Source organism: Leptolyngbya sp. KIOST-1, from assembly GCF_000763385.1.
GTDB lineage: Bacteria > Cyanobacteriota > Cyanobacteriia > Phormidesmidales > Phormidesmidaceae > Nodosilinea.
The window spans coordinates 1,718,648-1,774,783 of record NZ_JQFA01000002.1 but is presented as its reverse complement, the minus strand read 5'-3'; the positions used below and the strand labels follow the sequence as shown (position 1 = coordinate 1,774,783).

Annotated in this window: 55 protein-coding genes and 2 tRNA genes (2 of these 57 only partly in view); 32 read left to right on the top strand and 25 right to left on the bottom strand. The window is 59.8% G+C overall.

Annotated elements, in window-relative coordinates; all coding sequences use genetic code 11:
• Positions 1-742 carry the 5' portion of a hypothetical protein gene (locus tag NF78_RS07765; protein ID WP_156119696.1) on the bottom strand. The gene continues 257 nt to the left of window position 1, outside the view, so only the first 742 of its 999 coding nucleotides appear in the window; its start codon is at positions 740-742; its stop codon lies beyond the left edge, outside the window.
• A 553-nt stretch (positions 743-1,295) separates the two neighbouring features.
• On the opposite strand from NF78_RS07765, the gene pip reads away from it, so the two are divergent.
• Entirely contained in the window at positions 1,296-2,261 is a 966-nt protein-coding gene (gene pip / locus NF78_RS07760) for a prolyl aminopeptidase (RefSeq protein ID WP_318655452.1), read from the top strand.
• A gap of 177 nt (positions 2,262-2,438) precedes the next feature.
• Here pip and NF78_RS07755 read toward each other — a convergent pair whose 3' ends face one another.
• Entirely contained in the window at positions 2,439-2,924 is a 486-nt protein-coding gene (locus NF78_RS07755) for a hypothetical protein (RefSeq protein ID WP_035985618.1), read from the bottom strand.
• Positions 2,925-3,075: 151 nt separating this feature from the next.
• On the opposite strand from NF78_RS07755, the gene NF78_RS07750 reads away from it, so the two are divergent.
• Positions 3,076-4,173, top strand: coding sequence for a CHAD domain-containing protein (locus NF78_RS07750; RefSeq protein WP_052049966.1), 1,098 nt, complete (start codon positions 3,076-3,078; stop codon positions 4,171-4,173).
• Positions 4,174-4,305: 132 nt separating this feature from the next.
• Here NF78_RS07750 and NF78_RS07745 read toward each other — a convergent pair whose 3' ends face one another.
• Positions 4,306-4,977, bottom strand: a complete 672-nt coding sequence (locus tag NF78_RS07745) for an SEC59/DGK1/VTE5 family protein (RefSeq protein WP_318655451.1) — start codon at positions 4,975-4,977, stop codon at positions 4,306-4,308.
• Positions 4,978-5,038: 61 nt separating this feature from the next.
• Here NF78_RS07745 and pyrH point away from each other — a divergent pair, with 61 nt between their 5' ends.
• Both pyrH and frr read left to right on the top strand, forming a co-directional pair.
• Positions 5,039-5,782, top strand: coding sequence for a UMP kinase (gene pyrH / locus NF78_RS07740; RefSeq protein WP_412768521.1), 744 nt, complete (start codon positions 5,039-5,041; stop codon positions 5,780-5,782).
• A complete protein-coding gene (gene frr / locus NF78_RS07735; protein ID WP_035985615.1) occupies positions 5,772-6,332 on the top strand; it encodes a ribosome recycling factor in 561 nt (186 codons plus the stop codon). The genes pyrH and frr overlap by 11 nt, the downstream gene beginning before the upstream one ends.
• A gap of 57 nt (positions 6,333-6,389) precedes the next feature.
• On the opposite strand, the gene NF78_RS30970 is transcribed toward frr, so the two are convergent.
• Positions 6,390-6,548, bottom strand: coding sequence for a family 2 glycosyl transferase (locus tag NF78_RS30970; protein WP_156119695.1), 159 nt, complete (start codon positions 6,546-6,548; stop codon positions 6,390-6,392).
• Positions 6,549-7,152: 604 nt separating this feature from the next.
• Here NF78_RS30970 and aroF point away from each other — a divergent pair.
• From aroF to NF78_RS07710, 5 genes are all read left to right on the top strand, one after another.
• Positions 7,153-8,022: a 3-deoxy-7-phosphoheptulonate synthase gene (gene aroF, locus NF78_RS07730; protein WP_035985614.1), complete on the top strand. Its 870-nt coding sequence runs from the start codon at positions 7,153-7,155 to the stop codon at positions 8,020-8,022.
• Between the two features lie 313 nt (positions 8,023-8,335).
• Positions 8,336-9,145 (top strand): DUF2993 domain-containing protein, encoded by an 810-nt coding sequence (locus NF78_RS07725; RefSeq protein WP_263970566.1) that lies wholly within the window; start codon positions 8,336-8,338, stop codon positions 9,143-9,145.
• A 118-nt stretch (positions 9,146-9,263) separates the two neighbouring features.
• Positions 9,264-9,923 (top strand): MotA/TolQ/ExbB proton channel family protein, encoded by a 660-nt coding sequence (locus NF78_RS07720; protein WP_035985612.1) that lies wholly within the window; start codon positions 9,264-9,266, stop codon positions 9,921-9,923.
• Positions 9,920-11,206, top strand: a complete 1,287-nt coding sequence (locus tag NF78_RS07715) for an NAD(P)/FAD-dependent oxidoreductase (RefSeq protein ID WP_225885251.1) — start codon at positions 9,920-9,922, stop codon at positions 11,204-11,206. Before NF78_RS07720 ends, NF78_RS07715 begins: the two co-directional genes overlap by 4 nt.
• A 115-nt stretch (positions 11,207-11,321) precedes the next feature.
• Positions 11,322-12,431, top strand: a complete 1,110-nt coding sequence (locus NF78_RS07710) for an SDR family NAD(P)-dependent oxidoreductase (RefSeq protein ID WP_072016018.1) — start codon at positions 11,322-11,324, stop codon at positions 12,429-12,431.
• Positions 12,432-12,439: 8 nt separating this feature from the next.
• Here the strand turns inward: NF78_RS07710 and NF78_RS07705 are convergent, their stop codons facing one another.
• A complete protein-coding gene (locus NF78_RS07705; protein WP_197064789.1) occupies positions 12,440-13,648 on the bottom strand; it encodes a sensor histidine kinase in 1,209 nt (402 codons plus the stop codon).
• Positions 13,649-13,868: 220 nt separating this feature from the next.
• On the opposite strand from NF78_RS07705, the gene NF78_RS07700 reads away from it, so the two are divergent.
• Positions 13,869-14,705 (top strand): lysophospholipid acyltransferase family protein, encoded by an 837-nt coding sequence (locus NF78_RS07700; RefSeq protein WP_035985611.1) that lies wholly within the window; start codon positions 13,869-13,871, stop codon positions 14,703-14,705.
• A gap of 393 nt (positions 14,706-15,098) precedes the next feature.
• On the opposite strand, the gene malQ is transcribed toward NF78_RS07700, so the two are convergent.
• Positions 15,099-16,607, bottom strand: a complete 1,509-nt coding sequence (gene malQ / locus NF78_RS07695; RefSeq protein WP_035985610.1) for a 4-alpha-glucanotransferase — start codon at positions 16,605-16,607, stop codon at positions 15,099-15,101.
• 271 nt (positions 16,608-16,878) lie between these two features.
• Here malQ and treS point away from each other — a divergent pair, with 271 nt between their 5' ends.
• On the top strand, positions 16,879-20,391 hold the full coding sequence (treS, locus tag NF78_RS07690) for a maltose alpha-D-glucosyltransferase (RefSeq protein ID WP_225885250.1): 3,513 nt from the start codon (positions 16,879-16,881) through the stop codon (positions 20,389-20,391).
• Positions 20,392-20,457: 66 nt separating this feature from the next.
• Here the strand turns inward: treS and NF78_RS07685 are convergent, their stop codons facing one another.
• Positions 20,458-22,011 (bottom strand): hypothetical protein, encoded by a 1,554-nt coding sequence (locus NF78_RS07685; protein ID WP_035985607.1) that lies wholly within the window; start codon positions 22,009-22,011, stop codon positions 20,458-20,460.
• A gap of 185 nt (positions 22,012-22,196) precedes the next feature.
• On the bottom strand, positions 22,197-22,565 hold the full coding sequence (locus NF78_RS07680) for a hypothetical protein (protein ID WP_052049964.1): 369 nt from the start codon (positions 22,563-22,565) through the stop codon (positions 22,197-22,199).
• Between the two features lie 419 nt (positions 22,566-22,984).
• On the opposite strand from NF78_RS07680, the gene NF78_RS07675 reads away from it, so the two are divergent.
• The 3 genes from NF78_RS07675 to NF78_RS07665 all read left to right on the top strand — a co-directional run bounded on the left by NF78_RS07675 (position 22,985) and on the right by NF78_RS07665 (position 25,249).
• Positions 22,985-23,809 carry a photosystem II manganese-stabilizing polypeptide gene (locus NF78_RS07675; RefSeq protein WP_035985606.1) on the top strand — a complete coding sequence of 275 codons (825 nt, stop codon included), beginning with the start codon at positions 22,985-22,987 and terminating at the stop codon, positions 23,807-23,809.
• A 247-nt stretch (positions 23,810-24,056) separates the two neighbouring features.
• Positions 24,057-24,551, top strand: coding sequence for a hypothetical protein (locus tag NF78_RS07670; RefSeq protein ID WP_052049963.1), 495 nt, complete (start codon positions 24,057-24,059; stop codon positions 24,549-24,551).
• An 86-nt stretch (positions 24,552-24,637) separates the two neighbouring features.
• Positions 24,638-25,249 carry a Uma2 family endonuclease gene (locus NF78_RS07665; RefSeq protein WP_035985605.1) on the top strand — a complete coding sequence of 204 codons (612 nt, stop codon included), beginning with the start codon at positions 24,638-24,640 and terminating at the stop codon, positions 25,247-25,249.
• An 85-nt stretch (positions 25,250-25,334) separates the two neighbouring features.
• Here NF78_RS07665 and psbA read toward each other — a convergent pair whose 3' ends face one another.
• Positions 25,335-26,435, bottom strand: a complete 1,101-nt coding sequence (gene psbA / locus NF78_RS07660; RefSeq protein ID WP_035985604.1) for a photosystem II q(b) protein — start codon at positions 26,433-26,435, stop codon at positions 25,335-25,337.
• A gap of 300 nt (positions 26,436-26,735) precedes the next feature.
• Between psbA and NF78_RS07655 the strand changes: the two genes are divergently transcribed.
• Positions 26,736-27,371 (top strand): TetR/AcrR family transcriptional regulator, encoded by a 636-nt coding sequence (locus NF78_RS07655; RefSeq protein ID WP_225885249.1) that lies wholly within the window; start codon positions 26,736-26,738, stop codon positions 27,369-27,371.
• 90 nt (positions 27,372-27,461) lie between these two features.
• Here the strand turns inward: NF78_RS07655 and NF78_RS07650 are convergent, their stop codons facing one another.
• The 3 genes from NF78_RS07650 to NF78_RS07640 form a co-directional block, all read right to left on the bottom strand.
• A complete protein-coding gene (locus tag NF78_RS07650; protein ID WP_035985602.1) occupies positions 27,462-27,809 on the bottom strand; it encodes a ribulose bisphosphate carboxylase small subunit in 348 nt (115 codons plus the stop codon).
• 81 nt (positions 27,810-27,890) lie between these two features.
• Positions 27,891-28,319: a RuBisCO chaperone RbcX gene (gene rcbX / locus NF78_RS07645; RefSeq protein WP_035985601.1), complete on the bottom strand. Its 429-nt coding sequence runs from the start codon at positions 28,317-28,319 to the stop codon at positions 27,891-27,893.
• A 191-nt stretch (positions 28,320-28,510) separates the two neighbouring features.
• Positions 28,511-29,941: a form I ribulose bisphosphate carboxylase large subunit gene (locus NF78_RS07640; protein ID WP_035985599.1), complete on the bottom strand. Its 1,431-nt coding sequence runs from the start codon at positions 29,939-29,941 to the stop codon at positions 28,511-28,513.
• Between the two features lie 491 nt (positions 29,942-30,432).
• On the opposite strand from NF78_RS07640, the gene NF78_RS07635 reads away from it, so the two are divergent.
• Positions 30,433-31,440 (top strand): two-component regulator propeller domain-containing protein, encoded by a 1,008-nt coding sequence (locus tag NF78_RS07635; RefSeq protein WP_052049960.1) that lies wholly within the window; start codon positions 30,433-30,435, stop codon positions 31,438-31,440.
• 156 nt (positions 31,441-31,596) lie between these two features.
• Here NF78_RS07635 and NF78_RS07630 read toward each other — a convergent pair whose 3' ends face one another.
• Positions 31,597-32,133, bottom strand: a complete 537-nt coding sequence (locus NF78_RS07630) for a phycobiliprotein lyase (RefSeq protein ID WP_035985598.1) — start codon at positions 32,131-32,133, stop codon at positions 31,597-31,599.
• A 183-nt stretch (positions 32,134-32,316) separates the two neighbouring features.
• On the opposite strand from NF78_RS07630, the gene NF78_RS07625 reads away from it, so the two are divergent.
• The gene (locus NF78_RS07625; RefSeq protein WP_263970565.1) at positions 32,317-32,967 is read left to right on the top strand and encodes a phycobiliprotein lyase; all 651 of its coding nucleotides are present in this window, start codon (positions 32,317-32,319) and stop codon (positions 32,965-32,967) included.
• Positions 32,968-33,105: 138 nt separating this feature from the next.
• On the opposite strand, the gene NF78_RS07620 is transcribed toward NF78_RS07625, so the two are convergent.
• Positions 33,106-33,187: transfer RNA gene (locus NF78_RS07620), tRNA-Leu, on the bottom strand.
• Positions 33,188-33,461: 274 nt separating this feature from the next.
• Here NF78_RS07620 and accC point away from each other — a divergent pair.
• On the top strand, positions 33,462-34,811 hold the full coding sequence (accC, locus tag NF78_RS07615) for an acetyl-CoA carboxylase biotin carboxylase subunit (protein ID WP_035985596.1): 1,350 nt from the start codon (positions 33,462-33,464) through the stop codon (positions 34,809-34,811).
• Between the two features lie 258 nt (positions 34,812-35,069).
• On the opposite strand, the gene NF78_RS07610 is transcribed toward accC, so the two are convergent.
• The gene (locus tag NF78_RS07610; RefSeq protein WP_035985595.1) at positions 35,070-35,354 is read right to left on the bottom strand and encodes a YggT family protein; all 285 of its coding nucleotides are present in this window, start codon (positions 35,352-35,354) and stop codon (positions 35,070-35,072) included.
• Between the two features lie 222 nt (positions 35,355-35,576).
• Between NF78_RS07610 and psbX the strand changes: the two genes are divergently transcribed.
• The 3 genes from psbX (at position 35,577) to NF78_RS07595 (ending at position 36,943) form a co-directional block, all read left to right on the top strand.
• Positions 35,577-35,696, top strand: a complete 120-nt coding sequence (psbX, locus tag NF78_RS07605; protein WP_035985594.1) for a photosystem II reaction center X protein — start codon at positions 35,577-35,579, stop codon at positions 35,694-35,696.
• A gap of 147 nt (positions 35,697-35,843) precedes the next feature.
• A complete protein-coding gene (locus tag NF78_RS07600) occupies positions 35,844-36,578 on the top strand; it encodes a Ycf66 family protein (RefSeq protein ID WP_035985593.1) in 735 nt (244 codons plus the stop codon).
• Between the two features lie 56 nt (positions 36,579-36,634).
• A complete protein-coding gene (locus NF78_RS07595) occupies positions 36,635-36,943 on the top strand; it encodes a hypothetical protein (RefSeq protein WP_263970564.1) in 309 nt (102 codons plus the stop codon).
• 27 nt (positions 36,944-36,970) lie between these two features.
• On the opposite strand, the gene NF78_RS07590 is transcribed toward NF78_RS07595, so the two are convergent.
• Positions 36,971-37,552 carry a DNA-3-methyladenine glycosylase I gene (locus tag NF78_RS07590; protein ID WP_035985590.1) on the bottom strand — a complete coding sequence of 194 codons (582 nt, stop codon included), beginning with the start codon at positions 37,550-37,552 and terminating at the stop codon, positions 36,971-36,973.
• Positions 37,553-37,730: 178 nt separating this feature from the next.
• On the opposite strand from NF78_RS07590, the gene NF78_RS07585 reads away from it, so the two are divergent.
• The 4 genes from NF78_RS07585 to dtd all read left to right on the top strand — a co-directional run bounded on the left by NF78_RS07585 (position 37,731) and on the right by dtd (position 40,402).
• Positions 37,731-38,924: a CobW family GTP-binding protein gene (locus tag NF78_RS07585; protein WP_035985589.1), complete on the top strand. Its 1,194-nt coding sequence runs from the start codon at positions 37,731-37,733 to the stop codon at positions 38,922-38,924.
• Positions 38,925-38,931: 7 nt separating this feature from the next.
• A complete protein-coding gene (locus NF78_RS07580; protein ID WP_035985588.1) occupies positions 38,932-39,363 on the top strand; it encodes a ubiquinol-cytochrome c reductase iron-sulfur subunit in 432 nt (143 codons plus the stop codon).
• 92 nt (positions 39,364-39,455) lie between these two features.
• Positions 39,456-39,956, top strand: a complete 501-nt coding sequence (locus NF78_RS07575; protein WP_035985587.1) for an HIT family protein — start codon at positions 39,456-39,458, stop codon at positions 39,954-39,956.
• Positions 39,944-40,402 (top strand): D-aminoacyl-tRNA deacylase, encoded by a 459-nt coding sequence (gene dtd / locus NF78_RS07570; RefSeq protein ID WP_035985586.1) that lies wholly within the window; start codon positions 39,944-39,946, stop codon positions 40,400-40,402. The genes NF78_RS07575 and dtd overlap by 13 nt, the downstream gene beginning before the upstream one ends.
• A 46-nt stretch (positions 40,403-40,448) precedes the next feature.
• Here dtd and NF78_RS07565 read toward each other — a convergent pair whose 3' ends face one another.
• From NF78_RS07565 to NF78_RS07550, 4 genes are all read right to left on the bottom strand, one after another.
• Positions 40,449-40,910: a hypothetical protein gene (locus NF78_RS07565; protein ID WP_035985585.1), complete on the bottom strand. Its 462-nt coding sequence runs from the start codon at positions 40,908-40,910 to the stop codon at positions 40,449-40,451.
• A gap of 104 nt (positions 40,911-41,014) precedes the next feature.
• Entirely contained in the window at positions 41,015-41,305 is a 291-nt protein-coding gene (locus NF78_RS07560; protein WP_035985584.1) for a hypothetical protein, read from the bottom strand.
• A 114-nt stretch (positions 41,306-41,419) separates the two neighbouring features.
• Positions 41,420-42,463 carry an ABC transporter permease gene (locus tag NF78_RS07555; RefSeq protein WP_035985583.1) on the bottom strand — a complete coding sequence of 348 codons (1,044 nt, stop codon included), beginning with the start codon at positions 42,461-42,463 and terminating at the stop codon, positions 41,420-41,422.
• 20 nt (positions 42,464-42,483) lie between these two features.
• Positions 42,484-43,332 (bottom strand): Npun_R2479 family HD domain-containing metalloprotein, encoded by an 849-nt coding sequence (locus tag NF78_RS07550; protein ID WP_035985582.1) that lies wholly within the window; start codon positions 43,330-43,332, stop codon positions 42,484-42,486.
• 343 nt (positions 43,333-43,675) lie between these two features.
• Between NF78_RS07550 and NF78_RS07545 the strand changes: the two genes are divergently transcribed.
• The 4 genes from NF78_RS07545 (at position 43,676) to NF78_RS07530 (ending at position 49,955) form a co-directional block, all read left to right on the top strand.
• Positions 43,676-44,926, top strand: a complete 1,251-nt coding sequence (locus NF78_RS07545) for an efflux RND transporter periplasmic adaptor subunit (RefSeq protein WP_035985581.1) — start codon at positions 43,676-43,678, stop codon at positions 44,924-44,926.
• 401 nt (positions 44,927-45,327) lie between these two features.
• Positions 45,328-48,450: an efflux RND transporter permease subunit gene (locus NF78_RS07540; protein WP_035985580.1), complete on the top strand. Its 3,123-nt coding sequence runs from the start codon at positions 45,328-45,330 to the stop codon at positions 48,448-48,450.
• Between the two features lie 48 nt (positions 48,451-48,498).
• A tRNA-Gly gene (locus tag NF78_RS07535) sits at positions 48,499-48,570 on the top strand.
• 200 nt (positions 48,571-48,770) lie between these two features.
• Positions 48,771-49,955 carry a site-specific integrase gene (locus NF78_RS07530; protein WP_035989049.1) on the top strand — a complete coding sequence of 395 codons (1,185 nt, stop codon included), beginning with the start codon at positions 48,771-48,773 and terminating at the stop codon, positions 49,953-49,955.
• Between the two features lie 54 nt (positions 49,956-50,009).
• Here the strand turns inward: NF78_RS07530 and NF78_RS07525 are convergent, their stop codons facing one another.
• On the bottom strand, positions 50,010-50,651 hold the full coding sequence (locus NF78_RS07525; RefSeq protein ID WP_035985579.1) for an XRE family transcriptional regulator: 642 nt from the start codon (positions 50,649-50,651) through the stop codon (positions 50,010-50,012).
• A gap of 96 nt (positions 50,652-50,747) precedes the next feature.
• Here NF78_RS07525 and NF78_RS33425 point away from each other — a divergent pair, with 96 nt between their 5' ends.
• The 3 genes from NF78_RS33425 (at position 50,748) to NF78_RS07515 (ending at position 53,948) form a co-directional block, all read left to right on the top strand.
• Entirely contained in the window at positions 50,748-51,077 is a 330-nt protein-coding gene (locus NF78_RS33425; protein ID WP_072016017.1) for a helix-turn-helix domain-containing protein, read from the top strand.
• Complete coding sequence (locus tag NF78_RS07520) at positions 51,016-51,237, top strand: hypothetical protein (protein WP_225885248.1); 222 nt, start codon at positions 51,016-51,018, stop codon at positions 51,235-51,237. The genes NF78_RS33425 and NF78_RS07520 overlap by 62 nt, the downstream gene beginning before the upstream one ends.
• A gap of 314 nt (positions 51,238-51,551) precedes the next feature.
• Entirely contained in the window at positions 51,552-53,948 is a 2,397-nt protein-coding gene (locus tag NF78_RS07515) for a DUF3987 domain-containing protein (protein WP_225885247.1), read from the top strand.
• A 162-nt stretch (positions 53,949-54,110) separates the two neighbouring features.
• Here NF78_RS07515 and NF78_RS07510 read toward each other — a convergent pair whose 3' ends face one another.
• The 4 genes from NF78_RS07510 to NF78_RS07495 all read right to left on the bottom strand — a co-directional run.
• Positions 54,111-54,419, bottom strand: coding sequence for a type II toxin-antitoxin system RelE/ParE family toxin (locus NF78_RS07510; protein ID WP_035985576.1), 309 nt, complete (start codon positions 54,417-54,419; stop codon positions 54,111-54,113).
• Positions 54,419-54,685 carry a type II toxin-antitoxin system ParD family antitoxin gene (locus NF78_RS07505; protein WP_035985575.1) on the bottom strand — a complete coding sequence of 89 codons (267 nt, stop codon included), beginning with the start codon at positions 54,683-54,685 and terminating at the stop codon, positions 54,419-54,421. The genes NF78_RS07510 and NF78_RS07505 overlap by 1 nt, the downstream gene beginning before the upstream one ends.
• Before the next feature lie 269 nt (positions 54,686-54,954).
• Positions 54,955-56,082 carry a DNA cytosine methyltransferase gene (locus NF78_RS29240; protein WP_197064788.1) on the bottom strand — a complete coding sequence of 376 codons (1,128 nt, stop codon included), beginning with the start codon at positions 56,080-56,082 and terminating at the stop codon, positions 54,955-54,957.
• Positions 56,039-56,136: the end of an ATP-binding protein gene (locus NF78_RS07495; protein ID WP_052049957.1), read on the bottom strand. Its footprint extends 2,029 nt past the window's final position; 98 of the gene's 2,127 nt are visible here — the last part of the coding sequence; its start codon lies off the right edge, out of view; its stop codon occupies positions 56,039-56,041. The genes NF78_RS29240 and NF78_RS07495 overlap by 44 nt, the downstream gene beginning before the upstream one ends.

Here is a 56,136-nt window from a genome sequence, read left to right as displayed (position 1 = left end):
CCGGGGGCGGAATGGAGACCCCACCACTGGGGGCGGGCGGTACGCTATAGTCCAGCTCCTGGCCAAACTCCACATTGCCGGGGGCGGGCGGCACCTGGGCTACCCCAGGGGGCAGCGCGGGTACGGGTACCCCTGCGGTGACGGCTGCCTGGGGAAACGCCGCATCGGGCAACGGCGGTAGGTCGCCGTTGGACGCGTAGACATTGCTTGGCATGGCGGGGGTTTGGGCGAAGGTGGGAGCGGCGGCAGCTACCTGGGCCATTTGGGACGCCACTCCCAGGGCCGCCAGGTCAGTCATGCGCTGCTGGGCATTGGCGGACAGGTTGAACCGTCCAGCCTGAATTACCGACTGCCCCTGAAATCGGGTGCGAAAGGCGGTCGGCTCAACCAGGCGCACCTGACTCAGGGTGCGATCGCTGGTGTCGTTGACGTAAATCAGGTATTGCTGACCGCTGGTGGGCACCTGGGGCAGAGCCGTGGTGGGCACCTGGGGCAGAGCCGTCCCAGGCACAGGCACTGTCCCTGCGGGCAGCGGCGGCACCGCCTCGAAGCCCTGGGTAAACCCAGGGGCCACACCCAAAACCGCGACGGCTGCGGCAATTCCAACCGGAATTACGCGGCGCAGCGCGATCGCCGTAGCTCCCCTGGCGGAACGTCCGGACTCAACCGGCCGAGGGTCAGTCCCTTGCCCTAGCTCCCGGCGCTCAGATCCGCCTGGGGGTCCGCTTAATTTTTTTTGCATTGCCATCACGAATCCTGCCCATTACTGATTGGGTGAACCGGCAGACGGTCAAGCATGAATGCCCTATTTGGCCGTCCTCTCTATATGCCTTGAGGATGTTAGCGCAGATTTTAAAAACCGCATCACTCTTTCTCAAACTTTGCGTTAGCCGAGGTTTGGCCTCCCTCTCTGTGATCTCAATCACGGGAAGGAGGGGGCAACATCACCTCAAGGCTCCCTGGGAGTCACCCGTGGAGTGTGTGACATTTCTTACCATGGGGGCAGCTCTGCAACCGTACGTGCTATGGCAAACCCCTGCAGCAAACCCCTCAAAGGCAATCCATTTACCACCCAGCGCGACCCCCACACCGGAGAGTGGCAGGTGGTAAAGACTCGCCCCAGGAGTCGGCAGTAACTCCTGGGGATACAACCTTTCAACCGCTGCAACCCGATGGGCCGGGGGTAATGGCTCTTCCTGCCACCCCCGTTCGATAGAGAGCAGAAACATCTGTCCTGGCTATGTTAGAGCCAGGGTAGCTGGGCTATAGTGTGGCTCACCCTCCCCCGAGATGGGATGCCTTTTACCTTTGCCATGCGCCAACTGTATCCGCCCATTGAGCCCTATCACACCGAGTATCTGTCCGTCTCAGATCGGCATCGGCTCTACCTGGAGCAGGTGGGTAACCCGGAGGGCAAGCCGGTGGTGTTTTTGCACGGGGGGCCGGGCGGCGGCACCAACCCCACCTACCGCCAGTTCTTTGACCCCGAGCGGTGGCGAGTGGTGCTGTTTGACCAGCGGGGCTGCGGCAAGAGTTTTCCCCACGCCGAGCTGGAGGGGAACACCACCTGGGCCCTGGTGGAGGACATCGAAACAATCCGCGTCCACCTGGGTATCGATCGCTGGACGGTATTTGGCGGCAGCTGGGGCAGCACCCTGGCGCTGGCCTACGCCCAGACCCACCCCGATCGCTGCGAGGGTCTGATTTTGCGCGGCATTTTTACCCTGCGCCAGCGCGAGATTAGCTGGTTCTATCAGCAGGGGGCCAGCTACCTCTACCCCGACGCCTGGGAGAACTACCTCGCCCCCATCCCCGAGGCCGAGCGCGATGACCTGGTGGCTGCCTACTACCGTCGCCTCACCAGCGACAGTGCCGAAGAACGGCTGGTGGCGGCCCGCGCCTGGGCGGTGTGGGAGGCCAGCACTAGCAAGCTGCTGCAAGACCCCGGCCTGTTGCGCCACTTCAGCGCCGATGAGTTTGCCGTTGCCTTTGCCCGTATTGAGTGCCATTACTTCGTCAATCGCGGCTTTTTTGCCACCGATGACCACATCCTGCGCCAGGTGGACCGCATTCGCCACATTCCCGGCGTGATTGTGCAGGGCCGCTACGACATTGTCTGCCCCGCTACCACCGCCTGGGAACTGCACCGGGCCTGGCCCGAAGCCCAGTTTGTGATGGTGCAGGAGGCCGGTCACTCCGCCCTGGAGCCGGGCATTACCGATGCGCTGATCGAGGCGACGGACGAATTTGCCCGCCGATGAGGGGTGGATGGGTGGATGGGTAAGAGGGTTAGGTGTGAGTCCCGAATACTCTGAGCGAATGCAATAAAGCCTACGGCTGAGCTGCATCAACGATTGGCCTTTTGGAAATTGAGGTCATGCATCCCAGTTTTGGTATGCCACCCTCCCACCCATCCACCCTCCCACCCATCCACCCATTCACCCCAGCGCCCGCCGCGCAATCCACCGCTGCAAACTCCACAGTCCCCCGGCGACCCCTGCTCCCAGCCACAGGCCATGGCCCAGCTGGGTGTGGCCGTCGAGCAGGCACCAGCCGCCTAACAGCCCCAGGCCCAGGGTGCTGCTGGCCACGGCGCTCAACATGGCCCGCAGAGCACTGTGGGTGGCCACCACCTGGTCGGCCAAGCTATCCGGGGGGGAACCTGCGGCCAGGGCCTTGGCGGCGGCCTGAAACGACTCGTAGCTGGCCGGTTCTACCTGGTAGTAGGTGCCCAAGTCTTCGTCGCGCAGGGCGGCAACGGTGTAGAGGCCAAACTGCTTGGCCTGGGCGATCGCGGCGCGAATTTGGCGCTGGGTGGCCACTGGCCCCAGGGCTTCAAACACCGACTGGCGGTAGACGCCGGTTTTGGCCATCGTCAGCACGCGATCGGTGAGTTCGAGCGGGGAGAACGGGGGAGCATTCACGGGTTAGCAACTCCTGATCTGGCCTGGGCAACTGTGGAAGCAGAAAACTTGTACTACCTGATATTACGAAAAACCAACGCCGAACGCACCCCTCAGGGGACCGTGTTACTGATTGAGTAGTAGCTGATTGTTACGTTACCCGAGAACAGCTATGGCAACGGCACAGAGACAGATTGCGTTAGGGGATCTGGCCCACGGGGCGATCGCCAAGTACCTCAAGCAGGTGGTGGCCTACGAACCGCTAGTGCTGGCCGACACCGACCCTGAGCCCCTCCACCAGATGCGAGTGGGGCTCAGGCGGCTGCGGACCGCCGTGCATGTGTTTGAGGTTGGCCTGGAGTTGCCTAAGGCGGGGCGCGAAGCCAATATTGCTGCGGTGGGGCGCAGGCTGGGCCGCCTGCGCGACCTGGATGTGATTTGGGCCATCCTGCGCGATCGCTATGCTCCCCACCTGCCCAGCCCTGAGCAACAGCGCCTGGGCCTAGGGCTGCTGAAGCTGGCCAAAGAGCGCCACAAAACCTTTAAGCGGGTCAGAAAACTGCTCCGGGGCGATCGCTACACCGAGCTCAAGCAGTCCCTCACCGGCTGGGTCAAAAACCCGATCTATGGCGCGATCGCAGCCCTACCCGCCGACCAGGTGGTCCCCGACCTGGTGCTGCCGCTGGTGAGTCAGCTGTGGCTGCACCCCGGCTGGTGGGTGGGCACCACAGCCCACCCTGGCGGGCTGATCGTCAACCTGCACCTGACCCAGGCCGAAACCGATGCGCTGATCGCAGACCGGGGACCAACCCTGCACAGCCTGCGCAAACAGGTGAAGCGGGTGCGCTACCAGCTGCGTCTGGTCAGCGATCTGTATCCCGGCGCGCTAGAAGCCGACATCGAGCGACTCAGCGCCATGCAGGACACCCTGGGGGACCTGCAGGACAGCACCGTGCTGGAAGACTGGATTGGCGAGGTGGTACCCAACGCCAGGGGCCAAATGCCGACGCTGTTTGCTCTGCTGGGCGATCGCCGTCACGCCGCCTGGCAGCAGTGGCAGGGCTACCAGCAGCATTACCTAGAGCCCGCCCAACGACAGCGGCTGCGGCTGGCGCTGCTGAAGCCGGGGGCACAAGCCCAGGGGTTGGCCCCGGCGGAGTCCTCCAACAGCGATGGGCCGCAACCTCGCCGCAGTCCAGGCGTCGGGAAAACCGCTAACCCCAACCCCAAGCGGCAAAAGGCCAAATCAAAGACTTCAAAAGCTACATAATCCGAAAGCCTGCCTGGCCACCCGCGATTTGGTTGAGGTCAAACAACCGTTTGCCCCTACCGGGTCTCGCTTTCCCTCTGTATCACCCACCCGCCCACCCGCCACCCGCCCACCCGACACCCACCCACCCCCTCACCCCACCCACCCCATCACCCCATAGGCCAGCGCCGCGCTGCCCAGGGGCACGGTCAGGTTGTCGAGGCCGAAGAAGGACAGCGTTTCCAGCAGGGTGGAGGCGATCGCCACGCCCAGGGCCGTACCCCCGGCCACCCCGGTAAACCCCGCCGTAAAACCCAGCACCAAAAAGCACACCAGAAAGCTGGCCACAGCCATCGTCAGGCTGCCCTCCCAGCTTTTTTGATTGCCAAAAATTTTGTAGGTGTGACGGCCAAAGTTTTGCCCGATCAGGGCGGCCAGACCGTCGCCCCAGGTCATCACCAGAATGCCAATGGCGGCGTACTGAGGTAGCCCCAGGGGCCAGAAGATAGCGGTCAGCACCCCAATGCTGAGGGCATAGAAAAACGTTCCCAGACTGTTGCGCCCCACGCCGTTGATGCCCGGCAGAATGGGCAGCCGGTAGGACAGCAACGCCACCCCGCTAAACACCACCGAGGCCGCTATTCCCATCCAGGCGGGGGTGTTTAGCCACCAGGCCAGCAAAATCACGTGCCCGGCCCCAATGTGGACAATTTTGCGGGTAATTTCGGCGTCGAGGTTAGCGGTGCGGCGCAGCCCCTCAGCCGCTCCCCCGACCACCGCCAGCCAGGCAGCTACCAGTCCGATTTGCACAAGCGCAGTAGCCATCATGGCAGGGGAAGCAAGTATAGTGGGATGGAACTTCTAGACCTTACTACACCAGCTTCCTATGGATGCAACCTATATGGAAAAACCCTATCGGCGAGTACTGCTAAAACTGAGCGGCGAAGCCCTGATGGGCGATATGGACTACGGCATCGATCAGAGCGTTGTAGAAGCAATTACCGCCGAAATTGCTGAGGTCACCAAAGAAGGAATTGAGATCGCCATTGTCGTCGGTGCGGGCAACATCTTTCGGGGCATTAAGGGGTCGGCCTCGGGGATGGACCGGGCCACCGCCGACTACATCGGCATGATTGCCACGGTGATGAATGCCATGACCCTGCAGGACTCGCTGGAGCGCATGGGGGTGCCCACCCGGGTGCAGACGGCGATCGCCATGCAGGAGGTCGCCGAGCCCTACATCCGCCGCCGCGCCATTCGCCACCTGGAGAAAAACCGGGTGGTTATTTTTGGGGCTGGCTCCGGCAACCCATTCTTTACCACCGACACTACCGCCGCCCTGCGCGCAGCGGAGATCAACGCCGAAGTGGTATTCAAGGCAACCAAAGTTGACGGCGTCTACGATTCTGACCCTAAACTAAACCCAGACGCCAAGCGCTACCGCACCCTCACCTACGGCCATGTGCTCAAGCACGACCTGAAAGTGATGGACAGCACCGCGATCGCCCTGTGCAAGGACAACAAGATCCCTATCATGGTATTTGACCTGTCGGTGCCCGGTAACATCAAGCGAGCGCTGATGGGCGAACCTATCGGCACGATTGTAGGAGAGGATTGTGATGTCAGTTGACGATATTTTGCTCGAAACCGAAGACCAGATGCAGAAGTCTGTTGAGGCGACCCAGCGCAACTTCAACACCATCCGCACGGGTCGCGCCAATGCCTCTCTGCTCGATCGCATCGAGATCGACTACTACGGGGCCCAGACTCCGCTCAAGTCCCTGGCCAACATCACCACCCCCGACGCCAGCACGCTGATGATTCAGCCCTTCGACGCCGGTAGCCTGACCACCATCGAAAAAGCCATTTCGATGTCGGACGTGGGCCTCACCCCCAACAACGATGGACGAGTCATTCGCCTCAACATTCCGCCGCTGACCAGCGAGCGCCGCAAGGAGTTTGTCAAAACGGCGGGCAAAGTGGCTGAGGAAGGTCGCGTCTCGATCCGTAACCAGCGGCGCGGCGGCATCGACGCCGTGAAAAAGCTTGAAAAAGCCAGCGATATCTCCGAAGACGAGTCGCGGGATGCCCAGGATGAAATTCAGAAGCTGACGGATAAGTACATCGCCAAGCTCGACGAAGCCCTAGCCGCTAAAGAAAAAGACATTATGACCGTGTAGCCCAGTCAGCCATCCGTTGGCCCAGGGCGTGTCATACAAACTAAGTGATGACAGCCCCTAGGTTACGCAGCCCGGCCTGACAAAGTAGGCAAAATGCATGGGATAGCCTTCGGCATAGAGCTTGTCCACCCGATTTTGGGCTATTTCGAGGCTTTGAAAGACGTCCAAAACCGTTTCTTTGCCGTTGGCATAGCGGATACAGAGTTCCCAAACCATAGCGATCTCCCTGGTGGCTATTTCCCAATCGCGGAGGGGCTGACGGCCTGCCAATTTTGGTTGGTCAGGTGTCTTCATCCTAGGTTTACGATGTTGGGATGTACTCCGGGAAACCCATGAACTTTGAGTTTCCGTGAATTTCGGGAGGCCTGAACCCTATGGGGTTGAATCCCTCCGTTTGTTCAGGGCATGGGCCGTTTGCCCCTGCGGGTTGGCCTTGGTTGACGCTTCCCCAAAGCCCTGCTAGATTGCAGGTATGTTTTTGTTCGATCCGCAGCCATGATTGCTTCGGCCCAGTCTTTTTATTTTTGGTGGCAGCCCCCGGTTCACAGGCCGTGAGCACGTTTTGTGTTGCCAACCTTGTGAACCGTGGAGCTTACCCTCTGCGGTTTTGTTTTTTCTAGCCCTAGTTCTGCCCTGATGACGATGCACACCCCGTCCCCTTCGCCCCTCTCTAGCTGGTACTACGCCTTTTTTTACGCCGCCGGGTCAGGCTGGCGCTAGGTTCTCCTACGCCCTTTCCCTGACCCGGAGCCAGCCGCTCCGGGTTTTTTATTGCCCATTCCATGGCTTTGTCTTCTAGTCCTTTATTCCTCTGCTCACCATGAAAGATGCCGCGTTGACCCGTAAATCTGACCCTGACCACCGTTCGGTTGTAGCCCTCTCCGACACCGTCGCCGTGGGTGGCGAAACTCTGCTGATTGTGGGTGGTCCCTGCGCCGTTGAAAGCGCCGCCCAGATGGAGCAGGTGGCCCGCCAGCTCTCTTTTGCCCCCGTGCAGGCGCTGCGGGGCGGGGTGTTCAAGCCGCGCACGTCGCCCTACGCCTTCCAGGGGCTGGGCGAGGCCGGGCTGCGAATTTTAGCTGACCTGCGCCAGCGGTTTCAGGTGCCGGTGATCTCGGAGGTGATGGCGATCGACCAGATTGAACTGATGGCCGACTATGTGGATGTGCTGCAGGTGGGCAGCCGCAACATGCAGAACTTTGACCTGCTCAAGGCTCTGGGCCGCACCCGCAAGCCGGTGCTGCTGAAGCGGGGCCTGGCGGCCACCCTGGAGGAGTTTGTGATGGCGGCGGAATACATCCTCAGCCACGGCAACCCCAGCGTGATTCTCTGTGAACGGGGCATTCGCAGCTTTGACACTTACACCCGCAATGTGCTGGATTTGGGCGCGGTGGTGGCGCTGAAGCAGATCACCCATCTGCCGGTGATGGTGGACCCCAGCCACGCCGCCGGTAAGCGTGAGCTGGTGCCGGATTTGGCTCGGGCCGCGATCGCCGCTGGGGCGGACGGGCTGATTGTAGAATGTCACCCAGTGCCCGATGAATCGGTGTCAGACGCCCGCCAGGCCCTTACCCTGGAGGAGATGGTCCGGCTAGCCCGTAGCCTCGAACCCATTGCGGCGGCCTTGGGGCGTCGCCTAGTTCCTGCGCCCGCAGCGCTGGAGGTTGGCACAGGGGCGATCGCGGCCTAGTACTGGCGGGCAGACATAGGGCAACCATTGCTGAGGGTTTCAGGTACTGGGTTTCAGGTTTCAGGAACGGTTGGCTGACCGATGCCGCAGGGTACTAGGGTGTATCATCGATTTTGGCTACACCCCTTATCCCATCAGCGTTGTCACGGCCGATCTCAAAAACCAGGGTGGAAGCTGTAAGCTCTGATTCTTGGGCTATCAGCACCGCTGCTGGCCTCTCTAAGGGCAGCTATCAGCATCTCCAATGGAAGGCATTAGCAATGGTCGCTGTCATTGAGCTTCATATTTTGTTACAACAATAGGGGAATTTAGGTTGGTATTAACCTCTATGTTCGGTGGCTTTACCGGGTTTCAATCCAAAGGGTCCAATGACTTTGGCGAACGGATGATCAACTCTGTGGCTACCCAGTCGCTGCGGCACCTGTTCAGCCGCAGTGATGCTGTGGAGGTGGAGGTGCGCTGTTCGCCGCCCAGCAAGCTGTTGCAGGGCACGATTGACAGCTTTCGGATGGAGGGGCGTGGCCTGGTCATCCGCAAAGAGTTTGAGGCGGCGGAGATGATGTTCGAGACCGATGCGGTGGCGATCGATGTCGGCTCCGCGATCGGCGGCAAAATTCGCCTGCGCCAGCCCACCCAGGCCGTGGCCCAGGTGGTCCTCAACGAAGACGCCATCAACCGCGCCTTTGAGGCCGAGCTGGTGCGCCAGCACCTGGAGGGGGTTACCGATGACGCGGTGACCTCCCTTTCCGGGGGCGACCCGGTGACTTTTCGGGATATCCACATTACCCTGCTGCCTGAGCAGGCCGTCAAGATTACCGCCAAGACCGATTTGCCCAACCGCAAGGATGTGCCCATTCAGCTGCTGGCTAAGGTCACGGTGGAAAAGCGGCGACGAATTATTTTTGCCGACGCTGAATTTTCGCCGGAGGGCATCTCCGAGGACATGATCCCGCTGTCGGCCACGTTGACCAGGGGGTTTGCCGAGGTACTGAACCGCATGGTGGACCTGGAGCGCTTTAACCTGGATGGTGTCTTGCTGCGGGTGAACCGGCTCGAAACCAAGGGCCGACAGCTGGTCTTTAGCGGCTATGCCCAGATTGAGCATTTTCCCGGCATGGTTTAGAGGTTTCAGGCGAGGTTTCAGGTTTACGGTTCAAGGGGTGGCCTTATACCCTGTGCCTTGAGCCGCAAACTCAGCCAGGCCGTATTATAGGTGGGGCTTAGGTTGGGGCATCGGCATTATGGGTAACTGGTTTGTGGCGGGGGGCATTGTGATGTGGCCGCTGCTGCTGTGTTCGCTGCTGACTCTGGCTCTGGCTGTGGAGCGGGGCTGGTTTTGGCTGCAGATCAGTCGCCAGCAGCGGGGGCTGGTAACCCAGGTGCTGAACACCTTTAGCCAAAATCCCCAGCGGGCGATCGCCAAGCTCAAGCAGCACCAGCAGTTGCCCATTGCGCGAATTTTTCTGGCGGCGCTCAGCCTCGGCGATGCCACCCCAGAGGAGTTTCGGCTGGCTTTGGAGAGTGCCGCCCAGGCTGAGCTGCCCCTGCTCAAACGGTTCCAAACCCTGTTTGAAACGGTGGTGGGGGTGGCCCCGCTGCTGGGGTTACTGGGTACTGTGCTGGGTCTGATGCAGGTATTCGCGACCCTGCGCCTGGGCGAAACCGGCGGCCCAGCGGCCAGCGGCGTCACCTCGGGAGTGGGGGAAGCGCTGACCTCAACGGCGGCGGGGTTGGTGGTGGCCCTGGTGGCGCTGCTGCTGGCCAACCTGTTTCAGGGGCTATACCGCCGTCAGCGGGCGTTTCTTCAGGAGGCGGGGGGCAAGCTCGAAATTCTCCACCGCCGCGCCCTGCGCCAGGGCACCATCAGCTCCACGGTCTTTTTGCCGGGGCAGCTGCCGTGAGCGATCGCCCCCGCCCCCCCGCCCAGTCCGCTTCGCTGCCCCAGTCCGCTTCGCTAATCGTGATTGGCGCTGGTGCGGCCGGGCTGTTTGGGGCGATCGCCTGCGCCGAGGCCAACCCCAGGGCATCCATTCATATTTTCGAGGCGGGCCGCGAACCCCTGGCCAAAGTGCGAATCTCCGGCGGCGGGCGCTGCAATGTCACCCACGCCTGCTTCGACCCCGCCGTGCTGGTCACCCACTACCCGCGCGGCAGTCGCGCCCTGCGCGGCCCCTTCAGCCGGTTTCAGCCCCGGGACACGGTGGCCTGGTTTGAGCAGCGGGGGGTGCGGCTCAAAACCGAGGCCGACGGCCGCATGTTCCCGGTCACCGACGACTCGGGCACGATTGTGGACTGTCTGCTGGGGGAAGCCCGGCGGCTGGGCATTCGCATTTACACCGGCCAGGCGATTGCCCACATTCAAGCCGAGGACCCCGGCTTTGGGCTGACCACCCGGGCCGGGTCCGAGTGGCGCTGCGACCATCTGCTGCTGGCCACCGGCAGCAGCCCCAATGGCTACCGGCTGGCCCTCCAGCTGGGCCACGACCTGGTGCCGCCCGTGCCCTCGCTGTTTACCTTCAACCTGCCCGATCCGGCCCTGCGCGAGCTGGCGGGGGTCTCGGTCGAAAACGTGCAGCTGCACCTGGCCCTGGAGGATGCCCCCACCCTGACCCAGAGCGGCCCGCTGCTGATTACCCACTGGGGGGTGAGCGGCCCGGCGGTGCTCAAGCTCTCGGCCTACGGGGCCGTGGGCCTGCACCGTCAGCGCTACCGGGCCACCCTGACGGTGAACTGGCTGCCCGCCCTGAAGCAGGACCAGGTGCGGCAGACCCTGCTGAGGCTCAAGCAAGATCAGGGCAAGCGCCAGGTGGCAGCGTTTTCGCCCTTCCCGGAGCTGTCGCGGCGGCTGTGGCAGTACCTGGCCCAGCGCCGGGCCAACCTGGGCCCCCGGCTGAACTGGGCCGACCTGTCGAAGGCGCAGCTCCAGGTGCTGGTGAACGAGCTGACTCGGGGCGACTACAACATCGCTGGCAAGGGCGTTTTCAAAGACGAGTTTGTCACCTGCGGCGGCATTCCCCTGGCCGAGGTTAACTTCAAAACCCTGGAGAGCCGCCGCTGCCCAGGGCTATACCTGGCGGGCGAAATTCTCAATATCGACGGGATCACGGGCGGGTTTAACTTTCAGAACGCCTGGACCACGGGCTGGCTGGCGGGGCATGCGATCGCCGCCCAGGGACGCGACTAGCGCCGGATTTGTTGCCTCAAAAAACAGCCTATCGACCGGGGCAGGCACTCCCTGCGACGGAGCATTGCCCCCCGCCCCCCGCCTACAGTGAAAGCCACAGGTTAGGGGGCAAGGCATGACTCTTACAGCGGTAATTGTGTTGGGGCTGATCGCGATCGCCCTGGGTTTCGGTTTGCTCGGGTTTCTGCGTTGCTGGCGAGAGCAGGGGTACGACCTCCAAGACAAAGGGGTTTTGATCACTGGCGGCTCCCGTGGGCTAGGGCTGGTGATGGCGCGCCAGCTCGTTGATGCTGGGGCTCGGCTGGCGATCTGCGCCCGGGATGAGGCCGAGCTGGCGCGGGCGCGGGCCGACCTGGCGCAGCGGGGCGGAGAGGTTTTGGCGCTGATCTGCGATGTGACCAACCAGGCCCAGGTGGATCAGATAGTGCAGCAGGTCAGCGCGCACTTTGGCGCGATCGATATTTTGATTAACAATGCCGGTACCGATATCGTGGGGCCATTCGAAAATATGGCCATGCAGGACTATGACGACCTGATGCAGCTACATTTTTGGGCACCGCTCTACGCCACCTACGCAGTTTTGCCTGAGATGCGCGCTCGCCGCGCTGGCCGCATTGTCAACATTTCCTCGGTTGGTGGCAAGGTCGTGTCGCCGCACATGGTGGCCTACTGTGCCAGCAAATTTGCCCTCACCGGGCTGTCCGCAGGCATGCGGGTCGAACTGGCCCAGGCGGGCATTGCTGTCACCACCGTCTGCCCCGGCTTGATTTACACAGGGGTCAACGATCACGCGCTGTTCAAGGGCCAGCGCCAAAAAGAGTACGCCTGGTTCAGCATTAGCGAGTCGCTGCCGCTGCTCTCTGCCAGCCCAGAAAAAGTGGCCCGGGAGGCGATCGCCGGACTGCGTCGGGGGGCGGCCGAAGTGGTGGTGCCGCTGCCTATCTTGCTCATGGCCCGCTTCTACGGTGTGTTCCCAGGGGTGATGGCCAGTCTGTTGCGCTGGGGGAACTGGCTGCTGCCGGGGCCAACCGAGGACGGTGACGCCAGGGCCTTTGGCCGGGACAGCCACTCCGCCTGGGCCCCGTCGTGGTTGACCTCCCTGAGCGATCGCGCCGCCCGCCGCAACAACGAGCTGCCCGTCAATGAACCTAAGGCCGCTCCCCCGGTGACGCCCGGGGGCAGCCGCGAATCGTCGCCCGAGGGTCAGGCGGTCAACGACCTGTAGCGGTCGCCCTAGGGAGAACTCAGGGGCGCAACGCCGGACAGCTCGATGGGCATGATCACCGTGAAGCTGGAACCCTGCTCGACCAGCGATGACACAACGATTTCGCCCTGCATCAACTCCACCAGCTGGGAGACGATCGCCAGGCCCAGCCCGGTGCCCTGCTCGGTGGTGGTAGTGGTGGGGTGAATGCGGTAGTAGGGTTCGAAAATGTACTTTTGCTCCCCCTGGTCAATGCCAATCCCGCTGTCGCTGACCTCGATCGACCAGCGGTTGTCGGGCAGAGTGTCTGCCGTGACGGCGACAAATCCCCGGTCGGTGTAGCGAACGGCATTGCTCAGCAGGTTGGTCAAAATTTGCTGCAAGCGCAGGGGGTCAGTTTGCACGGTTTGAGGAGCGCGATCGCAGTCAACCCGCAGGTCTAACTCCTTGTCGCGCACCAGGGGTTCGACAATTTCGATCACCGACTGGATCAACTCTTGGGGGGCAATGGCCACCACCTTTAGCTTGATTTGGCCATCCCCCTGCTGGAGCTGGAGCGTGTCGTTAATCAGCCGCAGCAGCAGCCGTCCACTGCGCAGCACGCGCTCAATGCTTTCTAAATGAGTGTAAGACTCGTCCAGGTCCGCTTGCTGCTGCTGCCGCAGAAATAGATCGGCGTAGCCAATAATTGAGGTGAGGGGCGTTTTAAGTTCGTGGGTGAGTTTCGACATGTTGTCGTGGCTGGCCCGCACCAGGCGAGTTAGCTCTTGATTGGTGAGCTGCATCTGGGTTCTGAGTTTATTTAGCTCCTCCATGCGGCTCTGGGTATAGCTGTCAAAACAGCGGGCGATCGCCTCATCCACCACGGTATCGATCAGTCGAATGGCCCACAGCACATCGGCTGGGGAGGCCTGCACCAGATCGGCTTCCAATTCTGAAAAAATCACCGATCGCAGCAGGCGATATTCCCGCGCAATTTCGGCCGGTTCAAACCCCTGCTCAGCCCGAATCAGGCCATGCTCTAGACTGGCCTCATCAATGACTTGATAGTTTTCTGGATCGCTGTGGGCCAGCATATCGGCCAGGGATTCGAGCACCCTGGGCAAACTGTCGCGCACGGCATTAAAAGTCAATTCGTTGGTCGCCTCAATCTCCTGATCGTTGAAAACAGAGTTGATCCACAGATCAATAATGGTGTCGCGCTTTTGATTCAGAATGGTGCTGAAATCCATTTTCATAGAGGGGAGGCCGACCCAAAGCGAGCGCCCCCACCCTACCTCAGGGCAATCGGCCGGGACATCTGGTAAAAGGCATAGAGCAAAACGCCCCAGGGCTCAGTCGTGAACCGTCGCGAACGGTTTTGCCCCGCCCCCGGTGTCACCCCTGCGGGGGTGCTTACCCAGGCGACGGCTCTGGAGTATGGTTAAAACTGCCCATTAACTGGACTATTGCGGCTCTATGGCGACCCATCGCGGAGGCTGGTCACTGGATCGTCGCGATCCTCACTTTATTCAAGCTTTTCAGCCGCTGTGGGGCTGGCTCTACGACCATTACTTTCGGGTGCAGACCCAGGGGTGGGAGCGGATACCGGCGGGGCAGGTGATGCTGGTGGGCTCCCACAACGGCGGACTGGCCGCCCCCGACATGTTCATGATGATCTACGACTGGGTCAGGCGCTTTGGCCCCGATCGCCCCGTTTACGGCCTGATGCACCCCAAGGTGTGGCAGGCAGCGCCGCCGTTGGCCAGTCTGGCGGAACGGGCCGGGGCGATCGCGGCGCATCCCAGGATGGCGCTGGCGGCCCTGGACTGCGACGCCAGTCTGCTGGTCTATCCCGGGGGCGCGCAGGATGTCTTTCGCCCCTACAGCCAGCGCGATCGCATTCATCTGGGCGATCGCCAGGGGTTTGTCAAACTCGCCCTCCAGCGCTCCCTGCCCATTGTGCCGGTGGTCTCCTGGGGGGCCCACGCCACGCTGCTGGTGCTGGCCGACATCTACCCCCTGATGACGCAGCTGCACGACTGGGGCATGCCCTGGTTTTTGGGCATCGATCCAGACGTGTTTCCGGTGTATTTGGGCCTGCCCTGGGGCATCGCCTTTGGCCCGGTGCCCAACATTCCCTGGCCCCAGCCGATCGCCACCCATGTCGGCAAACCCCTGTACTTCGAGCGCTACGGTACCGAGGCCGCCCGCGATCGCCCCTACGTCGAGGCCTGCTACCACCGCGTCCGCGACCAGATGCAGCGCGACCTCAACGAGCTAATCGCCAAACACGACAGGCAATCTGCACCTTAACTCCAGCCAGTTGTGGGGTGGGCAGTGCCCGCCAGCGGGGAAATTGTTTTCCAGAAGCCACCTGAAATCGGGACGGGACGCACGACTAGAGCGTCGGTACAGTATCTGTTTTGTAGCGGGGCTAGGGGCATGCGAGCCACAACTGCGGCAGTAAGCCAAAAGTGCTACTGGGGCCATTTCGCTGGCCCCAGACCCCCCGCTTCGCACGGCCTTTGGCCTACGACCAGGGGCGTCGCCCCTACTGGGGCGCAAATACAACTATTGGCCGCCCTGGACCCGACGGAAAGGAGCGATCGATCATCGGTTTAAACCTTTGTACTGCCAAGGAATCGGTAGGGATCTGTAGACCCTGCAGTGGCAGATTCGAGATCGCGGCCATACTGAACCAGTGCTCTAGCGACTGTAGGTTTGAGTCAACGACAGCAGGCGATCGCTGAGGGCCTGGGTCAGCAGGGTGGAGCTGCGGTAGCGCCAGCGCCAGTTGCCGTCGTTGCGGCTGGGGTCGTTCATGCGGGCCTCGCCGCCCAAATCCAGCAGGTCTTGCAGAGCAATGACGGCCAGGTCGGCCACCGAGGACAGCGCCGCCCGAATCAGCAGCCAGTTGATTGCCTCGATCGCCTCCGGGGAGTCGTAGCCAAAATAGCGGGCCAGGGCCTGCCGTTCCCTGTCGCTGGCCTGCTGCCACCAGCCGATGATGGTGTCGTTGTCGTGGGTGCCGGGGTAGACGACGGTGTTGCGGGTGTAGTTGTGGGGCAGGTAGGCATTGCGGGAGTCGTCGCCAAAGGCAAACATCAAAATGCGCATGCCCGGAAAGTCGAAGCGATCGCGCAGGGCCTCCACCTCGGGGGTGATGATGCCGAGATCTTCGGCCATGATCGGCAGCGTGCCCAGGGCTTCGGCTAACGCCTTAAAAAAGCGCTCCCCAGGCGCTTCGATCCACTCGCCGTTGATGGCGGTCTCTTCCCCGGCGGGCACCTGCCAGTAGGCCTCAAAGCCGCGAAAGTGGTCAACCCGCACAATATCGACGTACTGCAAGGTCACCTGAAACCGCTTGATCCACCAGGCAAAATTGGTTTTTTCGATCCGATCCCAGTTGTACACCGGGTTGCCCCACAGCTGCCCGGTGGCGCTGAAGTAGTCGGGCGGCACCCCCGCAATAAAGGCGGGTTCAAAGCTGTTGGGGTCGAGCTTAAAGATCTCCGGGTCGGCCCACACGTCCGAGCTGTTGTGGCACACATAAATTGAAATGTCGCCCACGATTTTGATGTTTTTATCGTTGGCGTACTGGCGCAGGTTTTGCCACTGCTCAAAGAACTTGAACTGCACAAATTGATGGTACTTAATCCTGTCTTTGAGGGCTTCTCGCTGGGCCTTTAGAGCTTCGGGGTCCCGGCGGGCAACGGCTGGGTCCCAGTGGTTCCAGCTTTTGCCCTCGTTGGTCTCTAGCAGCGCCATAAACAGCACAAAGTCGTCCAGCCACGCGGCCTGCTCCTGGCAAAACTGTTCAAACCTAGCCTTCTGATCGGGCGATCGCTGGCTCAAGAAGCGATCGTGGGCCAGCTTGAGAAAGTGGGTTTTGTGGAGAATAACTTTGTCAAAATCGACCCGATCGGGGTCCACATCGGTCAGGGGCGTTAGCTCAGTAGCCTCCAGCAACCCTTCAGCGGCCAGCTGTTCTAGATCGATCAGCAGCGGGTTGCCCGCAAAGGTGCTGAAGTTCATGATGTAGGGTGAGTGCTCGTAGCCCGTTGGCCCCAGGGGCAAAACCTGCCACAGCGTCTGTCCACTCCTGGCCAAAAAGTCAACAAAGGCGTAGGCGGCTTGGCCCAAATCGCCAATGCCAAATCGACCGGGGAGAGAGGTGGGATGCAGTAAAACGCCACTGGCACGGTGAAAACTCATACGAAAAAAGTGCTACGGAATTAGCCACGATAGTCATAGGCGAAAAGGGTGATGGCCTGCATCCCCCCTAGGGCGTGTCATCAATTATGGGCAAAAGCCGGGTATACCAAGCCTTGCCACTCCCGATCTAAAACTGGCTGACAGCAGCCTTTGAAGCTGGGCCTTTTAAGCTGAGGTTAAGGCGCGATCGCTATTACCTGGGGACGATGACGGGCTCGCCCCTTTCCGCTAGCGTAGGGGCTGATGTTGCGCGTAAAGGACGACGTTGACCTTGAAGAATGATCCCCTGTGGTTTAAGAACGCCATCATCTACGAAGTACCGGTGCGCGCTTTTGCCGACAGCAACGGCGACGGCATTGGTGACTTTCGAGGCTTGACCGGGAAGCTGGATTATCTTCAAGACCTGGGCGTGACGGCGATCTGGCTGCTGCCCTTCTTTCCGTCGCCCCTGCGCGATGACGGCTACGACATTGCCGACTACATGAATGTCAACCCCATCTACGGCACCCTGGACGACTTTAAAGAGCTGATGCAGGCGGCCCACCAGCGGGGCATTCGCGTCATCATCGAGCTGATCGTCAACCACACCTCCGATCAGCACCCCTGGTTTCAGCGAGCCCGGCGGGCCCCCAAGGGCAGCCCCGAGCGCGATTTCTACGTCTGGAGCGACACCTACGAGAAATACCAGGAAGCGCGAATTATCTTCCAGGACTTCGAAACCTCCAACTGGACCTGGGACTCGGTGGCCAACGCCTACTTCTGGCACCGCTTTTACTCCCACCAGCCCGACCTCAACTACGACAACCCGGCGGTGCGCCAGGCTGTGTTCGACGTGATGGACTTCTGGCTGGAAATGGGAGTCGACGGGCTGCGCATGGATGCGGTGCCCTACCTGTACGAGCGCGAGGGCACCAACTGCGAAAACCTGCCCGAAACCCACGCTTTCCTCAAGGAGTTGCGCCGCCACATCGACGAAAAGTTTCCCAACCGCATGCTGCTGGCCGAGGCTAACCAGTGGCCCGAGGATGCCGCCGCCTACTTCGGCGATGGCGACGAGTGCCACATGAACTTTCACTTCCCGCTGATGCCGCGCCTGTTTATGGCCCTGCGCATGGAAGACAGCTTTCCGATCGCAGACATTTTGCAGCAGACCCCCACCATTCCCGACAACTGCCAGTGGGGCCTGTTTCTGCGCAACCACGACGAGTTGACCCTGGAAATGGTCACCGACGAGGACCGCGACTTTATGTATCGGGTCTACGCCCAGGATCCTGAGATGCGGGTAAACCTGGGCATTCGGCGGCGATTAGCGCCGCTGCTGGGCAACGATCGCCGCCAGATCGAGCTGCTCAACAGCCTGCTGCTGTCGCTGCCGGGTACCCCCGTGCTCTACTACGGCGACGAAATTGGCATGGGTGACAACGTCTACGTGGGCGATCGCAACGGCGTGCGCACCCCCATGCAGTGGAACTACGACCGCAACGCGGGCTTTAGCAATGCCAGCCCCCAGCGGCTGTTTCTGCCGCTGATTGTCGAAGCTGAGTACCACTACGCCACGGTGAATGTGGAGGCCCAGCGGGCCAACCCCACCTCGCTGCTCAACGCCACCAAGCGGCTGATTGCCATGCGCAAGCACTTCCGTGCTCTGGGCAGCGGCGACTTTAAGCTATTGCACCCCGAGAACCGCAAGGTGCTGGCCTTTACCCGCACCTATGAGGACGAAAAAATTCTGGTCGTCGCCAACCTGTCGCGCTTTGTGCAGACCGTGGAGCTCGATCTGGTTGCCCTGAAGGGGTGGATGCCGGTGGAGATCTTTGGCCGCACCGAGTTTCCGCCCATCGACGAGCTGCCCTATTTCCTCAGCATTGGGGCCTACGCGGTCTACTGGTTTACCCTCAAGCCCCAGGCGGTGCCGCTGCCCGCCACCGACCCGCAGACCGAGCTGCCCACCCTGGCCCTCGATGGAGCGTGGCACGGGGCTTTTGCCCGGCTGCAGTCGGCCCAGACCCGCAGGTTCACCGCCAGCTTAGAAAGTCTGCTGCCCCACTACCTGGCCAACCACCGCTGGTTTGGCGGCAGAACCCGCACGGTGCAGGCAGCCCGGATTGGGGGGGCGCTTGCCATTCCCTACGGCCCCTACGGCGACAGCTATGCCCAGATGGTGGAGCTGCACGTCGACTACATTCAGGGCAACCCGCAGTCCTACGTCCTATTTCTGGCGGTGGCCGAGGGGGATCAGGCGCTCCACCTGCTGTCCGAGACCCCCCAGTCCGTCGTGGCCCGACTGAAGCTGGCCCAGAGCGATGAGGTGGCGGTGCTGTTCGACGCGATCGCCGACAAGTCATTTCTCACGGCCCTGCTGGACGGCATCGCCCGCCACCAGATCTACGAAAACACGACCGGTCGGCTGATCTCCACCACCACTCCCCTGTTCGAGCAGCTCAGCGGCGAGGAACCCGATGCCGCCGCTGGCGATGAGTCGCCCCCGCCCTTTGAGCCCACCCTGATCAAAGGCGCTCACAACAACACCTCGATCGCCTACGCCAGGGCCAGCGGTGTGGCGGCCCAAAATCGGCTGATCCTCAAGCTGTTCCAGAAGGTGGACGAAGGGCAGCACCCCGACCAGGAAGTGCGCCGGTTCTTAGACGACCACCACCGCTTTACCAATATCACCTCGATCGCAGGCACCCTGACCTACTATCGGCCCGCCGCCGAGCCAATCACCGTCGGCATTTTGCAGGAGTATATTCCCGACACCCGCAGCGGCTGGGACTACACCCTCGACCATCTGCGCGACTTCTTTGATTTGGTGATCATGGACCAGTCCAATGTGGCCGAAGCGCCCATGCCCACGGGGTCACCCCTGGTGCTAAAGCCCCGAGCCCCTGGGGAGGACGGCCCCACCGACGTGTTCTTCCCGGTGCCCTACTGCCCGCTGCCCACCCTGGAGTCTCAAATTCCCGCCTGCAAAGCGATCAATAGCTACCTGGCCAACATTCAGCTGCTGGGGCAGCGCACCGCCGAGCTGCACATTGCCCTGACGGTGGATGCCTCCGCCGACCAGGCCTTTGCGCCCGAGCCATTTACGTCGCTCTACCAGCGGTCGATCTACCAGTACAGCCGCAACCTGACCGGACAGGTCTTTTTGCTGCTCAAAAACCGGCTGAATACGCTGTCTCCCGACCTGCGATCGCTGGCCAAGACCGTTCTGGAGCAGCAGGATGTCTGTCTACAGCGGTTCCAGGCGGTCCTGGATCAAAAAATTACCGCCCTGCGGATTCGCTGCCACAACGACTACCACCTCGAACAGGTGCTCTACACCGGCAAAGACTTTTTCATTATCGACTTTGAGGGCGACCCCAACCGCAGTCTGAACGAGCGCCGCATGAAGCGATCGCCCCTACGGGACGTGGCGGGTATGCTGCAGTCGTTCTACTATGCCGTCAATGTGGCCCTGGACGATGAAATTGAGCGCGGCATCAGCCAGCCCGAGCAGCGCCATCAGCTGCAGCGCTGGGCCGAGTTTTGGTACCGCTGGGTCAGCACAACCTTTGTGCAAGCCTATTTAGAGACGGCCTCCCGCGATGGCTTTCTGCCCCAGACCCAGCAGGAGCTAGAGGTGCTGCTCGACAACTACCTGATTGAGCAGGCCATCTACAACCTGGGCCGAGAACTGGTCGAGCGATCGACCCACGTTAAAATTCCGCTGCGGCGCATTCTGCACCTGTTGGCGATCGACCTGGAGGAGAGTCCACAGAGCCCTGAGGGTTTGAAGGCTGATTAGACCCGTTGCGCTCGAAATGCAGAGTTCACTGGGGCTGAGTCGCTTCCCTAGAGCCAGGCTCTTGCGTCAGAGGGAGCAGAACTTGCGCACCCGGTCAAACTCCGGGTCCTGCCAGGAGTAGGCAAAGTGGCTGACCGAGGTAATCTCTGGAGCGGCCCGCCGCAGGGCTTCCATCTGGGTTTCCAGGGCCGGACGGTTGTAGGTGGCCTGGCCCCAGATGCCGGCCAGCGCGGGGGTAATCGTCGGCGCAGTGCCGCTGGGCACCATGGACTGCACCCGGCGCACGCCGTCTAGAATGCAGCCTGTGTTGCCGCACACGGCGTAGGCCATCGGGTGCCAGGTCATCCAGGTGGGGAAGCGCTCCCAGTACTGCAGGCGGGAGTCGAAGCCGCCGGTGCCCACGGTCTGGTTGCCCTCGGGGAAAAACACCGCCCCCGGCTGAATGCCGCTCCGCTGGGCCTGCTCACCGGCAAATTTGACAAAATCAACCACCCCCTGAACGGCGTGGGCCACGCTCAGCTGCCACAGCTCGGCCTGGAGGCGGGGCCGCACACTGGCCGGGGTGGGTGGGGCCTGGCCCGGCTGCAGCGGAGCCGAGGGAATCCGGCTCTGCCACAGCGGTTCTGGCTCGTTGGGGAAGAGGTCGCGCACGTCTTGAATGTCGCGATCGACCAGGTGGCCGCGGCTGATGTAGCGGCGCATCAGCTCCTGCCCCTGCTGGTTGACCGCCCGACGGAAAAACGCATCCCGCGAGGCCTGGCCGTAGATCCACAGGTCATCGACGCTGTCGACCACCGAATTGGGGCCGACGCCGCGGGGGTAGCGCACGTAGTCAAACAATATGCCGTCGGGCTGCCGCCGCAGCACAGCGCCCAGCATACGGCTGTAGTCGGCCTGGGCAATCGGGTTGTACGGATCGACAAAGACTTCGTCGGGGTTGCTCGAAGCCCCGGACTTGGCGTAGGTGTAGGTGGTTTGGCCACGGCCGTTGAGGGCCAGCACCTCGGTGCGATCGCTCCTCAGCCCGTAGGAATAGCCAAAGTTGAGGGCAAATACCCAGGCATCGACCCTGAGACCCCGCTGACGCCCCTTCTCCAGGGCCTCGGCGTACAGGTCACGGCGCTCGTAGCCGGGGGTTTGCACCACCGAGGGCCATACCGTCGGGTTGTCGGCCTTGGGCAGCAGTACCTGGCCGCCATAGAACACTTCGATATACACCTCGTTGTAGCCCAGGTTGACCACGCGATCGAACAGGGCATCTAAAATGCCGGGCTGCAGGTCACAGGGATACAGGCGCACCCACACGGCCTGCCGCTGGGGCCAGGTGCGACTGCGGCACTGGTTTAGCGCTTCGGTGTGCTGGCGCACCAGAGCCTGGTACTGCTGCTGGGCGGCTCCATCACCTGCGATCGCGGCTTTGCGCAGGTTTTCCTTCGCCAGGGCCTCGGCCTGGGTGACCTGGCAGTAGGCATTGAGGGCCAGGGCGGACCCGGCGCTGGTCAGCGGCAGCGCACCCAGGCCAGCCAGCCCCGTTACCAGGGCGACACTGGGCAAAAACAAGGGTTTTGCCAGCCGTCGCAGAGAACTCCGGAGCCGAGCAGTGGAAAGAAGGCTGACCATAGGCGAGAGGAGGTATTGCGTACCGACGTTGAGAGCCTGTCATCAATTCTGGCTAAAACCGTCTACCATCAGCGTTGCTATGCCCGACCCAAATCGCAGGCCAGGGGCTGTAACCTTTGTTTCTTGGACCTTCAAAAGCTAATCGATGACAGCCCCTAGGGTAACCCTTGGGACGAAAAAACGATCTACTTTTCTTCCCCCGGAAACCGATCGTCCTCAATGGTTGGCACCGGAGCAGGGAACAGCGTATCGACGTCCAGGTCGGGCACGTTGGCGAGCAGGGCCTGGAGCTTCATGCGCTGAATGTAGGGCCAGCCGCCGCTGACCTCAATATCTCTGAGCAGGGCGTAGAGGTGCTGGCGGTTGTCGGGCAGGGCATCGCGAAAGAGCGTTTCGCAGATGTCCCGGTGCTGTTGCTCCAGCAGCCGCAGCAGGGCCAGCAGGTTGAGGCTCTGCCCTCGACGGGCTAACGCAGCCCGATCGATCGCCTGCGAGAGGGAATAGAGGTCTTCTGGTAAACCGTCACGGCGATCGCCAAGCGGGTAGTCGGTCATGGGGCTAGGCCAAACATCTGTTAAATAGCTTAATGTTAGCGGTCCGGCGGCAAAAGCCACGTCAGTTTTTTGTAAAGCCCGCCCTGCCTGGGGTTGGAGCCTTAACCGGAGCAGCTGCCCCCTGTCCTGGCCAGGGGTGTCTAAATCTTAGGAAAGAGGCGCAGAGCCATGTAGAATGCTTACTTGAGGCTTTACTCGGCTGAGGGCAGGCCCAGCATTGTTGCCGGGCTTCAGGAGCAAATTACTCCCGCCGCTCGCAATGGTCATTGGCGCAGCCTCTCCGGAGGAGCTAGACCAGCCCCCACGGGCGATCGCGCCAGGGCTATTCTGGTCAGCGCCATAAGCCCAGAGCCAACGGCTGTCGCATTATTTGAGTAGTTTGACAGCGCCTTTTACATAACTAATTTTTGAGGTAGACCATGAGGTATCGCGCCCTCTTAGTTGCATTCCTGGCCATTTGCCTGAGTGTACTGACAGCCTGTAGCGAAGCGCCCAGTGCCACCAGTAGTGTGCCCCTGACCTACGACCAAATCCGCAACACGGGCCTGGCCAACAAGTGCCCCCAGCTCTCTGAAATGACCCGGGGCAGCATTGCCCTGGAAAACGGCAAAACCTATCAACTCGTCGGGATGTGCATCGAGCCCACCGCTTACTTCGTCAAAGAAGAAGCTTCTAAGCGCCAAGATGCCACCTATGTACCCGGCAAGGTGCTTACCCGCTACACCTCCAGCCTGGACCAGGTGCGCGGCGATTTAACCCTCAATTCCGACGGCAGCCTGCTGTTCTCCGAGACTGGCGGTATGGACTTCCAGGCCATCACTGTGCAGCTGCCCGGTGGTCAGCAAGAGCCGTTCCTGTTCACCGTCAAGGGCTTGCAGGCGACCTCTCAGCCGGGCCAAAACGCCCTCACCACCTCCACTGACTTTGAGGGCGACTACAAGGTACCCTCCTACCGCACGTCTAATTTCCTCGATCCGAAGGGCCGTGGTCTGGCCACCGGCTACGACACTGCTGTGGCTCTGCCCGCTAGCGGCGACAGCGAAGAGTACGTGAAGGAAAATACCAAGGCCTTCGATGTAGGCCAAGGCCACATTTCCCTGCGGGTTTCCAAAATTGACGGCGCCACCGGCGAAATTGGCGGTACTTTCGAGGCCGAGCAGCCCTCTGATACCGATATGGGTACGGCTGAGCCCGTAGACATTAAAGTTCAGGGCGTTTTCTACGCTCGCCTTGAGGAAGTCTAACCCCAGATTTGATTTCAACCCCTAAACATTTCACCAGGGAAGGAGCTTGCTCCTTCCCTTTTTTATGGCTCTGCTTTTTTATGGTTCTGCTTTTGGGGCTTGGCGTCAAACCGCCAACCCACACCGGTTTGGGGCACTGATCTAGATCACAGGTCCACCTTACCAGCATCACGATGACTGGAGGGGGCTATCACCACGGGCATCTGCCCCTTGAGGGATATTAAGGGTGTCGCGTGAAATCCCCGTCATGGCTTCTTCCTCCCCCCTCTCGACTTCAACCGCAACCCTCACCTGGGGAAATCACCTTCAGACTAACCTTGGCCGTCTGGCCACCGCGGCGGCGGCGGTGATTGGGCTGTCTGCCATCGCAGGCAGCGCCGCAGGTAGCGCTCCCGCCCTACCCAACGGCACCTACCTCTACGGCGAGTCGCCCGTAGCCGATACCATTGGGGCCGTTTACTTTGTGTTCGAAGCCAGAGAAGGTCACCTGAGCGGAGCGGTGTACCAGCCCTCCTCGTCCTTCGACTGCGTACGCGGCACCGTGGCCAACGGTGGGCTAGATTTGATCATCACCGATGCCTACGATCAGAGCGAAACGCCCTATTCCATCGCCCTGGTGGGAGATGCCACCGTGGCCAGCGCCAGCGGAGCAGCCGCCCCAGCTGAACTGGACGGTCTACATGCGATCGCCCAGCTCTCATCCCTCGATCACCAACTGTTGACCGCTTGCACCAATCGCTAGGTGAAGGGTGGGCTTGTAGAATCAGGTCAGGGCAGGCCAGCGATCGCGATCGCTGGCCTCCTCAAGCAACGCCCAGGGGAAAATCAATGGTTCAGGCGCTATCCCAGCCGCACATGAGTTTGCAGGAGTTTCTGGCCTGGCTGCCAGAAACCGGACGCTACGAGCTGCACGATGGAGTGGTGGTTGAAATGCAGCCAACCGGGGCACATGAGCAGGTAGTAGGTCTCTTAAACCGCAAGTTAAATTTTCTCCTAGAGCAAGAAGACCTCAACTATTTCATTCCTAATACGGTACTGGTGCAGCCTTTGGGCTATGAGAGCGGCTACAAGCCCGATGTGCTGCTGGTGGATACCGCTGCTCTAACCCAAGAGCCGCTGTGGAAACGGGAATCGGTGATTACCTTGGCCAGTTCGATCAAGCTCTTAGTGGAAGTTGTCTCAACCAACTGGCCTGATGACTATGCCCGTAAGTTTGAAGACTACGAGACTATGGGTATCGGTGAATATTGGATTGTGGACTACCTGGGCTTAGGCGGGCGGCGCTACATTGGCAATCCCAAGCAGCCGACCATCACCATTTGCCACTGGGTCGATGGCGTCTATGAAATCCAGCTTTTTCGTCGGGGAGACACCATCATCTCGCCAGGGTTTCCCAACTTGCGATTAACAACTGACCAGATCTTCGCAGCAGGGCAGTAGTTATGGGATGTCGTAGCTAAAAAAGCCGCTGCGAGCGATCGCAGCGGCTGCTCTACATAAATACCAAGGGCCAAGGACAAACGCTCTAGCTGACCAGCTCAGGGGCTGCTAGCGCCACTGGGGTTGCCTCACCCTCTGCCGCCAGGTCGAGCGGGAAGTTGTGGGCATTGCGCTCGTGCATCACCTCCATGCCCAGGTTGGCCCGGTTGATCACATCGGCCCAGGTGCCAATCACTCGACCTTGGGCATCGAGAATCGACTGGTTGAAGTTGAATCCATTCAGGTTAAACGCCATAGTGCTAATGCCCAGAGCCGCAAACCAAATGCCCACCACTGGCCAGGCCGCCATAAAGAAGTGCAGGCTGCGGCTGTTGGCATTCACCCCGAGCAAAATCTCATTGGTGCGCCCCACCAAGCGGCCAAAGTAGCCGTGGGCGGCCACGATGTTGTAAGTCTCCTCTTCCTGGCCGAACTTGTAGCCGTAGTTTTGCGACTCGTTTTCGGTGGTTTCTCGCACCAGGGTAGAGGTCACCAGTGAGCCATGCATGGCCGAAATCAGCGCCCCGCCAAAGACCCCAGCGACCCCCAGCATGTGAAACGGATGCATCAAAATATTGTGCTCCGCCTGAAACACCAGCATGAAGTTGAAGGTGCCCGAGATACCCAGGGGCATGCCGTCTGAGAAAGACCCCTGACCAATGGGATAGATCAAAAACACGGCGGTGGCGGCGGCCACGGGGGCAGAATAGGCCACGCAGATCCAGGGGCGCATGCCCAGACGGTAGCTCAGCTCCCACTCGCGCCCCATGTAGCAAAACACCCCAATCAAAAAGTGAAAAATCACCAGCTGGTAGGGGCCGCCGTTATACAGCCACTCGTCGAGGGAGGCCGCTTCCCAGATCGGGTAAAAGTGTAGGCCGATCGCATTCGACGACGGCACCACAGCACCGGAAATCATGTTGTTGCCGTAGAGCAGTGAACCCGCCACAGGCTCTCGAATGCCGTCGATATCTACCGGAGGGGCGGCAATAAAGGCAATCACAAAGCAGGTGGTTGCAGCCAGCAAGGTAGGCAGCATCAACACGCCAAACCAACCCACATAAAGTCGGTTCTCGGTGCTGACGACCCAGTTGCAAAACTGCTCCCACAGACTGGCGCTAGAGCGCCGCTGCAAGGTAGTCGTCATAGTATTTAGATCACAAAAAACAGCAAAAATTGCCCTGAACCAGCGCACTATAGGGCACGGCACCTTCCGAAGTAGAAGAGCCTGTCTCTGGCCTGCAACTGCGCTATTTGGGGCAAGTTGGCCAGAAAACTTAACTGACCAACTTGTTAGTTAGCTTAGCGCCCATGCTGACTCGTGTCAACAGTTAACTAACTTGTTAGTTGGCAAAATCTTCTGGTAGGCTTGGCGTGCGTGCTGTGGTTGTGCCCCAGTTTGGCGCTGTATGCTGGATGGGTAGATTGGTGTAACCCCCCGATACCCTTGGCCACGAAAGTTGATCGAACCTCGCCCCGGCAAACCCGCGATTCTGAAGCCACCAAGGCTGAGATCCTAGATGCGGCGGAGGAAGAATTTGCCAAGTTTGGCTTTAACGGGGCTAAAACGGAGGCGATCGCCGCCAAAACCGGCGTCACCAAGGCCATGATCTACTACCACTTCGGCAGCAAGGAAGAACTCTACAAAGCCGTGATCCAGCGGCCCGCCGCAGATTTCACCCATGCCTTTGGCGACCTGGAGCTGGAAACCATGCCACCCGAGGAGGCGCTAAAAACGGTGATCAAGGTGGCGATCGCCCACGAAATCAGCCACCCGCACTACGGTCAGGTGCTGCTGCATGAAGCGATGCAGCACCAGGGCCAATACTTTAAGCTGACTGGCTGGGTTAACCCTATCAATCGCGTGGTCGCAGTCATAGAGCGGGGCATCCAAGCGGGCATCTTTCGTCCGGTAGACCCTTGGTTAGCGGTCAACCACACGATGGGAATTTGCACGTTTTATTTCAATGCTCAGGCCAATATGCGCAACGTACAGCCGGAGTTTGAGTGGTTTACGCCCGCGGCGATTGAGCGATTTACTGAATCGGCGATCGCTATGGTGTTAGCTGGTCTGAAGGCCTAACTCAACTCAGCAGAACTCCGAAACACAAAGGGCGGCGAGGATTTCCTCGCCGCCCTTTGTCTCGTTGTCTAACCTCTAACAGGAAAGACCTTAGTAGCGGTAGCCGCTGCTGCTAGCGCCGGGTTTGTGCACGATGAAGCTGGCGATTTGGCACTGCTTCACATTGTCAAAGCCCACCACGCGGATGTAGCAGTTGGAGTACTCAGAGCGGCAAGCCTGCACTTCGCTCAGCACTTCCTGGGTGGAGGAGGCGTTGAACAGGGGCAGCTTCCACATGGTCCAGTAGTACTCCTCGGGGTTCGAGGCTTCGTTGAATTCCACAGCGGGGAAATAGCCCTGCTTCAGAATGTAGGCGATTTGCCGTTCAATCTGGGCGTCAGAGAGCGGGGGCAGGTAGGACATCGTTTCAAAACGACGCTCTTTAGGCAGAGTTTTCATAGGTCCTCGTTAGGTTAACTAGGGTGCAATCGGCTAATGCCGTGGACTAAATGAGTGAGCAAAACAGAGCTGAGCAATAGCCTACTCAGGGGAGGGGTCAGCGTCAGCCGTGGACTTTTGCGGGACATCGGCGTCCTCAACAAAATTTGAATCTACGGCGTGTTCGGCATCGCCAAGCTGAGTCAGGCGCTCTAAATGCTGGCGGCGGTGTTCCATATTGGCTTGCTGGATGCTAGTGACCACCATTTCGGGTAAAAACTCGCAGATACCCTCTGCAATGTGCTGCCGCACAGTCATTACTCGAATGGCCAGGTCTGCGCTTTCGTCTAGCAGAGCGCTCAAGTAGGCTTCGCCATCCTGAAGCGTTTCTTTGGTTGAAAACGCGTTGAGCCAATAGGCGCGGGCGGGGTTGGTTTCCTTTAGCTGGTTCAGCACCGTTTTCACGGCCTGAAAGGTCAGGTAGCTAGTGAGCACCTTGGCGGTGTCTTTAGCCGTTTGCTTAAGGTCCATCGGTGTCTCTCGAACGATTGACGCAGACCCCATCAGGGAGGGTTGGTAGCCCTGAATCTAAGCCCGAATGGTGTAAAGATTCGGTAACTTAAGCAGCATTCCCAAGTGATTTTGAGAACCCGCCTATCCCTGGGCGAACCAACCTGCCCTAAGCCGCTCTCAGGCAGGTACCGGAGTACCTGACCGCCGATTTAGATGGTGTCCACGGTGTCGAACTCGAACTTGATTTCTTTCCACAGTTCGCAGGCGGCAGCCAGTTCGGGTGACCACTTGCAGGCTTCACGGATGACGTCGCCGCCTTCGCGGGCCAGGTCACGGCCTTCGTTACGGGCCTGGACGCAGGCTTCGAGGGCCACGCGGTTAGCGGTTGCACCGGGCGCGTTACCCCAGGGGTGCCCCAGGGTACCACCACCAAACTGAAGCACGGAGTCGTCGCCGAAGATTTCCACCAGCGCGGGCATGTGCCACACGTGGATACCACCGGAGGCCACGGCCATAACGCCGCCCATGGAGGCCCAGTCCTGGGTGAAGTAGATACCGCGGGACTTGTCCTGCTCGATGTAGTTTTCGCGCAGCAGGTCAACGAAGCCCAGGGTACCGGCGCGATCGCCCTCCAGCTTACCCACCACAGTACCGGTGTGGATGTGGTCACCACCGGACATACGCAGACACTTGGCCAGCACGCGGAAGTGGATACCGTGGTTCTTCTGGCGGTCGATCACCGCGTGCATGGCGCGGTGAATGTGCAGCAGCACACCGTTGTCGCGGCACCAGTGGGCCAGGGTGGTGTTGGCGGTAAAACCACCGGTTAGGAAGTCATGCATGATGATGGGCATGCCGAGTTCTTTGGCGTACTCAGCCCGCTTCAGCATTTCTTCGCAGGTGGCAGCGGTCACGTTCAGGTAGTGACCCTTGATCTCGCCGGTTTCAGCCTGGGACTTGTGGATAGCGTCGGCCACAAACAGAAAGCGATCGCGCCAGCGCTGGAAGGGCTGGGAGTTGATGTTCTCGTCATCTTTGGTGAAGTCGAGACCACCGCGCAGGCACTCGTACACGGCGCGGCCGTAGTTCTTAGCCGACAGACCCAGCTTGGGCTTAATGGTGCAGCCCAGCAGGGGACGACCGTACTTGTTGAGGCGATCGCGCTCGACCTGGATGCCGTGGGGAGGACCCTGGAAGGTCTTCAGGTAGGCCACGGGAATGCGCAGGTCTTCCAGACGTAGGGCGCGCAGGGCTTTGAAACCAAACACGTTGCCCACCAGGGAGGTCAGCAGGTTGGTGACCGAACCTTCCTCAAACAGGTCGAGGGGGTAGGCCACGTAGCAGATGTACTGGTTGTCTTCGCCGGGCACGGGCTCGATGTCGTAGCAGCGACCCTTGTAGCGATCCATATCGGTCAGCAGGTCGGTCCACACCGTGGTCCAGGTACCGGTGGACGATTCTGCGGCCACAGCGGCGGCGCACTCTTCGGGCGGTACGCCGGGCTGGGGGGTCATCCGGAACGCCGCCAGGATGTCCGTATCTTTAGGTGTGTAGTCCGGGGTGTAGTAGGTCAGTTTGTAGTCCTTAACCCCGGCGCTGTATCCGGCTTTTGATTGAGTCGTTGTCTGAGAGTAAGACATGTCTCCCTTCCTGTGAATCTAAGAAATCCCTCAAGCGAACCCCTGTAGCCCAGCCGCACACAAATAAGCTCCCTTAAATGAAGGAAGCCCATGCCCAGCCTAAGCCCCGGTCAGTCCACGCCAAATTGAGATGATAGGAACTACCCGTGCAACTCCCAAAACAGCTGTTTTGCAAGCGCTTTAGGTATCCTTCATTACCTTATGCTTTAGCATACTATCAGCGATTGGATAAGTTTAATTTTGGAAGATCTGTATACATTCATAACTAAAAGTTATAAATCAAGGTGAACCAAGGTGAGGGTTTCTCAAGTTCTCTAAAGCAGTCCGTCCATAGCGCCCCAAGGATGCTGGTCAACAAACTTGGGGCGGAGGCTCCAACCGCTGAAATTGTCGATATACTGTAACGCTTGAGACGCTCGGAAGCGCCGTAACGCTTTTGAGGGCAAGTCATTCGGGGCCGCTGCAGCCACCGTAAACCGTGGGGAAAGATTATGTTAAGCCTGCTGGTTCTTTCGTCGTTGACCCTGTCCTCCGGGACGTACGCGCTTCCGTCAACGCTTCACCCGACGCCCCTCCCCCTCCCCGCCGCACTGGCCCAGGCCCCGATCGCCAGCGACTACCGCGTTACCGCTCTTCAACCAGACTTTACCGGCGACCTGTGGGTGGGGTCCTGGGCAGGGCTTTCCCGCATCAACCCCGAAACGGGGCGGATTCTACAGCGGGTCAGAATGCCGAGCCGCACCCTGGAAGCCCTGGCCCAGGATCGGGTAGGGCGGATCTGGGTGGGCACTTTCGACGGGCTGGTGCGGGTTGACCCCCGCACCAACGCCATCACCGCCCAAAATTTCACGCTGCCCTCCAACCGGGTGCTGTCGCTATTAATTGACAGTCGCGGCTTCCTCTGGGCCGGCACCGATCGCGGCCTGGTCATGATCAGCCCCGATCGCGGCCTGCTGATGACCACCGTACAGCGGCTCCCCGGCGTCAGCGCCAACGCCCTCGCCCTCGATGGCAATAACAACCTCTGGGTCGGCACTCTCAGCGGCCTGGTGCAGATCAACACCGCCAGCGCCTTTCCTGTCCGCGAGGTGGGCAATCTGCCGGGCGGCGCAGTGCAGTCGCTCACCCTGGGCCCCGAGGGCAACCTCTGGGTGGGAACCGCCAGCAGTCTGCTGGTGGTAGACCCGGTGCGGTCCGAACTGGTGCGATCGGTCACGGTCATGCGGGGCCGCAACGTGCAAACCGTCGCGTTTGACCGCACCGGCAACGTCTGGGCCGGTACCACCAGCGGCCTGTTCAAGCTCAAAGCCGACAGCGGCGAACTGCTGGGTCAGGTGCCTTCGCTGCCCTCGGGGCAAATTCTGGCCCTTTCGCCCAACACCGGCAACAAGATCTGGGCCGGCACCAGCCAGGGCCTGGGCTGGGTCAGCCTGACCACCGGAATAGGCACCCCCCACTGGGGGCTGGTGAGCCCGGTGGTACTGGAAGCGCGGCAGTAGGGCGGTTGGCGTTCTATCGCTAGCGGTCTACGGTGAGCGGTGAGCGGTCTAGGGTTAGGCGTGCTTCTGAAAAACAATTTCCCAAATGGTGGGCAGTGCCCACCCTACAGCGGCTGCCCAGAAACCCGAGTCCTCGATCACGCTAGATTGGGCGGGTTAGACCCGAGTTTCTAGGTACTGACCGATCATGATCTCTTCCCCGGCGCGGGAGATGACGGTCTGACGGGTGCGGTAGCGCTGGCCAATCAGCCGCAGCTCTTCCTCAAAGCTGGAGTCGTTGTACTGGGTTTTGAGCACCAGGGTGCGGTTGTCGTTGAAGTGGTACTGGGCGGTGACGGGCTTGGATGTGGCAAAGCCGCGATCGCGGTACAGAATCTGCCCCCGTACCCCAAAGATGGTGCTGCCCTTGACGGGCTTTTTGCCCGTACCCACGTAGTCGCTCTCCCAGGTGACAGTGGTGCCGCAGATCAGCGGCTTGGCGGGGTCCAGCTGGTGCATCTGGGCCAGGTCTAGTAGCTGAGGAGCCCCCGTCTCCAGAAACTGAATGGAGATCTGGCTGACGACCTCCTGGGTTTCGCCGCTCTTGAGCGTGTAGTAGCGACGCTCCGATCGCCAGTCTCCGGCGGTGTCTCGAAAGAAGGCCTGGACCAGAGGTTCAGCTAAAATGCGGGCGGTATCGGCGGAAAAAGGCATAGTCACTCATCCAGGCAATGGGCATGGGGTAGTCAAAGTCAACTCAAGATTTGAATTTGTTAGATTTCTTAATTTTGAGTTTCTACATCATAGTCGGCTGGCCGGGCTGCGGCAACGCCCGCGCGGGTCATTTCAGTTTGGCTGCCGCCTATCCTACGCGGTTGGCTGCAAGATTCTGTAAGCATGAATACTCAACGGGGGCGATCGCTGCGACATCTGGTCAGGCCCTTCTCAAACCCTGGTACCGTATTAAAAGCGAGCTTCCCTGGGGCTAACACGATGGATTTGGCCGACATCACCTACTTTTTTGACTGCTGCATGGGGCAGTGGTCGATTGAGCGCACCTACCACTACATCGCTCAGCAGGAGATTGAGCGATCGCACACCGACTTTCGGGTCGATCCCATCACCCCCGAGCTGCGGCGCAAGGTGCTGGCCGACAACGGCTACGACCCGGTTGAAAACATTGACCAGTTGCCCGGCTTTCAGCTCGCCTTTCACACGGTCTCGGACCGGGGTGAAGAAGTCTCCCAGGAGCTGCGGGCGCTGTTTGTGCCCAAGCAGCAGGAAGGGACGGTGCTGAGTGGCGACTACCTGCGCGATCGCGCCTACGAAGAGGACCGCCCGATTGTGTCCAGCTTCACCTACGACCAGAGCAACCGTGAACTGCTCATGACGACCCCCTACACAAAGGTCATTTCGGTTGACTCCATTTTGCTGATCAACCCCAACATGCGCATTCGCCGCATTCTCAACTACCAGCGCCCCGCCGAGGGAGAGGCACTGGACACCCTGGTGCTGGTTGGGTTTGGGGTCGAACAAAAGGTGGACTAGCAGGCGGCTAAACAAAGGTGCACATCAAAAAATCAGCGCCTCCCGCAGGGGCAAACGGCCACTTGCCCCTGCGGGAAGCCTCAATTCAGCAACGCCCAAAGCATTAGGCCCACCTGCTAAAGGTGGGCCTGATTTTCATGCGGATGGCGAGACTCGAACTCGCACAGCGTAAGCCACACGCCCCTCAAGCGTGCGTGTCTACCAATTCCACCACATCCGCTGGTGATGTTCTGAGCGGTATCGACCGGGCAGCCTGAGGAAAGCGGCTCCCGAGCACCAGCTCAGATATATAAGAGTAAACCATAATGGCCGCATTGTAAGAGCACATGGCAGCAATATTTATCGCGCTGGCTCCGGGCCAACACCATGATAGAATCAGCGACCGTCGTCATCGTATGATGCTGTTTGTGGTCGGTTGCACTAGTGGGCTGGGATTGCTTAGCTAGGCTGCTAACGCCAAAACTCAATGGTCTCTCGCTATTTGCCCTACGTACATGCGCTTTTCCAAGATTTTGATTGCCAACCGGGGAGAAATCGCGCTACGCATTCTCCGGACCTGTGAAGAAATGGGCATAGCCACCGTTGCGGTTCACTCCACGGTCGATCGCCACGCCCTGCATGTACAGCTAGCCGATGAGGCCGTCTGTATTGGCGAGGCCCCCAGCCAAAAAAGCTACCTCAACATTCCCAACATCATCGCCGCCGCCCTGACCCGCAACGCCAGCGCCATCCACCCCGGCTACGGCTTTTTGGCTGAAAACGCCCGCTTTGCCGAAATCTGCGCCGACCACCAGATTGTCTTTGTCGGCCCGTCCCCCGACTCCATTCGCAAAATGGGCGACAAGTCGACCGCTAAGGAGACCATGCAAAAGGTGGGGGTGCCCACGGTGCCCGGCAGCGGTGGCCTGCTGACTGACGAGGCCGAGGCCTACAAGGTGGCCAGCGAGATTGGCTACCCGGTGATGATCAAAGCCACCGCAGGCGGCGGCGGCCGGGGCATGCGCCTGGTCAACAGCGAGGCGGATCTGATCAAAGCCTTCATGGCGGCTCAGGGGGAGGCCCAGGCGGCCTTTGGCAACCCCGGCGTCTACATGGAAAAATTCATCGATCGCCCCCGCCACATCGAGTTTCAGATCTTGGCCGACAGCCACGGCAACGTGGTGCACCTGGGCGAGCGCGACTGCTCGATCCAGCGGCGGCACCAGAAGCTATTGGAAGAAGCCCCCAGCCCCCGCCTCACCCCCGCTCAGCGCGAAAAAATGGGGGCCGCTGCCGTCCTCGCCGCCCAATCGATCAACTACGTGGGGGCGGGCACCGTGGAGTTTCTGGTCGATAGCCAGGGCAACTTTTACTTTATGGAGATGAACACCCGCATTCAGGTCGAGCACCCCGTCACCGAAATGATCACAGGGATCGACCTGATTGCCGCCCAGCTCCGCATTGCCCAGGGGGAAAAGCTGCCCTTCACCCAGGCAGATATTCAAATTCGCGGCCATGCGATCGAGTGCCGCATCAACGCCGAAGACCCTGACCACAACTTTCGCCCCAACCCCGGTCGTATCAGCGGCTACCTGGCCCCCGGCGGCATGGGTGTGCGGATGGATTCCCACGTCTACACCGACTACGAAATTCCGCCCTACTACGATTCGCTGGTGGGCAAGCTGATTGTCTGGGGGCCCGATCGCCCCACGGCGATCAACCGCATGCGCCGCGCCCTGCGCGAGTGCGCCATCACCGGCCTGCCCACCACCATTGGCTTTCACCAGAAGGTTCTGGAAAACGCCAACTTCCTCAGCGGCGATGTCTACACCAATTTTGTTGTCGAGATGATGGCGATTAAATAGCTAAACGGGAATAACGGCAGGGTGCGTTGGGCAGCCAAATTCCTCGACAGTAAATTGCTGAGCTGACTCCCGCCGTCACGCACCGCGCACGAAAATAGCAAATGTTTGCAGGCCTGTCCTGGCCCAGGTTGCGGATGAGAGTTCGCCCTGTCAAAGCGGTGGTGGGTTACGGCCATGCCAAAAGCCGGAGTGCTAAGCCAGAACTGGTCTAGGGCCTAAACCCACCCTCCAGGGAGCCTGTGAGACTCGGAGGCGAATCTACCCAAGCATCCGCAGCAGCCCCTGCTGCCCGACCAGAATCTCGCGCAGCAGCGTGACAATGCCCACCCAGATCACCGGGGCAATATCGACGCCGCCGATGGGGGGAACCAGCTTGCGCATGGGGGCCAGGAACGGCTCGGTGGGCCAGGCGACCAGGACAAAGGGCAGCTTGGCGAGGTCCGCCTGGGGATACCAGGTGAGCACAATGCGAAAAATAAACAGCAGGGTCATCAGCCCCAGCAGCAGACCTACGCCCAGGTTCAGCACTTGTGTTGCGGCCACGGTTGCCCTCCAAAAAACGCCATTGCAATATGTACAATTCTAAAGCGTTACCCCGCCTATTCCCGTCCCAGGTTGCTCCCAGCCCGATCTGGAGTTGAGTGGGTCACGGCAAATGGGGCAAATATAGTGCGATCGCGCCTCTGAAGCTATGGGCAGGGGACATAACTTGATCAATAATGGTCAGTAACAATTTGTCTAAATCACTATTCAGGACAAGGGCATATGACACCGTCTTTAGCCAACTTCTTGCTCAGCCTTGTGGCTGGAGCCGTGATTATCGTGATCCCTGCCAGCGCTTTTCTGTTTTTTGTTAGCCAGCGCGACAAAATCCAGCGCCAGTAGGGGATGGGGTTGTCCCCCAGGTATAGGTCTGGGGGCACAACTTGTCAGCTTTGCGGTCGGGAACCCTATCGGTGTTCCCGATTTTTTCGTTAAGTCGGCTAGAATTAACGTGTTCGGTTGGCAGAGGCGTCTTGAGAGGAATTTGCCGTGAATTTTGGTACCCCCGTCCCCCTGCTGCTGGGCATCTTTATGGTGATCTGCGCTGTGGCCCTGTTCTTTTTAGACCGGCTCAAGCCCGGCTACGAGCGCGACTCCGATAAGGTTTACGCCATTCTATTTCTGCTGTCAGGGGTGTTCCTGCTGGGCAACCTGACCATGGACATCATCCCCTCCTTTCAGCAAATGCTGATGGTGGGCATGCTGGTGTCGCTGATGATCCAAAACATCAACTCCAGAACTCCGGTCACTCTGCGCTCCGGCCCCATGACCGATGGGGGCGACTACGGCGGTGGCTATCGCCCCCCTAGTCGGGGTGGTCGTGCCCCGGCCTACGCGCCAGACAACCGCACCAACCTGCGGGCTGAACTCGACCGCCGCGATTACGGCCCCGCCGACCCCTACAGCCGCCCCCGCCCCATGCTGGAGGGGCGCGGTGAGCCGAGCGGTCGCCCGCCCTACAACGCCGATGTCTATGGCGACGGTCGCCCCATGCGCCCCAACGACGGCCCCATCGATCGCCCCCCAATGGGCGATCGCCCGCCGCTAAACGGTCCCATGGACGGCCCCGATGGCCCGCCCTACTACGGCAATGCCCCCCGCCCCAGCGACGATCGCGTGCGCCGTCGTCGTCCGCCCAAGAGCCGCAGCGAGTACAACGATCGCTACCGCCTTGACCCCGGCCCACCGCCGCGGGAATACCGCCCCGATCGCGATCAGCTCTAGAATCGCAACCATTTACTTCTCTTTATTCATCTGTTGGCTTTATTGCGGTCATTGCTTTGTCGCCTTTGCCCACTACCTTCGACACCGCGACCATTGCCGGGACAGCCCTGTGGGCGATCGCGTTCTACCTGGGCGGCTCCCCCTGGGCCGATCGCCTGATTACGACCTTTGAAGGCTGGCTGGGGACGGGGTCTCCAGCGGCATCGCTGCTCAGCATCGTGCCGTTTTTGCTGGTGGGTGGCCTGGTCTACTACGCCTTGCTCCTGTCCCTGGGCGGTAGCTGGGCGGTGAGCCTGGGCGTGATCTCAGCCATGGGCTGCGGCGTGTACGAGCTGGGGCGGCGCAACGGTCAGGCCTCCGACTGAGCAGAAGGGCCAGGCTCCAGCTTCTCGCTAGGCCAATTCCTGATGACGAAAGCAGTCGAGGGTGTGGTCATTGACCATGCCTGCGGCCTGCATGTAGGCATAGCAGATGGTGGAGCCGACAAAGGTAAAGCCGCGCTGCTTCAGGTCTTTGCTCATGGCGTCTGAGGCAGCGGTGCGGACCGGCACCTCCGCCAGGGTTGACCAGCGGTTTTGCACGGTTTCGCCCTCGACAAACTGCCAGATGTAGCGATCGAAGCTGCCGAAGCGCTCCTGTACCTGGAGAAACGACTGGGCGTTGCGGGTGGCGGCGGCAACCTTGAGCCGATTGCGGACTATGCCTGGGTTTTGCAGCAGGTGCTGGTGTTTGGCCCCGTCGTAGCGGGCGACAGCCTCGGGGTCAAAGCCATCGAAGGCGACGCGGAAGTTTTCGCGCTTACGCAGAATGGTAATCCAGCTCAGCCCGGCCTGAAACCCATCCAGCAGGATGAACTCAAAGTGTTTGCGATCGTCGTGCAGCGGTACACCCCACTCGGTGTCGTGGTAATCGATTTCGATGGGGTCGGCGTGGACCCAGCCGCAGCGGGGCAAATCGTCGGAGGGAAGGGGCATAGGCCGTTTTTGAGCGCAAGTTAATGCAATTGTACTGGCCGGAGCGGCAGATGGTTGACCTATGGCCGGGGCGATCGCGGATATCCCTGGGTTGCTTCCTTAAACAATCCCTACCCGGTCCGCCAGGACTGCAATTGATCGTTAGTATGGAAAATGTCCTTGCGTTCAAAGAGCACCTATGTCTACCGCTGCTGCTCCCGTCCAGTCGATGGATGACACCAAACATGGTCTGCCCGTCACGATCATTACCGGCTTCTTGGGCAGCGGTAAAACCACCCTGCTAAACCACATTCTGGCCAACCAGGAAGGGCTTAAAACCGCCGTGCTGGTGAATGAGTTTGGCGAAATTGGCATTGACAACGACCTGCTGATCGCCACCGAAAACAGCGACGACACCATGGTCGAACTCAGCAACGGCTGCATCTGCTGCACCATCAACAATGACCTGATGGAGGCGGTGTACAAGGTGCTGGAACGCCAGGACAAGATTGACTACCTGGTGGTTGAAACCACCGGCTTGGCCGACCCGCTGCCCATTGCGCTGACTTTTTTGGGCACCGAGCTGCGGGATTTGACCCGGCTGGACTCGATCGTGACGGTGGTGGATGCCGAAAACTACAGCCTGGACCTCTTCAACAGCCAGGCCGCCCACAACCAGATCGCCTACGGCGACATTATTTTGCTCAACAAGGCCGACCTGGTGGACGATGCCGACCTGGATTTGCTGGAGGTGAAAATTCGCGATGTGAAGGAGGGGGCGCGGATTTTACGCACCACCAAATCCGAGGTGCCCCTGCCGCTGATCCTCAGCGTGGGTCTGTTTGAGTCGGACAAATACTTTGGCGGTGACAGCGCCGAGGCCGCCCACGACCACGATGATCATGGCCATGATCATCATGACCACGATCATCACGGCCACGATCATCACGGCCATGACCACGGGGCCCACGACCACAGCAACTGCGATCACGACCACGGCCACTGTGAGCACGACCACGATCATGGGCACGATCATGATCACGGGCACGGGCACTATGCCTCGGACCACCTGGCCATCGACGGCTTTACCTCGCTGTCCTTCGCCAGCGATCGCCCCTTTGCCATTCGCAAGTTTCAGCACTTTTTAGACAATCAGCTGCCGGAGTCGGTGTTTCGGGCCAAGGGCATTCTCTGGTTTGACGAAAGCCCCAAGCGCCACATCTTTCACCTCAGCGGCAAGCGCTTTTCCCTCGACGATGACGAGTGGACCGGCGCGCCCAAAAATCAGCTGGTGCTGATTGGCCAAAACCTGGACCACGACACCCTGCGATCGCAGCTGAATGCCTGCCTGGGCATGCCCACTGTCAAGCGAGGGCTGGGCTTTGGTAAGTAGCAAAGGCATGAAACGGCGAGACTTTGCCCACTTGCTGGGCCTGGGCCTGCTGGCGGGTTCCCTGCCTGTCGCGATCGCCGCCTGTCAGGCTGAGCCAGCCGCTGAGGCTGACCCGGCCGCCGATGCCGACGGGTTTGTGCCCATCGGTACGGTGGCCGACCTCGATGCGGAGGGATTTTTGGCCAATCGCAATCTCCAGGGCAACAACCTGGTTGTAATTCGCGATCCCAGCGCGCCCGACACGGTCCTGGCGCTCAGTGCAGTCTGCACCCACTCGGGCTGTACAGTTCCCTGGGACAGAGAGCAGGGCCTGTTTGCCTGCCCCTGCCACGGCGGTCGCTTCAACCCCGATGGCACCGTCAACTCTGGCCCGCCACCGCGCCCTCTGGCTACCTTTGCGGCCAGGGTTGACGGCGATCAAGTGCTGGTGAGGGTTTGACCGCCGACGGGCCCCGTTAACCCCTGCGCCTTACCCCCCTGAACTCGTTCCTGCCTCCACTGCCCCCATCGGTATGTTCTCCTCCCGGCGCCATGACTGACCCTGGCACTCAGCTTCACCCCGACTGTTTGGCCTGCCAGATTTTGGCTGGCACGCAGACGGTACCCGGCGGCACCATTGCCGAGAACCCCTGGTGGGTAGCCGACCACTGCGTTGGCCCCTACGGGCTGGGGGCGGTCGTGATCAAGACCCGCACCCACCGCGAAAACCTGTGGGATCTATCGATGGCGGAGTCGGCCTCCCTGGGACCGTTTTTGCAGCAGATGTCAGAGGCGATCGCCCTAGCCATGGGAGCGGAGCGGGTCTACGTCGGCCTCTGGGTAGACCAGCCCCCCTACCACGTACACTTCGTGCTGCAGCCTCGCTACCCCGACGGCCACCATCCCGAGGAACTTGGCCTCAAGGGCCTGGAGCTACAGGTATTTCGTACCCTGGGTAAACCTCCGTCCCAGGCTGATATGGCCGCCGCCGCTGAGCAAATTCGAGCGGTGTGGCGACAAAGGGTTGCCCCCCCAGCCAAATGCGAGTCGTAGTCCAGCGGGTAATGGCCTCCAGCGTGGCCGTCGATGGCCAGATCGTAGGCCAGATTGGCCGGGGGCTAAATCTGCTGGTGGGCCTGGCCCCCACAGACACTACCGCCGAACTGACCTGGATGGCCCGCAAGTGCCTGGACCTGCGCCTGTTTTCGGCTCCGGGCAGCGATCGCTGGGATTGCTCGGTTCAAGACATTGGCGGTGATCTGCTAGTGATCAGTCAGTTCACCCTCTACGGCGACTGTCGCAAGGGCCGACGGCCCTCCTTTGCCGCAGCCGCCTCCCCGAGCCAGGCCGAGGCTCTGTACGAGGAGTTTGTGGCCCTGCTGCGGACCAGTGGCCTGCGGGTAGAGACGGGGAAATTTGGGGCCATGATGCAGGTCGAGATTCGCAACGATGGACCTGTGACTTTGATTTTGGACCGCAATGGGGTTGACCAACGTTAGGGGCCGTCATCAATTCCAGCTAAAACCCCGATGGTGCAGCGATACGCTAGGCGGGGCTATCGGTTTCGGGCTGGAACAGCGGGGTGGACTGCCAGCGCAGGACTTCGCTCGATCGCCCCAGGACGGGCTCCAGCAACAGCCACTGGTCCTGGCTGTCGCCGCGCCGGAGGTAGAGGTCAAAGTTTCTGGTCTGGCGGCGCTGGGCGGCGGTGAGTGCCCCTCCTCTGAGGTGGTAGGTGCCCGCCACTTCCACCGCGGGCTGGTTGGCCAGGGTCGTCCAGTGGTGGTCGGTGATGCGAATTCGGCCCACCTGGGCCAGGTCGCCGGGGGCCGTGGTGGCATCCAACTGCCGGTAGAGCACCGCCTGGGTTTGGGAGAGTTTTTGGGCGATCGCTGTTTCGACTACGGCCCTGGGCGGTCGGGGGTTAACCAGGCCACAGCTGCCCAGGCAGAAACACAGTATTCCAATGATCAGAATGCGTGCGGGCTGAAATGCTCGATTTCCCATTACCGTTCTCTGCCGATTTCTTGGCTAAACCATCTATCTCCAGGCTACTGCCTGGGGAGACCGGGAGAAAGCTTAGGTTAGATGTATCTGCTGTCCCAACGATTTCACAGCCGGCGACGGCCCACCAGGGCGCGATTGATCGCCGCCAGAATGAACGTGAAGATGGTAGCGCCAATAATTGACCAGATGATGGGAAAGGCCTGGCCCCCAATTTGAAGGGCAAAAAACTCGGGCAAACCAAGGCTGCGAGCCAGCAGCACCCCCAGGTAGGAGCCAATGAACCCCACCACAATCGAGGTCAGGCAGCCCCCCGCTGAATAGCCCGCCAGCGACTGACCAATGCCGCCACAGATGGCGGCCACAACGAGCAAAACCAACAGCTCAAGCAGGTTCACAGGCGCAGCGTCCAACGTCAGGTTAGCCAGAAGCGTAGCGCCAGATGTGGTCCCCCGCCTCTAGCGGCAGACAGAGATTCTGGCGGTAGAGCGGCCGCTCCGGTCAACGGCGAACTATTGCTTGAGGGTGCGGGGATCCAGCGCGTCGCGCAGACCGTCGCCCAGCAGGTTGAAGGCCAGCGATGTCACCACAATTAGAATCGCCGGGGGCCACACCAGCCAGGGCTGCAGCACCAGAATGGAGGCGTTGGTGGCCAGGGTGAGCATGTTGCCCCAGGAGGCGTCGGGCTGCTGAATGCCCAAACCAATGAAGCTCAGCACCGCCTCCGCCAGAATGAAGCCGGGAATCGCCAGGGTGGCGGCAATAATGCCGTAGGTGGCGGTCTGGGGCAGAATGTGGCGGGTGATGATGTACAGAGGTCGCCCGCCCATCACCCGACTGGCCTGGACAAACTCCTGCTCTTTGATCGACAGCACCTGGCCGCGAATCACCCGCGCCAGCCCGGCCCAGCCCACCAGCGAAGTGATCAGCACAATCAGCAGAAACCGCTGGGTGCTGGAGATGCCTGCGGGCAGCACCGCCGCCAGCGCCACCAGCAGATAGATACTGGGAATCGTCATCAGCACTTCCACCAGGCGCATCAGCACAGCGTCTACCGCCCCGCCAAAGTAGCCCGCCAGCCCCCCCACCAGCATGCCCAGCGGAAAGGAGATGGCGATGCCAATCAGGCCCACGCTGAGGCTGACCCGACTGCCGTGGATGAGGCGACTAAACTGGTCCCGGGCCTGCTCGTCGGTGCCCAGCAGGTTGATGCGGGCTGGGCCAGCGGTATCGAACAGGGTGAGCCGCCCCTGGTCGTTGCGGTGCAGAAGCCGCAGGGCCGAGGGCTGGGTGCGATCGACGATAATTTCGCGCTCGCCGGTCTCCAGATCCACGGGCCCCTGGGTGGTGGGGTAGACGTGGGGAAAGAACCGCCCGGTTTCGGCGTCGCGCCAGTACACCTGGGTCGGGGGCAGCAGCGAGCCGTTGAGCTGCGATTCGTAGGGGCTGTAGGGGGCGAAAAAATCGGCTCCCAGGGCCACCACGTAGAGGCCAATCAGCAGAATGGCCCCCACCTGGGCCAGGCGATTCGTTTTAAGCTTGCGCCACCAGGTCATAGCAGTAGGTCACAGCAGTACTAGGTGTGGATGACGGTTTGCTCGTTCTCCACCATGAACACGTTTGAATAGAGGTTAGCAATAATTTGCTTCCCTTCCTGGGTGAGCGACAGATAGCGCAGTCCGTCCTGAATGTAGGGGTGCACCACATTCCAGTAGAACTTGGGGTAGTTGGCCCGCAAATCGCCAGGATGACTGTAGCCCAGGTACTTATTCTGACCCGTTTCTTCGAATTCGTAGTAGAGGGCGGCAATTTTTTTCAGATAGCGGGGGTCGCTGAGCTGACCGATCAGGTCCGCCGCCCGCACCAGCCCCGGAAAGTTCTGGGTGTCCTGGTGGTCTTCCTCCTTGGGCACTGGAAAGCGGGTCAGCTCGATATTGCGCTTGATGGCTTCGGCCTCGATCACGGGGTTGCCGCCAAACCGCTCTTCGATAAAGCGCTTGCCCCGGTCGACATGGTAGGGGGTGAGGGAGGCGTCGGAGGCCCCCGGCTGCAGCATCACCATTTCGTCGCCCTGCCCGGTGGAGTAGAGGTGGTTGCGGTCCTGGTCGTTGCGGCAGACCCCTTTGACGTAGCCAATGTCGTGGCAGACCAGGGAGATCACAAAGTGCATCCAGTCTTTGCAGGTGACGCCGCCCTCGCGAATGTGCTTGCCCCGCAGAATTTCCTGACCTACCAGGGCTACTAGAACGGTGTGCTCGACGTTGTGGTAGAGGGCATCGCTGTTGGCGATATTCTCCAGGGCCATGCTGCCAGCCCAGGCGATGATGTCTTCGTAGTCGGGGTTTTGGCCACCGTAGGTGCGGTGATACCCAACCCGCAGCTTCTCTACAAAGTCACTGATGAGGATTTCGGTGGCGTTAAACATTCCCAAGACCTGCCTTTTTGAGAGTCGAGTCGCTGGCGTGAGGGATCAGGGACGACGGGGTAGACAAAGCTCACGCGGTGGATATCTTGCTATTAGACCAAACCTTCCCGGTTCAGGGTGTGATGCAAGTCAGTGAAAACGCTGAAGTTAATGGTCTAAACCGGGGGAAAAGGGCAATTCTATCGACAAATCAAGCGATCCCAAGGATGGGATCGTTTAAGCCATAATGGAAAAATAAACATTTCGTAACTTGTCGAACGCTATCTCTGAGGGTGTGCTCGTGCCAGATCTCCCGTCCGCTACTCCCTCGGAGAAGGCGGCTGCTTCATCGGTTGAACAGGATATGACTTACTATAGCGAGGCCGCTTCGGGCCGCCCACAACGTCGTCAATGGTCGGGCCTCCTGCTGGGGCTGGGCGCTGGGGTACTGCTAACGCTGGTGGGCACCCGGCTGCTGGGCGGGCGAGAGGGGGCACCAGAGACCGCTGAGCCACCCCCAACGGTAGCGACTCAGACGGTGACCGTGGCCACTGCTGCCTCAGCGACCGTGGCCGACACCCTGGCTATCAACGGCACCGTGCAGGCGATCGACCTGCTCTCCATAGCGCCCCAGGCCAGCGGGTTGCAGATTCGGCAAATCTTGGTGCGGGAAGGAAACCCGGTCAGCGCTGGCCAGGCGATCGCGGTTCTGGACGATGCCACCCTCCAGGCGGACCTGCGTCAGGCCCAGGCCCAGCTGTCGGTGTCCCAGGCCCAGGTGGGCCAACAGCAGGCCAGCCTGGCTCAGGCCCAGGCCAGCCTGGCGGAGGCCCAGGCCAACCTCGCTCGCATTCAGACGCTGGCCGATCGCGGGGCAGTCAGCCAGCAGGAGCTGACCCGCCAGGGTACCGAGACTGCCAACGCCCGAGAGTCGGTGAGGCTGGCCCAGGCCCAGGTCCAGAGTGCCGAGGCGGGGGTGCGATCGCAGCAGGCCGCCATCGATCGCCTGCAAACCCAGCTGACTCAGACCACCGTGCGGGCTCCAGTGGCGGGCGTGATTGCCGAGCGCCTGGCCACCGTTGGCGATGTGTCCTCGCCGGGCACGCCGATCGTGACGCTGATCCAAAACAACCAGCTGGAGCTGGCGGCGGAGGTGCCCCAGGCCCAGCTGGGCCAGATCGCGATCGGGGCTCCGGTGGCCATCACTTCGACCACCGATGGCCGCATTCGGCTCCAGGGTACGGTGAGCTCCATCGACCCGGTGGTGGATGCGACCACTCGGGTGGCGACCGTCAACGTCACCCTGCCCGCCAACGAGCTGCTGCGGCCCGGCATGTTCCTGCGCGGCGACATTACCACCAGCTCCCGCCAGGGGCTGACCATTCCCGCCAGCGCCCTCCAGCCCCAACCCGACGGCACCACCCAGGTGTTTGTGCTGGGCGAAGGCGCTGTGGTCGAGGCCCGCACGGTGGAGTTGGGCAACCGCATCGCCGCCAACGGTGAGCAAGCCGCTCGGGTCGAAATTCTCCAGGGCCTGCAATCTGGGGAACAGGTAGTCACCTCTGGCGTCGGGTTCTTGCAGGATGGCGATGTGGTGACGGTGGTGGACGGGTAATGGGTGAGGGGTAGGGGGGTGGATGGGTGGATGGGATTCGTAGGCTACATTCGGCAGCCCCTCACCCCTGCTTCTTCCCTTTCAATCCCCGCCCGCCAATGCACCCCCCACCCGTGCCGTGCCCCCTTACCCTTGGGACGTTACGGCCAAGCCGAAAAAAGGGGCTATTGTCCTTACTCTGACGCGGCCTAATTTGCACTGTGCCCCTTGTCACCCTATTACCTAGGCCTAACTGCTCGCAGCGGTGCATTACGGCCAGCCCGGGAGTCATTGCTTGGAGCATTGATCGGCCTCCGGCCTAATGCACCCTACGAACCCTTTCACCTCTTCACCTCTTCACCCTTCACACCTACCCATCTACCCGCCCACCCATCCACCCGCCCACCCAACTACCTCTCCCCATGAACCTCTCCGGCTGGTCCATCCGTCGCCCGATTCCCGTCATCGTCCTCTTCCTGGTGCTTACCCTGGGAGGGCTCGTCGCCTTTGGGCAACTGGGCATCGACGAGAACCCCAACATTGAGTTTCCGGCGATCACCGTCACCGTCACCCAGACTGGGGCGGGGCCGGAGGAGCTGGAGACCCAGGTGACCCGTCCCATCGAGGACGCTGTGGCGGGGCTAGGGGACATCGACGAAATTCGCTCCACCGTGCGGGACGGGTCCTCCACCACGGTGATCTCATTTATTCTCGGCACCGACGTGGACCGGGCCACCAACGATGTGCGCGATGCAGTGACGCGGATTCGCCAGGACCTGCCCGGCACGATTCAGGAGCCGGTGATTCGGCGGCTGGAGTTTGGCGGCGGCGTGATTATGACCTACGCCGTGACCTCTGCCCAGCGATCGGTGGAGGAACTCAGCGACCTGGTGGACCGCACCATTAGCCAGGAGATTTTGACCGTGCCGGGGGTGGCGCGGGTGGACCGGGTGGGCGGTGTGGACCCGGAGATTCGCGTTGACCTGGACCCGGAGCGGCTGGACGCCCTGGGCATCACCGCCAGTCAGGTCAATGACCAGATCCGCGCCCTCAACATCAACCTGCCCAGCGGCCGGGCCACCCTGGGCGGCCAGGAGCAGAGCTTCCGCACCCTGGGCAGCGCCGAGACGGTGGACGCGTTCCAGGCGGCGCGGATTGTGCTGCCCAGCGGTACCACGGTACCCCTGACCAGCCTGGGAACGGTAGAGCTGGGCTACGCCGAGGCCCGCCAATCGGCCCAGCTCGACGACCAGCCGGTGGTGGCGTTTCAGATTTTCCGCAGCACTGGCAGCATTCTGGTGTCGGTGGAGGACGGGGTGACGGCGGCGGTGGAGCGGCTGAACCAGACCCTGCCCGAGGACGTCAACATTGACCTGATCTTCACCCGCGCCACGGAGATTCGCGACTCCTACCAGGCCTCCATCGACGCGCTGATTTTGGGCTGTGTGCTGGCGGTGGTGGTGGTGGGCGTGTTCCTGCGGGACTGGCGGGCGACGCTGATCACCGCCACGGCGCTGCCCCTGTCGATCATCCCCACCTTCCTGGTGCTGAACTGGTTTGACTACACCCTCAACAGCATGACCCTGCTGGCGCTGACCCTGGCGGTGGGCAACCTGGTGGACGACGCGATCGTGGAGATCGAAAACGTTGAGCGCCACATTCGCATGGGCAAACGACCCTTCCAGGCGGCTCTGGACTCAACTGCCGAAGTGGGCCTGGCGGTGCTGACCACCACGGCTACCATTGTGGCGGTGTTTCTGCCGGTGGCGTTCATGGGCGGGGTTCCGGGGCAGTTTTTCCAGCCCTTTGGGGTGACGGTGGCAACGGCGACGGTGTTCTCCACGGTGGTGGCGCGGCTGGTGACGCCGATGATGGCGGCCTACCTGCTGAAGGCCAAGCCCCGCACCATTTTTGAGGGCGAGTCGATGGAGGCGCTGACCGGACGGCCTGGCCCCTACCGACGGCTGCTGGGCTGGGCGCTGCGCCACCGGGGGCTGACCCTGGCGATCGCCCTGGTGTTTTTCATCGGCAGCCTGCAACTGGTGCCCTTCATTCCCACCAACCTGTTCGACGCCAGCGATGCGGGCCTCTCCACCATCACCGTGGAGCTGCCGCCGGGGGCCACCCTGGCGGACACCCAGCGAGTGACCGCCCAGCTCAGCGAGGGGCTGCGGACCAGCCCCTCGGTGGCCTCGGTGCTCACCACCGAGGGCGGCGAGGACGGCGTCAACCAGGCCACGGTCTACGCTCGGCTGCTGCCAAGGAACGAGCGCGACCTCTCCCAGGGCCAGTTTGAGCAGGAGATTCGGCCTCTATTCGCCGAGGTGCCCGGTGCCCGCATCACCTTCCAGAGCCGGGGGGCGGGGGGCGAAAGCAGTGACCTGAGCGTAGTGCTCAAGAGCGACGACCCCGTGGCCCTGCGGGAGGTGTCGGACGCGCTGACGCGGGAGATGCGCGGCGTGCCGGGGCTGGTGGATGTCAGCTCTAGCGCCAGCCTGGTGCGGCCCGAGGTGCAGATCGTGCCGGATCTGGAGCGGGCGGCGGACCTGGGGGTGACGGTACAGGCGATCGCCTCCACCGCCTCCCTGGCCACCCTGGGGGCCAGCGACGCCAACTTGGCGGACTTCAATTTGGGCGATCGCCAGATTCCCATCCGCGTGCAGATCGACCCCGCCTTCCGCGACGACCCCACCCTGCTGGAGACCCTGCGGGTGCCCAGCCAGAGCGGCGAGCTGGTGCCCCTGGCGGCGGTGGCCGACCTGCGCTTTGGCAGCGGCCCGGCCCAGATCAACCGCTTTGACCGCTCCCGCCAGGTGACCGTGGGCGGCAACCTCCAGGGCATCACCCTGGGCCAGGGTCTGGCCCTGGTGGACGAGCTGCCCACCCTGCAAAACCTGCCCGCCAGCGTCACCCAGCAGCCCGCGGGCGACGCCGAAATCATGCGCGACATCTTCAGCCGCTTTTTCCTGGCCCTGGGCACGGCGGTGCTGATGATCTTTGCGGTGCTGGTGCTGCTGTACAACAGCTTTATCTACCCGATGGGGGTGATGGCGGCGCTGCCCCTGTCCGTGGGCGGGGCGTTGATGGGGCTGCTGATTTTCCAAAAGCCCCTGGGCCTGTTTGCCCTGATCGGCATTGTGCTGCTGATGGGTCTGGTGACCAAAAACGCCATTCTGCTGGTGGACTACGCCCTGATGGCGCTGCAGCAGGGCAAAACCCGCAAGACAGCGGTGATGGAGGCTGGAGTCACCCGCCTGCGCCCGATTCTGATGACCTCGATTTCTACGATGGCGGGGATGGTGCCCATTGCCCTGGAACTGGGGGCCGGGGGCGAAACCCGCAGCCCGATGGCGATCGCCGTGATCGGCGGCTTTACCACCTCCACGCTGCTGACCCTGGTGGTGGTGCCGGTGCTGTTTACCTACATTGAGCAGCTGAATGGTGCGATCGCCAAGCTGTTTGCCCGCTTCCGAGGCCAAGACGGCGGCCCCACCCCGCCCGCTGCCCCAGAAACTTCGCCCAAGGAATATACGTTGAGCAAATAGCCGTATAATAGGAGTCCGTTGGTGGCTTAGAGCCGCAGCGGCACTCCTGCGGGTGTAGTTCAGTGGTAGAACGTCAGCTTCCCAAGCTGAATGTCGTCGGTTCGAGTCCGATCACCCGCTTTAATCTGAAGAGCCCTGAAAACGGTTGTTTTGAGGGCTCTTCAAGTTCTTGATGGAACTCGCCAACCCTCAAAATCGTCGAAAATTGGGGTAGGCGTTAGGTCATTTTGCACCACTTTAAGCCCATTATTGGGGTAAGTTTGGGGTAGAGTTGAGATGGCCAAAAGTAGTACACATGCATTGATTTTGCGGAGATGCCCATGACTAGCTCCCCTAAGAAACGCAAAGCATCCAAGGGAACCGTTCAGGTCAAGTCGTCAAATAACCGCTTGCAACTGGTTTTCTCCTATGGTGGGCAGCGTCACTACCTAAGCCTTGAGCTGCCTGACACGGTCGTTAATCGAAGGATTGCCGAGGCCAAGGCCAAGCTTATAGAAGCTGATATGGCTTTCGATAGGCTAGATCCGTCCTTGGATAAGTACAGGCCTCAATCTCGGAAGGATCAAGCTCCCTTGGCGCAAACAGATGCTCCTCTCGCGAACATCTGGGAGCAATTTGTGGAGTACAAGCGGCCCCAATGTTCGCCGAACACCATGCGCTCTACCTATGATGGGCCGTTTTCGAGCTATGTTGATCGATTACCGACCTATGATTTATCTCGTGCCACAGAAATTAGAGATTATGTGCTGGTCAATATTCCGCTAGATGCCGGTAAGCGTTTTATTACCCGTTTGTCTGCCTGCTGCGATTGGGCCATCGAAGCGGATATGATTGATCGTAATCCGTTTCTTGGTATGGCTGGCAAGATCAAAAAGCCTAAGTCAGTAGCGACAGATGGACTGAATGATATCAATCCGTTTTCGCTACAGGAGCGAGATGCCATTATTCAAGCTATCGAGACGGATCAGTTTTGCCCAGCTCGTTCAGCCTATAAGCACAGTCGTTATACACCGCTGGTTAAATTCCTATTCGCGACAGGTTGTCGTCCGTCAGAGGCAGCAGCGCTCTATTGGGAAAACATTTCTCGTGATTACAAGCAGATCGACTTTTCTCAGGCTGTTATCTTGACCGAAACGGGAAGACGTATCCGTAAAGGCCTTAAAACACAGGAAAAGCGCAGCTTCCCATGCAATGAATCCTTGAGAGCGCTGCTGAAATCAATTAAACCTGAAGAGGCGAAATCAGAAACATTAGTGTTTCCCTCTCCTCAAAATAAATTTATAGACCTTAATAACTTCAGGAACCGTACCTGGAGCACTGTTCTCAAAGGACTGGGAATTGAGTATCGAAAACTTTACCAAACCCGCCATACATTCATTACCCATGCCCTTGAAACGGGCAAACTGGATGCAAAGGATGTTGCTAGGCTAGTCGGCAATTCTCCTGAAGTTATTTATAAATACTATGCAGGCAAAAAGCGCAAACTCGAAGTGCCAGAATTTTGATTAACTGCGTGGGGGAATAGTTGCAGGCTAAGGTTTGGGTTAATAACCTTGCTTTCATAGTTTGCGCCCGAACCAAACCACTTTCCCCATCAGACTTAGACCACTGGGTGACCCAGATATTTGAATTGAGAAGGCTTCGTAGGCTGGATGGTCACTGAGCACTTTCAGCGTGTTATCGGCTATGTACTGCAAGCGTTTGATCAACAGTCGATCATTGAGCTTGATCAGGTAGATACCGTGACTCACGGTTTCTAAGTCACGATCGTTGGTGTCCACCAATGCTAAATCCCCCTGGTGAAGGGTCGGTTCCATGCTTTCATCGACCACTTGGGTGAGCAGCAAATTTTCAGAGGCACTGGGGAACTCTGCTCGGAGCCAGCCCGTCTCAAAGGCCAGCGGATCCTTGTAAACATAATCTTCGGCTGACGCTTTAGACGAATCCTTAGCCCCCGCTACAGGCTGGCCGGTCGCCAGCCACTCGACGCTGACCTGTGCTGTGCGGGCTATAGCGAGCAGCGCTGGTCGGGTGGGTTCGCTCTGGCCATTGAGATATTGGCGGAGCACGGTGTCAGAAAAGCCGCAGGCTCGGGCAAAGCCTCGAATGCTCTTGTCGCCAACCGCCTGCTTCAAGCGGACTGGAAACTGGTCAACTTCCTTGGCATCCGCCTGCGCCTCATCAGGTAATGGATTAGTCATAGAGTTACATTAATCGCAGATGCAAATTATAACACTTGACATGCAATTTATTTATTGCTAACTTCATCGATATATTGATGGAGCTAAGACAATTCTATGCATGTAGAAGACATTAAAGCAGCTCTACGCAAGCAGGGTTGGACTTTAACCAGCATCGCAAAAGAACTGAATATTGGCACCTCGGCAGTCTCCCATGCCTTGACTCGACAGCGATCTCGGCGTATCGAGCAGGTCGTGGCGGGCAAACTTGGCCTGCCTCCCCATGAGATTTGGCCTCAACGGTATAAGCGAGGAAGGATGAACCATGGTTCAATTTGTCAGCAAGCAGGAAGCTACCCAGTCGCTGAAGCTCAGCGGTACCACCTTGAGACGCTATCGAGTGCAGGGGCTGTTGATCGAGGGTGTTCACTGGGTTCGAGTGAATAGTCGCTGCATTCGCTACAACTTAGAGCTGATCAAGGACTGGCTCCACAACCGCCATGACCCAGTAGCTCACCAACGGGCCATTGAGATCTACCAGGCCAGTTTGTTGAGCAACCAGCGCAAGATTCATAAACGATCTGGACATCGATTAAAAGATCGTTGAACCAAGTCGAGGGCTTCAAGCTCAATCAAGTCTGTGATTAAGAATCTGGCTTAAAATCTCAGCTCTAAAACCTATGAAAAAACACCCCAGCCATTGATTGGCGAGGGTGCTGAATCTTTTCGTTTGTTTTCTAAGCCAGGCCAATCAACATCCTGATGTGGTTTTTGCCGAACCAGCCAGGGCATTAATCTGCTGCTAGAAGTGGTGTCTTCTCACTATAGCAAAGACATTGAAAATGTCCACACTGAGCACCGCTAAGGGTTAAAAAAGCCGGTTGATTGTGGTGGCCTGGCTCCTAAAACCAGGAGCTAACCATGGCACAGTACACTTACTCAGGGCGATCGCTCCCCTGTCCGATTTGTGGACGCATCAAAGACCAAGACTGCCGCTGGAATGAGGAGGTGGTGTTCTGTCACACCCACGTAGACCAGGATGGGGCGGTAGACGGCTTCGTTTATCGGGGCGCAACAGCCGATGGCATGTGGGGGCAATACTTTGCAGCCACCGCCGCACCCGAGAAGCCAGTTCGCCCCCAGCAGCGGCAGGATTACTTTTATCCCAGCCGAACTGGGCAGCCCCTGGTGAAGGTGACTCGGGTAGATCGGGGCAACGGTGCAAAGTTTTTTGTCCAGTACCACTGGAATGGGCAGCAGTGGGTCAAGGGGCTGACCCCTGAGATTAGAGCCCAGGTGCCGATCTACCGCTACCGGGATGTCCAGAATGCGATCGCCATCGGTCAACCCATCTGGATGGTGGAGGGGGAAGGCTGCGCTGATGCTCTGTGGGCGATCGGCATTCCCGCTACCACGACCCTGGGGGGCTCGAAGAAGTATCGCAGCTATGGTGATTACCGTCAGGATTTGCAATCGGCCCAACTCGTGCTGTGTCCAGATCGCGACCAGGTCGGCATTGCCCATATGGAGGAAGTCGCCCAGGACTTCCCCTCGGCGCAGTGGTGCTACCCCTACCCGGATAGCCTGCGCTGGCATAACCTGCCGAAGCATGGCGGGCTGGATGTGGCGGATTGGATTCATGACGGGGCCACAGCGGAGCAGATTCGAGCGGCGGTGCAAGACCGGCGGCAGCTGGAGGCCAGCCCTACTCAAGGCCCCGAGCGACTGTCGGTGCAGGCCTTACAAGACCAGATTCGCACCTACCTGGGCATCAGCCCCACCGAACTAGCCCTGGCGGCGCAGGTGGTTCAATGGCACCAGGAGACGGGGCTATCGGCTAGGGATATCGGTAACCTGGTTACCCTGGTGCAGGCGGAGCTGGAGCAAACCGAGGAACGGGATGATCGCCGGGCCGAGATTCACCAGCTGCTCAAAATTGGCGATTACCAGCTGTGTCTGGGGGAGTATCTTCACGCCGACCTGGCAGAACCCTTAGAGCAAATTGCTGCCTGGATTGGAGCGACGCCAGCGGCGATGCTGGTGACGCTGCTGCCGGTGGCGGCGTCATTGCTGCGGGTGGGTACGGAGCTGGAGATTGATACGGGGATGGGGTTCTCGGTGCCGCCAATTGTGTTTACAGGACTGGTAGCCCCCTCAGGTAGCAAGAAGAGCCCGATTCAGCGACAGATTTTGGGGCCGCTCTCGTTACTCCAGGCGGAGGCGGATCAGGAGTATGAGTATGCCGCCTCAGAGTATGAAGTTGATCTACGGGATTGGGAGCAGACCCGAGCGGAGGATAGGGGCATTCGACCCAGAAAACCGATGCCACGGGAGTATCACACCTCGGATGCGACACGGGAGGCGATCGCCCGCATCCAGGCCCAACAGCCGGAGCGGGGCATTTTGGTGACGCCGGATGAGCTGGCGGGTCTGTTCAAGGGGCAGAACCAGTACCGCAATGGCCGGGGTAACGATAAGGAGTCGCTGCTGACGGCCTTTGATGGCTCGGGGCTAAAGGTGGATCGGGCCAGCGGTTTGCGCATCAGTTTGCCGCGCACCAGCCTGAGCCTGACGGGGACGATTCAGCCCGATATTCTGCGGGAGATGATGGGGGATTGCTCGGATGCCAGTGGCCAGTGGGCGCGGTTTTTGTGGTGTCTGCTGCCGCTGAAGCCTGCGCCGTTTCCTCGGCGGACGGTGCGCCATGACATATCGGAGCGGCTCTATGGCCTTTATCAGCAGCTGGAGGGGTTGACGGCTCAGTGCTATCGGCTCAGCCCTGAGGCCAAGGCATTGTTTGCGGATTGGTATGACCAGTTGGATCAGTTGCGGGTGACGGAGACCCACCCAGGGTTGCAGGCGGTGTATTCCAAGATGCAGGGCTACACGGGGCGGCTGGCGCTGATTCTGCACTGCCTCAATGCGGCGGTGGAGGGGCATTTGCCGACCCAGGCGGTGGATACGGGCCAGATGCAGGCGGCAATTAAGCTGGGGCGCTGGTTCATTGGCCAGGTGAAGCTACTCTACGCGGACGGGAATACGGTGGATGGAGCGCTGGAGCCGGTCTATACGAAGCTGATTCAGCTATCGCGGGTGCGGGGCTGGCTGCGGGCGAAGGATGTGCGGAATTATGAGCGCAGTTTACGGAAGGCGGGGGTGGAGGTGATTCGGGCTCATTTTTTAGAGCTGGAGGCGATGGGGTATGGGGAAACCCAGGGGATGGGGAATCGGCTGCGGTGGCGGGCAACGGTAGACGCGGTAGACAGATTTGAGGAAACGGTAGACACCCTGTCTACCGCTGAGAGTGCTGATGGGTAAGGGTTATAGCGAAACGGTAGACAAGTAGACAGGGTTTGCCAATGGGGAATTGCGAGGAAAGTGTCTACTGTCTACCGAAATGGCTGAATAGCCTGTGGATAAAGGTTTTTGCCCGGTAGACAGAGTGTCTACCGGGCGTCTACCGTGTCTACCAAAAATCGATTACTCTTCGTCGTCTGTGAACAAGCTCGTCAGGTCGCGGTAACCACTGACGACCCGCAAGATGTCTACTTTAGATTCGGTTGCGGTGTAGAGAATGAGGTAGCTCTCCATTGAGAGGCTGCGCAGTTCAGGGAGGATTTCGTCGCGTGGCCGCCCCAGATTAGGGAATTGGGTGATTCTGGCGAATTTGGCATCGAGCTTTGAAAGGAAACGCTCGGCCTGCTGGAGCCCTGTTTGACCGGCGATGTAGTCTGCAATGGCCTCGATGTCTTGAATGGCAGGTTGGGTTAGGTAAAACTGAGGTGCCATTATTCAGCGGAGGCGTGGCGAGACCGCAGGTTTTCTCGAATCTGGGCCATGGCGGTGGGGCCTTTAACGAGTTCGCCGCGCTGGGCTGCTTCCCAGCCGATCTGGGCGTCTTGCTGGAGTTCGGGGAGTCGCCCTTGATAGATATCGTCTTGCTGGTCGAGTAGGTGTATGCCTGCTGTGATGACCTCTAGGGCAGATTGGTATTTGCCAGCAGCGAGCTGGCGTTGGATGAGTTGTTCTAGTTCAGGAGGAAGGACAATTTGCATGAAAGATGAAAGAAAGCAACTACTTTTGACTTCAATTCTAACGATAGGAAATGATCACGTTGAGATCCCCCACGAGTCAAACAACCTGTTCGAGCAGCTAGACTTGCGTTACTTGCCGGTAGATTGGTTCAAGGGTCGTCTAGTCTGGTTGTCTTAATCGCAACACTGTCTAAACAAGTTAAGTAGGTGAGGCTAATTAAACGTAGCCCTGAATTGCTAGAAGCCTTGCTGTGTCATGATCGGTATGCTGATTACTTAGGTCTACCTACTTATGACAGGTTCTCATCTATCTGAGATAACGCTTTAAAGCACTGATGAGCAAGAACTTCAGCGAAATCACATGGCAGCGCATTTCCGATTATTTCACAGACATGGTCGATGAATGGTGTATCAAAAATATAGTCTTTCGGAAATGTCTGTATCAATGCGGCTTCTCGAACAGAAATTGCTCTATCTCTCTCTGGATGGCCAAATCGACCTTTGCTAACAGTTGTACAGCCGCCGGTTATTGTTGATGAGACTTGCTCCCAAGACAAACGACCGTACACATTATTAAATCCATCCTTTCTATTTTTATGACATGGAGGTCGTAATTCCATTGGAAGTTTTAATCTACTTTCGCCAGGTTGAGCTGCCTTAAGTATTGCCAAAGTTTCTGGAGATATGGAACGAACAACATGCCAGTTGTACTGTTGTGGGCTGCTATTATCCTTGATGTCAGATAAAACCACTGGCTCTGGCATTGAACCAATTGTTTCGCGCAAAGTTTTCCAGGGCAGAAGATCGCCTTCTCCCGCTTTAGCATGAGTCTTTTCTGGAAACTCTACTGAAAACCCTTTTCCAGCTAAGAGGACAAGTCTTTGACGACTTTGAGGGATTCCATAATCTGCAACTTGAAGGACATCATAATTAATTACATAGCCTAAAGAATCTAGTTTTTGTAGCAGTTCATCAAACAGCACTTTACCTTTCTTTGGCAAACCTGGGACGTTTTCCATCATAACAATCCTAGGCTTGACTTCTTCTACGAGGCGACTCATTTCTAGAACAAGTTGGTTCCGTGGATCAGCATCAACTTTTTTCTTGGAAGTTAAAGCGGAAAAGCCCTGACATGGAGGACATCCAGAAAGAAGATCAACTTTTCCAGTAGGTGAAAATTTCAACAGACTTTTACCTTTAACTGTACGTACATCTTGTTTAAATGCACGTACTTCTGGGTGATTGGCTTTATAGGTTGAGAATGCATGCGGCTCAATCTCAACAGCAGCGACTACCCTAAAACCTGCTTTTTTTAATCCTACTGTTAATCCGCCGCCCCCAGCGAAAATATCTATTGCTGTTGGCTGAGGTAGGCTACGAACCCTGTGCTGCATATCTCTTTTGTCTTTCAGCTTCATTTAAGAAATCCTGATGCATCTTTCTAGTTCTGTTGAGGAAGGATGTCCAGCTAA

Bases quoted from the DNA above. Each gene is read 5' to 3' on its own strand.
- NF78_RS07750 (WP_052049966.1), top strand. From the start codon at position 3,076: ATGGCAACGGCACAGAGACAGATTGCGTTAGGGGATCTGGCCCACGGG.
- NF78_RS07635 (WP_052049960.1), top strand. From the start codon at position 30,433: ATGTTAAGCCTGCTGGTTCTTTCGTCGTTGACCCTGTCCTCCGGGACG.
- NF78_RS07590 (WP_035985590.1), bottom strand. From the start codon at position 37,552: ATGCCCCTTCCCTCCGACGATTTGCCCCGCTGCGGCTGGGTCCACGCC.
- NF78_RS07650 (WP_035985602.1), bottom strand. From the start codon at position 27,809: ATGAAAACTCTGCCTAAAGAGCGTCGTTTTGAAACGATGTCCTACCTG.
- NF78_RS07530 (WP_035989049.1), top strand. From the start codon at position 48,771: ATGACTAGCTCCCCTAAGAAACGCAAAGCATCCAAGGGAACCGTTCAG.
- aroF (WP_035985614.1), top strand. From the start codon at position 7,153: ATGAAAGATGCCGCGTTGACCCGTAAATCTGACCCTGACCACCGTTCG.
- NF78_RS07700 (WP_035985611.1), top strand. From the start codon at position 13,869: ATGGCGACCCATCGCGGAGGCTGGTCACTGGATCGTCGCGATCCTCAC.
- NF78_RS07585 (WP_035985589.1), top strand. From the start codon at position 37,731: ATGTCTACCGCTGCTGCTCCCGTCCAGTCGATGGATGACACCAAACAT.
- NF78_RS07575 (WP_035985587.1), top strand. From the start codon at position 39,456: ATGACTGACCCTGGCACTCAGCTTCACCCCGACTGTTTGGCCTGCCAG.
- NF78_RS07580 (WP_035985588.1), top strand. From the start codon at position 38,932: ATGAAACGGCGAGACTTTGCCCACTTGCTGGGCCTGGGCCTGCTGGCG.
- NF78_RS07680 (WP_052049964.1), bottom strand. From the start codon at position 22,565: ATGACCGACTACCCGCTTGGCGATCGCCGTGACGGTTTACCAGAAGAC.
- NF78_RS07565 (WP_035985585.1), bottom strand. From the start codon at position 40,910: ATGGGAAATCGAGCATTTCAGCCCGCACGCATTCTGATCATTGGAATA.
- NF78_RS07640 (WP_035985599.1), bottom strand. From the start codon at position 29,941: ATGTCTTACTCTCAGACAACGACTCAATCAAAAGCCGGATACAGCGCC.
- NF78_RS07670 (WP_052049963.1), top strand. From the start codon at position 24,057: ATGGCTTCTTCCTCCCCCCTCTCGACTTCAACCGCAACCCTCACCTGG.
- NF78_RS07505 (WP_035985575.1), bottom strand. From the start codon at position 54,685: ATGCAAATTGTCCTTCCTCCTGAACTAGAACAACTCATCCAACGCCAG.
- accC (WP_035985596.1), top strand. From the start codon at position 33,462: ATGCGCTTTTCCAAGATTTTGATTGCCAACCGGGGAGAAATCGCGCTA.
- psbA (WP_035985604.1), bottom strand. From the start codon at position 26,435: ATGACGACTACCTTGCAGCGGCGCTCTAGCGCCAGTCTGTGGGAGCAG.
- NF78_RS07720 (WP_035985612.1), top strand. From the start codon at position 9,264: ATGGGTAACTGGTTTGTGGCGGGGGGCATTGTGATGTGGCCGCTGCTG.
- NF78_RS07510 (WP_035985576.1), bottom strand. From the start codon at position 54,419: ATGGCACCTCAGTTTTACCTAACCCAACCTGCCATTCAAGACATCGAG.
- NF78_RS30970 (WP_156119695.1), bottom strand. From the start codon at position 6,548: ATGGTTTGGGAACTCTGTATCCGCTATGCCAACGGCAAAGAAACGGTT.
- NF78_RS07545 (WP_035985581.1), top strand. From the start codon at position 43,676: ATGACTTACTATAGCGAGGCCGCTTCGGGCCGCCCACAACGTCGTCAA.
- NF78_RS07665 (WP_035985605.1), top strand. From the start codon at position 24,638: ATGGTTCAGGCGCTATCCCAGCCGCACATGAGTTTGCAGGAGTTTCTG.
- NF78_RS07630 (WP_035985598.1), bottom strand. From the start codon at position 32,133: ATGCCTTTTTCCGCCGATACCGCCCGCATTTTAGCTGAACCTCTGGTC.
- rcbX (WP_035985601.1), bottom strand. From the start codon at position 28,319: ATGGACCTTAAGCAAACGGCTAAAGACACCGCCAAGGTGCTCACTAGC.
- NF78_RS07675 (WP_035985606.1), top strand. From the start codon at position 22,985: ATGAGGTATCGCGCCCTCTTAGTTGCATTCCTGGCCATTTGCCTGAGT.
- dtd (WP_035985586.1), top strand. From the start codon at position 39,944: ATGCGAGTCGTAGTCCAGCGGGTAATGGCCTCCAGCGTGGCCGTCGAT.
- pyrH (WP_412768521.1), top strand. From the start codon at position 5,039: ATGGATGCAACCTATATGGAAAAACCCTATCGGCGAGTACTGCTAAAA.
- NF78_RS33425 (WP_072016017.1), top strand. From the start codon at position 50,748: ATGCATGTAGAAGACATTAAAGCAGCTCTACGCAAGCAGGGTTGGACT.
- NF78_RS07705 (WP_197064789.1), bottom strand. From the start codon at position 13,648: ATGAAAATGGATTTCAGCACCATTCTGAATCAAAAGCGCGACACCATT.
- NF78_RS07515 (WP_225885247.1), top strand. From the start codon at position 51,552: ATGGCACAGTACACTTACTCAGGGCGATCGCTCCCCTGTCCGATTTGT.
- NF78_RS07540 (WP_035985580.1), top strand. From the start codon at position 45,328: ATGAACCTCTCCGGCTGGTCCATCCGTCGCCCGATTCCCGTCATCGTC.
- pip (WP_318655452.1), top strand. From the start codon at position 1,296: ATGCCTTTTACCTTTGCCATGCGCCAACTGTATCCGCCCATTGAGCCC.
- psbX (WP_035985594.1), top strand. From the start codon at position 35,577: ATGACACCGTCTTTAGCCAACTTCTTGCTCAGCCTTGTGGCTGGAGCC.
- NF78_RS07745 (WP_318655451.1), bottom strand. From the start codon at position 4,977: ATGGCTACTGCGCTTGTGCAAATCGGACTGGTAGCTGCCTGGCTGGCG.
- NF78_RS07550 (WP_035985582.1), bottom strand. From the start codon at position 43,332: ATGTTTAACGCCACCGAAATCCTCATCAGTGACTTTGTAGAGAAGCTG.
- NF78_RS07525 (WP_035985579.1), bottom strand. From the start codon at position 50,651: ATGACTAATCCATTACCTGATGAGGCGCAGGCGGATGCCAAGGAAGTT.
- NF78_RS07710 (WP_072016018.1), top strand. From the start codon at position 11,322: ATGACTCTTACAGCGGTAATTGTGTTGGGGCTGATCGCGATCGCCCTG.
- frr (WP_035985615.1), top strand. From the start codon at position 5,772: ATGTCAGTTGACGATATTTTGCTCGAAACCGAAGACCAGATGCAGAAG.
- NF78_RS07555 (WP_035985583.1), bottom strand. From the start codon at position 42,463: ATGACCTGGTGGCGCAAGCTTAAAACGAATCGCCTGGCCCAGGTGGGG.
- NF78_RS29240 (WP_197064788.1), bottom strand. From the start codon at position 56,082: ATGAAGCTGAAAGACAAAAGAGATATGCAGCACAGGGTTCGTAGCCTA.
- NF78_RS07625 (WP_263970565.1), top strand. From the start codon at position 32,317: ATGAATACTCAACGGGGGCGATCGCTGCGACATCTGGTCAGGCCCTTC.
- NF78_RS07685 (WP_035985607.1), bottom strand. From the start codon at position 22,011: ATGGTCAGCCTTCTTTCCACTGCTCGGCTCCGGAGTTCTCTGCGACGG.
- malQ (WP_035985610.1), bottom strand. From the start codon at position 16,607: ATGAGTTTTCACCGTGCCAGTGGCGTTTTACTGCATCCCACCTCTCTC.